This is a genomic window from Pseudomonas putida W15Oct28 (genome assembly GCF_000708715.2).
GTDB classification, from domain to species: Bacteria; Pseudomonadota; Gammaproteobacteria; order Pseudomonadales; family Pseudomonadaceae; genus Aquipseudomonas; species Aquipseudomonas putida_R.
Window position 1 is genome coordinate 1 of the sequence record NZ_JENB01000022.1, and the last position, 55436, is coordinate 55436.

General features: G+C 63.2%; 54 protein-coding genes, 2 pseudogenes and 1 riboswitch (1 of these 57 running past the window's edge). Of the genes and pseudogenes, 35 read left to right on the forward strand and 21 right to left on the reverse strand.

Features of this window, described 5'->3' with window-relative positions:
- A partial coding sequence (locus AK81_RS30305; protein WP_043200497.1) for a hypothetical protein occupies positions 1-210 on the reverse strand: 210 nt, incomplete at its 3' end.
- A gap of 104 nt (positions 211-314) precedes the next feature.
- On the opposite strand from AK81_RS30305, the gene hemA reads away from it, so the two are divergent.
- From hemA to AK81_RS16640, 6 genes are all read left to right on the forward strand, one after another.
- A complete protein-coding gene (gene hemA / locus AK81_RS16615; RefSeq protein WP_043200498.1) occupies positions 315-1592 on the forward strand; it encodes a glutamyl-tRNA reductase in 1278 nt (425 codons plus the stop codon).
- Complete coding sequence (gene prfA, locus AK81_RS16620) at positions 1589-2671, forward strand: peptide chain release factor 1 (RefSeq protein ID WP_016501505.1); 1083 nt, start codon at positions 1589-1591, stop codon at positions 2669-2671. The genes hemA and prfA overlap by 4 nt, the downstream gene beginning before the upstream one ends.
- Positions 2671-3501: a peptide chain release factor N(5)-glutamine methyltransferase gene (prmC, locus tag AK81_RS16625; protein ID WP_043200499.1), complete on the forward strand. Its 831-nt coding sequence runs from the start codon at positions 2671-2673 to the stop codon at positions 3499-3501. The genes prfA and prmC overlap by 1 nt, the downstream gene beginning before the upstream one ends.
- Positions 3495-4250, forward strand: coding sequence for a molybdopterin-synthase adenylyltransferase MoeB (locus AK81_RS16630; RefSeq protein ID WP_043200500.1), 756 nt, complete (start codon positions 3495-3497; stop codon positions 4248-4250). Before prmC ends, AK81_RS16630 begins: the two co-directional genes overlap by 7 nt.
- On the forward strand, positions 4243-5040 hold the full coding sequence (gene murI, locus AK81_RS16635) for a glutamate racemase (protein WP_043200501.1): 798 nt from the start codon (positions 4243-4245) through the stop codon (positions 5038-5040). The genes AK81_RS16630 and murI overlap by 8 nt, the downstream gene beginning before the upstream one ends.
- 106 nt (positions 5041-5146) lie before the next feature.
- On the forward strand, positions 5147-5665 hold the full coding sequence (locus AK81_RS16640) for an acyloxyacyl hydrolase (protein WP_043200503.1): 519 nt from the start codon (positions 5147-5149) through the stop codon (positions 5663-5665).
- 131 nt (positions 5666-5796) lie between these two features.
- Here the strand turns inward: AK81_RS16640 and AK81_RS16645 are convergent, their stop codons facing one another.
- The 5 genes from AK81_RS16645 to AK81_RS16665 all read right to left on the reverse strand — a co-directional run bounded on the left by AK81_RS16645 (position 5797) and on the right by AK81_RS16665 (position 10869).
- Positions 5797-6495, reverse strand: coding sequence for an SDR family oxidoreductase (locus AK81_RS16645; RefSeq protein WP_043200504.1), 699 nt, complete (start codon positions 6493-6495; stop codon positions 5797-5799).
- Between the two features lie 11 nt (positions 6496-6506).
- Positions 6507-7934 carry a deoxyribodipyrimidine photo-lyase gene (phrB, locus tag AK81_RS16650; RefSeq protein WP_043200505.1) on the reverse strand — a complete coding sequence of 476 codons (1428 nt, stop codon included), beginning with the start codon at positions 7932-7934 and terminating at the stop codon, positions 6507-6509.
- Positions 7925-8824 (reverse strand): MerR family transcriptional regulator, encoded by a 900-nt coding sequence (locus AK81_RS16655; RefSeq protein ID WP_043200506.1) that lies wholly within the window; start codon positions 8822-8824, stop codon positions 7925-7927. The genes phrB and AK81_RS16655 overlap by 10 nt, the downstream gene beginning before the upstream one ends.
- Complete coding sequence (locus tag AK81_RS16660; RefSeq protein WP_043200507.1) at positions 8814-9782, reverse strand: YbgA family protein; 969 nt, start codon at positions 9780-9782, stop codon at positions 8814-8816. Before AK81_RS16660 ends, AK81_RS16655 begins: the two co-directional genes overlap by 11 nt.
- A gap of 100 nt (positions 9783-9882) precedes the next feature.
- On the reverse strand, positions 9883-10869 hold the full coding sequence (locus AK81_RS16665; protein WP_043200509.1) for an NAD(P)/FAD-dependent oxidoreductase: 987 nt from the start codon (positions 10867-10869) through the stop codon (positions 9883-9885).
- Between the two features lie 187 nt (positions 10870-11056).
- Here AK81_RS16665 and AK81_RS16670 point away from each other — a divergent pair, with 187 nt between their 5' ends.
- Both AK81_RS16670 and hemH read left to right on the forward strand, forming a co-directional pair.
- A complete protein-coding gene (locus AK81_RS16670; RefSeq protein ID WP_043200510.1) occupies positions 11057-11962 on the forward strand; it encodes a TIGR01777 family oxidoreductase in 906 nt (301 codons plus the stop codon).
- 13 nt (positions 11963-11975) lie between these two features.
- Positions 11976-12989, forward strand: coding sequence for a ferrochelatase (gene hemH / locus AK81_RS16675; protein WP_043200512.1), 1014 nt, complete (start codon positions 11976-11978; stop codon positions 12987-12989).
- Positions 12990-13105: 116 nt separating this feature from the next.
- Here hemH and AK81_RS16680 read toward each other — a convergent pair whose 3' ends face one another.
- Entirely contained in the window at positions 13106-14380 is a 1275-nt protein-coding gene (locus tag AK81_RS16680; RefSeq protein WP_043200513.1) for a uracil-xanthine permease family protein, read from the reverse strand.
- A gap of 2 nt (positions 14381-14382) precedes the next feature.
- Entirely contained in the window at positions 14383-15021 is a 639-nt protein-coding gene (gene upp / locus AK81_RS16685) for a uracil phosphoribosyltransferase (RefSeq protein WP_043200515.1), read from the reverse strand.
- Positions 15022-15181: 160 nt separating this feature from the next.
- Here upp and AK81_RS16690 point away from each other — a divergent pair, with 160 nt between their 5' ends.
- The 4 genes from AK81_RS16690 to AK81_RS16705 all read left to right on the forward strand — a co-directional run bounded on the left by AK81_RS16690 (position 15182) and on the right by AK81_RS16705 (position 17105).
- On the forward strand, positions 15182-15739 hold the full coding sequence (locus tag AK81_RS16690; RefSeq protein WP_043200516.1) for a hypoxanthine-guanine phosphoribosyltransferase: 558 nt from the start codon (positions 15182-15184) through the stop codon (positions 15737-15739).
- A 2-nt stretch (positions 15740-15741) separates the two neighbouring features.
- Positions 15742-16215, forward strand: a complete 474-nt coding sequence (locus tag AK81_RS16695; RefSeq protein WP_043200518.1) for a WbuC family cupin fold metalloprotein — start codon at positions 15742-15744, stop codon at positions 16213-16215.
- Between the two features lie 60 nt (positions 16216-16275).
- Entirely contained in the window at positions 16276-16746 is a 471-nt protein-coding gene (locus AK81_RS16700) for a hypothetical protein (protein ID WP_043200520.1), read from the forward strand.
- A 68-nt stretch (positions 16747-16814) separates the two neighbouring features.
- Positions 16815-17105 carry a PA4642 family protein gene (locus AK81_RS16705; protein ID WP_043200522.1) on the forward strand — a complete coding sequence of 97 codons (291 nt, stop codon included), beginning with the start codon at positions 16815-16817 and terminating at the stop codon, positions 17103-17105.
- A gap of 177 nt (positions 17106-17282) precedes the next feature.
- Here AK81_RS16705 and mqo read toward each other — a convergent pair whose 3' ends face one another.
- Positions 17283-18791 (reverse strand): malate dehydrogenase (quinone), encoded by a 1509-nt coding sequence (gene mqo / locus AK81_RS16710; RefSeq protein WP_043200524.1) that lies wholly within the window; start codon positions 18789-18791, stop codon positions 17283-17285.
- Positions 18792-19392: 601 nt separating this feature from the next.
- Positions 19393-19626, reverse strand: coding sequence for a hypothetical protein (locus AK81_RS16715; protein WP_043200526.1), 234 nt, complete (start codon positions 19624-19626; stop codon positions 19393-19395).
- Between the two features lie 145 nt (positions 19627-19771).
- On the opposite strand from AK81_RS16715, the gene AK81_RS16720 reads away from it, so the two are divergent.
- Positions 19772-20356: a YajG family lipoprotein gene (locus AK81_RS16720; protein ID WP_043200528.1), complete on the forward strand. Its 585-nt coding sequence runs from the start codon at positions 19772-19774 to the stop codon at positions 20354-20356.
- 169 nt (positions 20357-20525) lie between these two features.
- Here the strand turns inward: AK81_RS16720 and AK81_RS16725 are convergent, their stop codons facing one another.
- Entirely contained in the window at positions 20526-20732 is a 207-nt protein-coding gene (locus AK81_RS16725; RefSeq protein WP_003247353.1) for a hypothetical protein, read from the reverse strand.
- A 159-nt stretch (positions 20733-20891) separates the two neighbouring features.
- Here AK81_RS16725 and AK81_RS16730 point away from each other — a divergent pair, with 159 nt between their 5' ends.
- On the forward strand, positions 20892-21152 hold the full coding sequence (locus AK81_RS16730; protein ID WP_043200530.1) for a hypothetical protein: 261 nt from the start codon (positions 20892-20894) through the stop codon (positions 21150-21152).
- A 117-nt stretch (positions 21153-21269) separates the two neighbouring features.
- On the opposite strand, the gene AK81_RS16735 is transcribed toward AK81_RS16730, so the two are convergent.
- Entirely contained in the window at positions 21270-22436 is a 1167-nt protein-coding gene (locus AK81_RS16735; protein WP_043200532.1) for a 1-acyl-sn-glycerol-3-phosphate acyltransferase, read from the reverse strand.
- 125 nt (positions 22437-22561) lie between these two features.
- Here AK81_RS16735 and AK81_RS16740 point away from each other — a divergent pair, with 125 nt between their 5' ends.
- The 4 genes from AK81_RS16740 (at position 22562) to AK81_RS16755 (ending at position 24655) form a co-directional block, all read left to right on the forward strand.
- Positions 22562-22744 (forward strand): CPXCG motif-containing cysteine-rich protein, encoded by a 183-nt coding sequence (locus AK81_RS16740; protein WP_019472473.1) that lies wholly within the window; start codon positions 22562-22564, stop codon positions 22742-22744.
- Positions 22744-23004 carry a DUF2007 domain-containing protein gene (locus AK81_RS16745; RefSeq protein ID WP_043200534.1) on the forward strand — a complete coding sequence of 87 codons (261 nt, stop codon included), beginning with the start codon at positions 22744-22746 and terminating at the stop codon, positions 23002-23004. Before AK81_RS16740 ends, AK81_RS16745 begins: the two co-directional genes overlap by 1 nt.
- A 15-nt stretch (positions 23005-23019) precedes the next feature.
- On the forward strand, positions 23020-23640 hold the full coding sequence (locus tag AK81_RS16750; RefSeq protein WP_043200536.1) for an SOS response-associated peptidase: 621 nt from the start codon (positions 23020-23022) through the stop codon (positions 23638-23640).
- 196 nt (positions 23641-23836) lie between these two features.
- Positions 23837-24655, forward strand: coding sequence for a M48 family metallopeptidase (locus tag AK81_RS16755; protein ID WP_043200538.1), 819 nt, complete (start codon positions 23837-23839; stop codon positions 24653-24655).
- A 123-nt stretch (positions 24656-24778) separates the two neighbouring features.
- Here the strand turns inward: AK81_RS16755 and AK81_RS16760 are convergent, their stop codons facing one another.
- The 3 genes from AK81_RS16760 to AK81_RS16770 all read right to left on the reverse strand — a co-directional run bounded on the left by AK81_RS16760 (position 24779) and on the right by AK81_RS16770 (position 27647).
- A complete protein-coding gene (locus AK81_RS16760) occupies positions 24779-25360 on the reverse strand; it encodes a TMEM165/GDT1 family protein (RefSeq protein ID WP_193393770.1) in 582 nt (193 codons plus the stop codon).
- 90 nt (positions 25361-25450) lie between these two features.
- A riboswitch (yybP-ykoY riboswitch) is annotated at positions 25451-25591 on the reverse strand.
- A gap of 39 nt (positions 25592-25630) precedes the next feature.
- Positions 25631-26629, reverse strand: a complete 999-nt coding sequence (locus AK81_RS16765; RefSeq protein WP_043200542.1) for a class I SAM-dependent methyltransferase — start codon at positions 26627-26629, stop codon at positions 25631-25633.
- Positions 26630-26681: 52 nt separating this feature from the next.
- Positions 26682-27647 carry a 2-hydroxyacid dehydrogenase gene (locus tag AK81_RS16770; RefSeq protein WP_043200544.1) on the reverse strand — a complete coding sequence of 322 codons (966 nt, stop codon included), beginning with the start codon at positions 27645-27647 and terminating at the stop codon, positions 26682-26684.
- 161 nt (positions 27648-27808) lie between these two features.
- Between AK81_RS16770 and AK81_RS16775 the strand changes: the two genes are divergently transcribed.
- The 9 genes from AK81_RS16775 to AK81_RS16820 all read left to right on the forward strand — a co-directional run bounded on the left by AK81_RS16775 (position 27809) and on the right by AK81_RS16820 (position 41449).
- Positions 27809-29491 carry a fatty acid--CoA ligase gene (locus AK81_RS16775; protein ID WP_043200546.1) on the forward strand — a complete coding sequence of 561 codons (1683 nt, stop codon included), beginning with the start codon at positions 27809-27811 and terminating at the stop codon, positions 29489-29491.
- A gap of 332 nt (positions 29492-29823) precedes the next feature.
- Positions 29824-31710 carry a DUF1302 domain-containing protein gene (locus AK81_RS16780; RefSeq protein WP_043200547.1) on the forward strand — a complete coding sequence of 629 codons (1887 nt, stop codon included), beginning with the start codon at positions 29824-29826 and terminating at the stop codon, positions 31708-31710.
- Positions 31711-31735: 25 nt separating this feature from the next.
- On the forward strand, positions 31736-33100 hold the full coding sequence (locus AK81_RS16785) for a DUF1329 domain-containing protein (RefSeq protein ID WP_043200548.1): 1365 nt from the start codon (positions 31736-31738) through the stop codon (positions 33098-33100).
- Positions 33101-33455: 355 nt separating this feature from the next.
- Positions 33456-36173: a LuxR C-terminal-related transcriptional regulator gene (locus tag AK81_RS16790; RefSeq protein ID WP_043200549.1), complete on the forward strand. Its 2718-nt coding sequence runs from the start codon at positions 33456-33458 to the stop codon at positions 36171-36173.
- 159 nt (positions 36174-36332) lie between these two features.
- Positions 36333-37940, forward strand: a complete 1608-nt coding sequence (locus AK81_RS16795) for a tetratricopeptide repeat-containing response regulator (RefSeq protein WP_043200550.1) — start codon at positions 36333-36335, stop codon at positions 37938-37940.
- Positions 37937-38629, forward strand: a complete 693-nt coding sequence (locus AK81_RS16800; protein WP_016501468.1) for a sensor histidine kinase — start codon at positions 37937-37939, stop codon at positions 38627-38629. Before AK81_RS16795 ends, AK81_RS16800 begins: the two co-directional genes overlap by 4 nt.
- A 183-nt stretch (positions 38630-38812) precedes the next feature.
- A complete protein-coding gene (locus AK81_RS16805) occupies positions 38813-39010 on the forward strand; it encodes a hypothetical protein (protein ID WP_043200551.1) in 198 nt (65 codons plus the stop codon).
- A 962-nt stretch (positions 39011-39972) separates the two neighbouring features.
- The gene (locus AK81_RS16815; RefSeq protein WP_016501467.1) at positions 39973-40617 is read left to right on the forward strand and encodes an MBL fold metallo-hydrolase; all 645 of its coding nucleotides are present in this window, start codon (positions 39973-39975) and stop codon (positions 40615-40617) included.
- A gap of 109 nt (positions 40618-40726) precedes the next feature.
- Positions 40727-41449, forward strand: coding sequence for an OmpA family protein (locus tag AK81_RS16820; RefSeq protein WP_016501466.1), 723 nt, complete (start codon positions 40727-40729; stop codon positions 41447-41449).
- 118 nt (positions 41450-41567) lie between these two features.
- Here AK81_RS16820 and pta read toward each other — a convergent pair whose 3' ends face one another.
- Together pta and AK81_RS16830 are read right to left on the reverse strand one after the other, a co-directional pair.
- Positions 41568-43655 carry a phosphate acetyltransferase gene (pta, locus tag AK81_RS16825; protein WP_043200553.1) on the reverse strand — a complete coding sequence of 696 codons (2088 nt, stop codon included), beginning with the start codon at positions 43653-43655 and terminating at the stop codon, positions 41568-41570.
- 31 nt (positions 43656-43686) lie between these two features.
- On the reverse strand, positions 43687-43989 hold the full coding sequence (locus tag AK81_RS16830; RefSeq protein WP_043200554.1) for a DUF3565 domain-containing protein: 303 nt from the start codon (positions 43987-43989) through the stop codon (positions 43687-43689).
- Between AK81_RS16830 and AK81_RS16835 the strand changes: the two genes are divergently transcribed.
- A complete protein-coding gene (locus AK81_RS16835) occupies positions 43988-44473 on the forward strand; it encodes an FKBP-type peptidyl-prolyl cis-trans isomerase (RefSeq protein ID WP_016501463.1) in 486 nt (161 codons plus the stop codon). The genes AK81_RS16830 and AK81_RS16835 overlap by 2 nt on opposite strands.
- 145 nt (positions 44474-44618) lie before the next feature.
- Positions 44619-45101, forward strand: a complete 483-nt coding sequence (locus AK81_RS16840) for a glutathione peroxidase (RefSeq protein WP_043200555.1) — start codon at positions 44619-44621, stop codon at positions 45099-45101.
- 128 nt (positions 45102-45229) lie between these two features.
- On the opposite strand, the gene AK81_RS16845 is transcribed toward AK81_RS16840, so the two are convergent.
- Positions 45230-46420, reverse strand: coding sequence for a glycosyltransferase family 4 protein (locus AK81_RS16845; protein ID WP_043200556.1), 1191 nt, complete (start codon positions 46418-46420; stop codon positions 45230-45232).
- A gap of 307 nt (positions 46421-46727) precedes the next feature.
- Between AK81_RS16845 and AK81_RS30805 the strand changes: the two are divergent.
- Together AK81_RS30805 and AK81_RS30810 are read left to right on the forward strand one after the other, a co-directional pair.
- Positions 46728-47327, forward strand: a pseudogene (locus AK81_RS30805) (PAS domain-containing protein); the annotation flags it as partial.
- A 171-nt stretch (positions 47328-47498) separates the two neighbouring features.
- Positions 47499-47915: pseudogene (locus tag AK81_RS30810) on the forward strand (methyl-accepting chemotaxis protein); the annotation flags it as partial.
- 171 nt (positions 47916-48086) lie between these two features.
- Here the strand turns inward: AK81_RS30810 and cysZ are convergent.
- Positions 48087-48815, reverse strand: coding sequence for a sulfate transporter CysZ (gene cysZ / locus AK81_RS16855; protein ID WP_043200559.1), 729 nt, complete (start codon positions 48813-48815; stop codon positions 48087-48089).
- Positions 48816-49147: 332 nt separating this feature from the next.
- On the opposite strand from cysZ, the gene trxB reads away from it, so the two are divergent.
- Complete coding sequence (trxB, locus tag AK81_RS16860) at positions 49148-50110, forward strand: thioredoxin-disulfide reductase (RefSeq protein WP_016484911.1); 963 nt, start codon at positions 49148-49150, stop codon at positions 50108-50110.
- A gap of 60 nt (positions 50111-50170) precedes the next feature.
- Here trxB and nadC read toward each other — a convergent pair whose 3' ends face one another.
- Positions 50171-51019 (reverse strand): carboxylating nicotinate-nucleotide diphosphorylase, encoded by an 849-nt coding sequence (gene nadC / locus AK81_RS16865; protein ID WP_043200561.1) that lies wholly within the window; start codon positions 51017-51019, stop codon positions 50171-50173.
- A 242-nt stretch (positions 51020-51261) separates the two neighbouring features.
- Between nadC and AK81_RS16870 the strand changes: the two genes are divergently transcribed.
- From AK81_RS16870 to ampE, 3 genes are all read left to right on the forward strand, one after another.
- Positions 51262-53418, forward strand: coding sequence for a DUF1631 domain-containing protein (locus AK81_RS16870; RefSeq protein ID WP_043200562.1), 2157 nt, complete (start codon positions 51262-51264; stop codon positions 53416-53418).
- An 88-nt stretch (positions 53419-53506) separates the two neighbouring features.
- On the forward strand, positions 53507-54079 hold the full coding sequence (gene ampD / locus AK81_RS16875) for a 1,6-anhydro-N-acetylmuramyl-L-alanine amidase AmpD (protein WP_043200564.1): 573 nt from the start codon (positions 53507-53509) through the stop codon (positions 54077-54079).
- Positions 54076-54906 (forward strand): regulatory signaling modulator protein AmpE, encoded by an 831-nt coding sequence (gene ampE, locus AK81_RS16880; RefSeq protein ID WP_043200565.1) that lies wholly within the window; start codon positions 54076-54078, stop codon positions 54904-54906. Before ampD ends, ampE begins: the two co-directional genes overlap by 4 nt.
- 142 nt (positions 54907-55048) lie before the next feature.
- On the opposite strand, the gene AK81_RS16885 is transcribed toward ampE, so the two are convergent.
- Positions 55049-55436, reverse strand: the 3' end of a protein-coding gene (locus AK81_RS16885; RefSeq protein ID WP_043200566.1) for a TatD family hydrolase. 389 nt of this gene lie beyond the right edge of the window; 388 of the gene's 777 nt are visible here — the last part of the coding sequence; the start codon falls outside the window, past its right edge — the gene reads right to left on this strand; the stop codon is at positions 55049-55051.

Genomic DNA, 55436 nt, shown 5'->3' on the forward strand with positions numbered 1-55436 from the left:
GGACCGCGCTGCAGGCCCCATCCTGGGGCCCAGCGCTTGACGGGCATCCATGCCCGTCACCTCCCTTCGCAAGGCCTGCGTTCGGCCTCCTGAAGTCGCGAAGATCAAGATCAAGATCAAAAGCCAGATCAAGAGCAAATCAAAAGCCAGATCAAAAGCCAGGGTTAAAGCAGGGGGGAACCTGAAATCCTTGCCGGTGGTGGCCTGCACGCGGCGATAGCCGCAGCGCTATCAGCGCAATAGCGAACGGTGGTTGTTCTAAAACCTGCGAAAGAGGACAATTATCGGCTTCCCGTCACAACCAGCGACCTTGCATGGCCTTTCTTGCACTTGGTATCAACCATAAGACTGCCTCGGTAGACGTACGCGAGCGCGTGGCGTTTACCCCAGAGCAGCTGGTAGACGCCCTGCAGCAGCTCTGCCGACTGACTTCCAGCCGCGAAGCGGCGATCCTGTCGACCTGCAACCGCAGCGAGCTCTATATAGAGCAGGACCACCTGTCCGCCGACGCCGTGCTGCAATGGCTGGCCGACTATCACCGCCTCAGCCTGGACGAACTGCGCGCCAGTGCCTACGTGCATGAAGAGCACGATGCCGTGAAGCACATGATGCGCGTGGCTTCGGGCCTGGACTCGCTGGTGCTCGGCGAGCCGCAGATCCTCGGCCAGATGAAGTCCGCCTACGCCGTGGCGCGAGAGGCCGGCACCGTCGGCCCGTTGCTCGGGCGCCTGTTCCAGGCCACCTTCAGCGCTGCCAAGCAGGTGCGTACCGACACCGCCATCGGTGAAAACCCGGTATCGGTGGCGTTCGCCGCGGTCAGCCTGGCCAAACAGATCTTCAGCGACCTGGGCCGAAGCCAGGCCCTGTTGATCGGTGCCGGCGAAACCATCACCCTGGTCGCCCGCCACCTGCATGAGCAAGGCGTGCGCCGTATTGTCGTGGCCAACCGCACCCTGGAGCGGGCCAGTACCCTGGCCGAGCAGTTCGGCGCGCATGCCGTATTGCTGGCCGACATCCCCCAGGAACTGGCCAACAGTGACATCGTCATCAGTTCCACCGCCAGCCAGCTGCCAATCCTGGGCAAGGGCGCGGTGGAGAGTGCGCTGAAACAGCGCCGGCACAAGCCCATCTTCATGGTCGACATTGCCGTGCCACGCGATATCGAACCTGAAGTCGGCGAGCTGGAAGACGTCTACCTGTACACTGTCGATGACCTCCACGACGTGGTGGCGGAAAACCTCAAGAGCCGCCAGGGCGCCGCCCAGGCTGCCGAAGAGCTGGTATCGGTGGGCGCCGAAGATTTCATGGTGCGCTTGCGCGAACTGGCTGCGGTGGATGTGCTCAAGGCCTACCGCCAGCAAAGCGAGCGCCTGCGCGACGAAGAACTGCAAAAGGCCCAGCGTCTGCTGGCCAACGGTGGCAACCCCGAGGACGTACTGGCCCAACTGGCCCGGGGACTGACCAATAAACTCCTGCATGCGCCCAGCGTGCAGTTGAAAAAGCTCTCGGCCGAGGGCCGCCTTGATGCGCTGGCCATGGCCCAGGAACTCTTTGCCCTCAACGAGGGCTCCACGGACAAATCCCCGCAATGAAAGCGTCGCTGCTGAACAAACTGGATATCCTCCAGGACCGCTTCGAAGAGCTCACCGCACTGCTCGGTGATGCCGAGGTCATTTCCGATCAGACGCGCTTTCGCGCGTATTCCCGTGAATACGCCGAGGTCGAGCCGGTCTACGCTGCTTATAAAGAGTGGTGCAAAGTCCAGGGCGACCTTGAAGGCGCCCAGGCGCTGCTCAAGGACAGCGACCCGGACCTGCGCGAAATGGCCGTGGAAGAAGTGCGTGAAGCCAAGGAACAGCTGCTGACGCTGGAGGCGAAGCTGCAACGCATGCTGCTGCCCAAAGACCCCAACGACGGCCGCAACGTATTCCTCGAAATCCGCGCCGGCACCGGTGGCGACGAGGCGGCGATCTTCTCCGGCGACCTGTTCCGCATGTATTCGCGTTACGCCGAAAAACGCGGCTGGCGCCTGGAGATCCTGTCCGAGAACGAGGGCGAGCACGGCGGCTACAAGGAAATCATCGCCCGTGTCGAGGGTGAGAACGTCTACGGCAAGCTCAAGTTCGAGTCTGGCGCACACCGCGTCCAGCGCGTGCCCGAAACCGAATCCCAAGGCCGCGTGCACACCTCTGCGTGCACGGTGGCGGTGCTGCCCGAGCCTGACGAACAAGCGGCCATCGAAATCAACCCGGCCGACCTGCGCGTGGACACCTACCGCGCATCTGGCGCCGGTGGCCAGCACGTGAACAAGACCGACTCGGCGATCCGGATCACCCACTTGCCCACCGGTATCGTGGTCGAATGCCAGGAAGAGCGTTCGCAGCACAAGAACCGCGCCCGTGCCATGTCCTGGCTGTCGGCCAAGCTCAACGACATGCAGACCAGCGCAGCACAGAACGCCATCGCCAGCGAGCGCAAACTGCTGGTGGGCTCCGGTGACCGTTCCGAGCGCATCCGCACGTACAATTATCCACAGGGCCGGGTGACCGATCACCGTATCAACCTGACCCTGTACTCGCTGGACGACATCCTCAGCGGTGGCGTGGACGCAGTGATCGAACCGCTACTGGCCGAATACCAGGCCGACCAACTGGCTGCCCTGGGGGACTGATGACCATCATCGCCAGCTTGCTGCGCAACGCGCAGCTGCCCGAATCGCCCACCGAGCGGCTGGATGCCGAACTGCTGCTGGCTGCTGCCATCGGCAAGTCGCGCAGCTACCTGCACACCTGGCCCGAGCGTATCGTCAGCAGCGAAGATGCCGAGACCTACGCCGGTTACCTGCAGCGCCGTCGTGGCGGTGAGCCGGTCGCCTACATCCTCGGGCAGCAGGGCTTCTGGAAGATCGACCTGGAAGTGGCGCCGCATACCCTGATCCCGCGGCCGGATACCGAACTGCTGGTCGAGACTGCCCTGGAGCTGCAACCCGCCTCGCCAGCCAAGGTCCTCGACCTGGGCACCGGTACCGGTGCGATTGCCCTGGCCCTGGCCAGCGATCGCCCGGCCTGGCAGGTGACTGCGGTTGACCGTGTGGAAGAAGCCGCTGCCTTGGCCGAGCGCAACCGCCTGCGCCTGGGCCTTGCCAATGCCCAGGTGCGGGTAAGCCATTGGTTCGACAGCCTGGCCGGTGAGCGTTTCGACCTGATTGTCAGCAACCCGCCCTATATCGCCGCCGCCGACCCGCACCTGGTGGCCGGTGATGTGCGCTTCGAGCCCAGCAGTGCGCTGGTGGCCGGCGCCGATGGCCTGGACGACCTGCGCGTGATCGCGGCCCAGGCCCCCGCGCACCTGTTGCCGGGTGGCTGGTTGCTGCTGGAGCATGGTTACGACCAGGCAGCGGCGGTACGCGCCTTGCTGGCTGAGCAAGGCTTTATCGAGGTCGCCAGCCGCACGGACCTGGGTGGCCATGAACGCATTACCCTGGGGCGCCTGCCATGCTGAGTGATGAGGAACTGCTGCGTTACAGCCGGCAGGTATTGCTGGCCCAGATCGACATCGACGGCCAGCTGCGGCTCAAGCAGAGCAAGGCACTGATCGTCGGCCTCGGCGGCTTGGGCTCTCCGGTTGCACTGTACCTGGCTGCTGCTGGGGTGGGCGAGTTGCACTTGGCCGACTTCGACACCGTCGACCTGACCAACCTGCAACGCCAGGTGCTTCACGACAGTGCCAGCGTCGGCATGAGCAAGGTCGATTCGGCCTTGCAGCGCTTGCAGGCGATCAACCCGGAGATCGGCCTGGTTGCCCATCGCCAGGCCCTGGATGAAGACTCGCTGGCCGCTGCTGTGGCGGCGGTCGACCTGGTGCTGGATTGCTCCGACAATTTTGCTACCCGTGAAGCGGTCAACGCTGCCTGTGTGGCTGCTGGCAAACCGCTGGTGAGCGGCGCGGCGATCCGCCTGGAAGGGCAGCTGTCGGTGTTCGACCCTAGGCGCGACTACAGCCCTTGCTACCACTGTTTGTATGGGCATGGCAGTGAAGATGAACTGACCTGCAGCGAAGCGGGTGTTATCGGGCCGCTGGTGGGCCTGGTGGGCAGCCTGCAGGCGCTGGAGGCGATGAAGCTGCTGGCCGGGTTCGGCGAGCCGCTGGTTGGCCGCCTGCTGTTGATCGATGCCCTCGGCACACGCATTCGCGAGTTGCGGGTCAAGCGTGACCCGGCCTGTACTGTTTGCGGCAAACGCGATGGCTGAGCGCTCGGCGCCGATCGGCGTGATGGACTCGGGGGTCGGCGGTTTGTCGGTGCTCGCCGAGATCCAGCGCCTGCTGCCCAACGAGACGCTGCTGTACGTGGCTGACTGCGGCCATGTGCCTTACGGTGAGAAGTCGCCGGACTATATCCGCGAGCGCTGCCGGCACATTGCCGGGTTCTTCCATGCCGAAGGCGCCAAGGCCATGGTGTTGGCGTGCAACACCGCCACCGTGGCGGCGGTGGCTGACTTGCGCGAGTTGTACCCGACCTGGCCGCTGGTGGGCATGGAGCCCGCCGTGAAGCCCGCGGCGGCGGCTACCCGCTCGGGCGTGGTCGGTGTGCTGGCCACTACCGGTACCCTGCAGAGCGCCAAATTCGCCGCTTTGCTCGACCGCTTTGCCAACGACGTGCAGGTCATCACCCAGCCTTGCCCGGGGCTGGTCGAGCTGATCGAAACCGGCGACCTGACCAGCCTGGCGCTGCGCCAGATGCTGCTTGGCTATGTGCAGCCGTTGCTGGCCGCCGGCTGCGATACGCTGATCCTCGGCTGCACCCATTACCCCTTCTTGCGCCCGTTACTGGCCGACCTGGTGCCAGCGGACGTGGCCATCATCGACACCGGCGCCGCGGTGGCGCGTCAACTGCAGCGGCTGCTGGGGGCTAATGACCTGTTGGCCGAAGGCCCGGCCGGCGATGCCCGCTTCTGGACCAGCGCTGACCCAGAAACCCTCAGAACAATCCTACCTGTGCTGTGGCATAAGTCCGACGATGTGCAAAGATTTGCGTTGTGAAAAAAACGTGAAAAACAGCTGAACTATCGTTCCACTTATGCTTTCTACCGCTTTGCCTGAGATGAGGCGGACACTAACAACAGCATCAGGAAGAAGGATGTTTCTTATGGGGAAACTGCTTGGCTTGGCGGCGGCTGCTGCCTTTACCTTGGGGCAAGCGATGTCGGCACAGGCTGCCGACGTTTCGTTTTCGGTGGGACAGACCGGTGACTCGACCATGGTCTATCGGCTAGGGCTGCAATCGAACTGGGACGCGAGTTGGTGGCAGACCAGCGTAGGTCGGCTGACCGGCTACTGGGATGGGGCCTACACCTTTTGGGACGGTGACAAGACGGCGAGCAACCACAGCCTGTCGTTTGCGCCAGTGTTCGTCTACGAATTTGCCGGGGAGTCGGTGAAGCCCTACATCGAAGCGGGGATCGGTGTGGCGGCGTTTTCCAGCACTGAGCTGGAAAGCAACGAGCTAGGCTCGGCATTCCAGTTCGAGGACCGTATCGGCTTTGGTTTGCGCTTTGCCGGCGGGCATGAGCTCGGGGTGCGGGCGATACATTACTCCAACGCGGGTATCAAGCAGCCCAACGATGGGGTGGAGAGCTACAGCCTGCATTACCGCATGGCGCTCTGAGTTCACTTGCGCCAGCGTCTTCGCGGCGGGTCGACGCTTCGATAAACCCGCTCCTACAGAGGTACCGCAGCATTCAAGGCCTGGGTATTCCTGTGGGAGCGGGCGCGCCCGCGAAGGCTGTTTTTCAGGTATTAGCGCGTCAACGGCCACAGGCTACTGACGTCCAGGGTCTCCAGGACCAGTTCCGGTTCGCCCTGCGGCCACCGACGCAACAACGCTTCAGCGACCCCCTGCGGCGTCCATTCCTCCGGTATCGCCTGCGCGGACGTCACCGGTACCTTCAGCGACTGTGGCGCCACTACGGTCAGCTCTATGCCCAGCGCCTTCAAAGCCTTGCGTTGCTCACGCATCCATTGCGGCAGGTTGTTCCAGCCCGCCACGACCTGTGTCGGTGCATACAGCTGCAACGCCGAATAACGGTTGAACAGCGCCATCACCTGCGGCGAATTCCCCTTCGCCAGCAAAGGCAGCGCTTTGGTCAGGCAAAGCTCACCTGCCAGCTGGTTGGAACTGCCTATCGCCTCGAACAGCTCGCTATCGGCTACATCCTCCGGCAGGTAATCGCTGGTACCGGCATTGATGATCAGGCCATCGAGCGAGCACCAGGCATGGCATATCTGCTGGCAGGCATCCGCTGCATCTGGCTCGGCATGCAGCTGCCATGGCAGGCGCAAAAAACGCCGACCATGTTGTGCTGCCAACTTGTTCAGTTCATCGCTTTCCTTTGCACTGGCGGCAACGCGATGGCCCTGTTCGAGCAAGCGTTCCACCAAAGCCAGACCTAGTCCGTTGCTGGCGCCCGTAACCCAAAAACTACGTGAGTTAGACAAGACGTTTTCCTCTAATCCTGCCTGCGTGGTAGGCCCTTGAAGGCTTCCAGTGCACGCAGGCGACTGCTGCTGAGATCGACCATGGGATTTTGATACAAATTATTAGCAAAAAGATCGCTGGATTTCATCGGTTCATGGATAGTTCTCTCATCTAATTCACGTAATTCCGGCAGCCAGTGCCGAATGAAACGCCCATGTGGGTCGAAACGCTGGGACTGCGAAATCGGGTTGAAGATACGGAAATAGGGCACTGCGTCGGTGCCGGTGGATGCGCTCCACTGCCAGCCGCCATTGTTGGCAGCCAGATCACCGTCTATCAGATGGCGCATGAAGTGCCGCTCGCCCTTGCGCCAGTCGATCAGCAGGTTCTTGGTCAGGAACATGGCCACGACCATGCGCAGCCGGTTATGCATCCACCCGGTGTGCAGCAGCTGGCGCATGGCGGCGTCGATAATCGGGAAACCCGTGCGGCCCTGCTCCCAGGCTTCGAGGTCGGCCGGTGCATCTCGCCAGGGCAGGGCCTCGGTCTGCGCGCGGAAGGCGCGGTGTCGCGAGACCTGTGGATAACCGTTCAGGATGTGCTTGTAGAATTCGCGCCAGAGCAGCTCGTTGATCCAGGTCTGCACGCCCGTACTGCCACTGTCGAACTCCCCCCGGTTGCTGGCCAGTGCACCGTGCAGGCACTGGCGCGGCGAGATCACGCCAGCGGCGAGGTAAGTCGAAAGCTGGCTGGTGCCGGGCTTGGCAGGCAGGTCACGCTGTAGGTGGTAGTCGTCGATGGCTTCATCCAGGAAGCGGGACAGCCGCCCCTGCGCCTCGGCTTCACCCGCTGGCCAATGTTCACGCAAGGCGCGCGCGGGTGTTTCAAAACCGTCCACGTGTTCCGGAATCGGGTCGCTCTGGATCTGCAGCGGTGCCTGAGGCTTAACCCGGTGGGCCAGGGCAGGCAGGCTGCGGTGCAGGTGCTCCAGGCAGGTTTTCTTGAACTGGCTGAAGACCTGAAAGTAGTCGCCACTGCGGGTCAGGATGGTGCCCGGGCGGAAGAACAGCTGGTCGAGGTGGCTGTGTGCCTGAATGCCAGACTTTTCCAGCAGGGCACGGGTGGCATCGTCGCGGCGCTGCTCGTTGATGCCGTACTCTTCGTTCCAGTGAACGCTTGCCACCTGATGTTGGCGGCAGACGTCGAGCACTGCCTGGGGGGCTTGGTCCCAGGTGTCGATCTTGCGGATCAGCAGGGGGATATTCAGCTTTTCCAGCGACTGGCGCAGATCGCGCAGGTTACGCAGCCAGAAATCGACTTTGCAGGCGGCGTCATCATGGGCCTGCCATTGCCCGGGGCTTACCAGCCACAGGGCGATGGTCGGGCCGCGCTCGGTGGCGGCGCTGAGTGCGGTGTTGTCATCGATGCGCAGGTCGCTGCGCAGCCAGGTCAGGTGCATGGGGCATTCATCTCTACAAGCTGGCGGTCATGGGCTTGAAGCAAGCGCAGTGCCACCTGTGGGGTGTCGAACAGGGCGAGGTTGGGTAGCTCGAGGGCACGCAGCTGCGCTTCATGCAGCAACAGCGTCGGGCCGCCGGCCAGGATTGGCATGGGCAGGTTGTGCAGGGTGCGTTGCAGTGCCTTGCCATCGATGCGCGGCCCCAGGTGCAGGAGCACGGCGCGAGGGTTGAGCGTGGTCACGGCGCGTTGCAGGTGAGGGCCGGCAACGGCGTGTTCCAGCACCTCGACCGGGAACCCGTTGCTGGTGAACAGCCATGCACATAGCCATAAACCGGGGCTGAAGGCGCGTTCACTGTCTTCCACCAGCAACACCGCAGAGCCCTGCAGCAACTGGTTGTCATGGTAGACGCGGGCCCCTAGCTTGCTGCGTAGCCAACTGTGGAAAAACGCCTGCTCCAGCTGCGCATTGAAGTAATTGCGCCAGCGCAGGTCGAGGAGGTCGAGCAGCGGCAGCAGCAGTTGTTCGCACAGGGTAACGGCCGGGTATAAGGCCATGGCCTGGTTGAGCTGCTGGTCAAGGGCGCGCTGTGAGAGGTTGGCGATGGCCTCGATCAGCTGGAACTGCCGGGCCTGCCAGTCACCTTTGGGCGGCGTGCTGGAGGGTTTGTCGAGCAGCTCGCGTACTTGGCCAACCGATGCCCCACGTTGCAACCAGCCAAGAATAGCCTCGACCCGGTCGACCTGATCCAGCGGGTAAAGGCGATGCCCCTTGGCGGTGCGCTGAGGCTTGAGCAGGCCATACCGGCGCTCCCAGGCGCGCAGGGTGACCGGGTTGACGCCGGTGCGGCGGGCCAGTTCGCCGATGGGCAGCAAATCCTCAGACCGCATTGCGCAAGCCCAGGCTCTCGGGGTGCGGCTGCAGGTAGGCTTGCTGCTGCAGGTAGGGGTCGGGGTGCTTGCGCAAATGGTGCTTGAGCAGGGTCAGCGGCACCACCAGCGGCACCTCGCCTTGCTGGTACTGGCTGATGATTGTCTGCAACTCGGCTTTGTCCTGTTGCGTCAGGCTGTCCTTGAAATAGCCGCAGAGGTGCTGCAGCACATTGCAGTGGGTGCCGCGGCTGGCACAGCGGCTCAGGGCCTGCATCAGCTGGCTGAAGTAGCGTGGGCCAATGCTGTGTGGGTCGTCATCCTTGCTCATGCTGCCGAGCAGGCGGCCCAAGGTGCGGTAGGCCTGCGGGTTGTTGGCCATCACCAGGTATTTGTAACGCGAATGAAAGCGCACCAGGCTGCCACGGCTAAGGCCCTCGGCGAGCAGGCGCTGCCAGTCGGCGTAGGCATACACGCGGCTGATGAAGTTCTCGCGCAGTACGGGGTCATGCAGGCGGCCTTCTTCCTCCACTGGCAGGTCCTGGCGTTGCGCGCAGAAGGCCTGGGCGTACACGCCGCGCCCTCCCTGGAAGGCCGGGTGGCCGTTGTCCTGATACACCTTGACCCGCTCCAGGCCACAGGAGGGCGATTTCTGCATGAAGATATAGCCGCAGATATCGTCGAGCTCGGCGGCCATTTGCTCGCCATAGCTGCGTAGCGGGCCGGTCAGGTCCATGTCAGGGTTGCGGGTACCGACCACTTCCGGTCGTTCGGGATTGCCCACCAGGCGGATCGGGTCACGCGGTACGCCCAGGCCGATGGCGACTTCCGGGCACACCGGCAGCCAATCGAAGTGAGCATCCAGTTGCGTACGGCACAGGTCTGAGGCCTTGTGGCCGCCGTTGTAACGCACGCTGTGCCCGGTCAGGCAGGCGCTGATGGCAATACGCGGCTTGCTGTGGGCTGAGGGGTCGTGCATGGCTGCCTCCGGTAAACCTGTACGAAGCAAAAATATTGTACAAGTTTATTCCAGCACAGCCCGGACGTTATGCAAACTAGAATTTGTGTATGGCGCTACATCACTCCAAGTGTTCGAGCAGTCGCCGCGCCGCTTCCTGGCCGCTGAGCCAAGCGCCTTCGACCCGCCCGGACAGGCACCAGTCCCCGCAGGCGTACAAGCCTTGGTCGGCATCGGCCAGTGCGCCCCACTCATGATTGCTGCTGGGGCGCGCATAGAGCCAGCGGTGGGCCAGGGCGAAGGTGGGCGCTGGAACCACGCAGCCGACCAGCTCGGCGAATTCGCCCCACAGCTGTTCGATCACTCCTTCCTTGGGCAGGTCGATGTGCTGCCGGCTCCAGTCAGAGGTGGCGTGCAGCACCCAGGTATCGAGTTGCTCGTCGCGGCCGGGCTTGCTGCGGTTGCGGGCCAGCCAGTCAAGCGGGTTGTCCTGCACGAAGCAGCCTTGCATCGGGGTGTCCAGAGGTGCCTGGAAGGCCAGGGCGACCGCCCAGACAGGTTCCATTTGCACACCCGCAGCCACAGCGGCCAGTTTCGGGGTGGAGGCCAGCAGTGGCGTGGCCTGCGGTGCCGGCACGGCGATCACCACGCGGCTGTAGGGGCCATGGCTGCAGCCTTCGGTGTCTTGCAGGTGCCAGTACTGCTTGCCGCGGAACACCTCGGCGATGCGGCAGCCGAAGTTCACCGTCACATCCTTGAGCAGGCCACGGGTGATGGCGCTCATGCGCGGCACGCCCACCCAGCGCGTCTGTTCGTCAGGGGAGGGAGTGAGCTCGCCATCACGGTAGTTGTACAGCTGTGGCTTCCACTGCTCGGCCCAGCCGGCGGCAACCCACTGTTGCACCTGCTCGACGAAGCGCCGGTCACGTGCAGTGAAGTACTGGGCACCGAGGTCCAGCGCGCCGGCCTCGCTGCGTTTGCTGGCCATGCGCCCGCCACTGCCGTGGCCTTTGTCGAACAGATGCACGGATTGCCCGGCCTTTTGCAAGGCCTGGGCGGCTGACAAGCCGGCGATACCGGCCCCGATGATGGCAATAGGTACTGTCATGATGGCCTCTTCAAACCTTGCTATGAGCAGACTACGCTGTCAGGCAAACCTGTACAATGCAGAAATCCTGTATAAGGTTATTCCGCTTTGGCGGGCAGGTTGGCCTATGTTTATCCGAGAGCGTCGGGTCAAAAAAGTGCCTTGATGTTAAAAATAGACCACCGCCGCACTCTGCGAGGACACAGCCATGCATATATTGCTGACAGGTGGCACCGGGTTGATTGGCAAGCATCTTTGCCAGTACTGGCTTGGCCAGGGGCATCGGCTCACGGTATGGAGCCGGCGACCTGAACAGGTGGCGAAAATATGTGGCAGTGGCGTACGTGGCATCGCCCGCCTGGAGCAACTGGAGGCGGACGATCACCTTGATGCGGTGGTCAACCTGGCCGGTGCGCCGATTGCCGATCGGCCCTGGACGGCCGCCCGGCGCAACCTGCTGTGGGCCAGCCGGGTCACCCTGACCGAGCAATTGCTGACCTGGTTGGGCACCCGTGAGCAGCGCCCGCAGGTGCTGATCTCCGGCTCCGCGGTGGGCTGGTACGGTGACGGTGGCGAACGCGAATTGACCGAGGCTTCGCCACCGGTGCGCGAAGACTTTGCCAGCCAGTTGTGCATTGCCTGGGAAGAGACGGCCCAGCGCTCCCAGGCACAGGGTATCCGCGTGGTGCTGGTGCGCACCGGGCTGGTGCTGGCCAGCGATGGCGGCTTTTTGTCACGCCTGCGCGTGCCCTTCAAGCTGGGGCTGGGCGGGCCGTTGGGCGATGGGCGGCAGTGGATGCCGTGGGTCCATATAGACGACCAGGTCGCCCTGATTGATTTTCTCTTGCAGCACAAGGATGCCAGCGGTCCTTATAATGCCTGCGCCCCGGAGCCGGTGCGTAACCGCGAGTTCGCCAGGCGCCTGGGCCGGGCCCTGCATCGGCCGGCGCTGCTGCCGGTGCCGGCATTGCTGCTCAAGGCTGGCCTTGGCGAGATGTCGACCTTGCTGCTGGGCGGCCAGCGGGCGCGCCCGGTACGCTTGCTGGCGGCTGGCTTCACCTTCCGCTTCAACGATCTGCAATCGGCCCTGGACAACCTGTCCAGCCGCCTCTGACATAGGACGCTGCATGACCGATCACGCCCTGCTGCTGGTCAACCTGGGTTCCCCGGCCTCCACCTCGGTGGCCGATGTGCGCCGCTACCTCAACCAGTTCCTCATGGACCCGTACGTGATCGACCTGCCCTGGCCGGTGCGGCGCTTGCTGGTGTCGCTGATCCTGGTCAAGCGCCCGGAGCAGTCGGCGCATGCCTATGGTTCGATCTGGTGGGAGGAGGGCTCGCCGCTGGTGGTGCTGACCCGCCGTCTACAGGCAGCAATGGTCGAGCACTGGCCCCATGGCCCGGTGGAGATTGCCATGCGCTATGGCCAGCCAGCCTTGCCTGAAGTGCTGGAACGCCTGGCGGCCCAGGGTGTACGCAAGGTGACCTTGGCGCCGCTTTATCCACAGTTCGCCGACAGCACGGTGACCACTGTGATCGAGCTGGCAAAACAGACAATCAGCGAGCGCCAGTTGCCGTTGCAGATGCGCGTGTTGCAGCCGTTCTACGAGCACCCTGACTACATCGAGGCGCTGGTTGCCAGCGCCCGGCCGTACCTGGAGCAGGATTACGATCACCTGCTGCTGAGCTTCCATGGTCTGCCGGAACGGCACCTGAAAAAGCTGGACCCGACCGGCAAGCACGACTTCCAGGCCGCTGACTGCTGCAAGGACGCCAGCGCCGAGATGCGCGCGGTGTGCTATCGCGGGCAGTGCCTGGCCACGGCCAGGGCCTTTGCGCAGAAAATGGGCATACCGGACGGCAAGTGGTCGGTGTCGTTCCAGTCGCGGTTGGGGCGGGCCAAGTGGATCGAGCCCTATACCGAGGCGCGGTTGGACGAGCTGGGCAAGGCAGGCGTGAAAAAGCTGCTGGTGATGTGCCCGGCGTTTGTGGCCGATTGCATCGAGACGCTGGAAGAGATCGGCATGCGTGGCAGCGAACAGTTTGTCGAGGCCGGCGGGCGGGAGCTGGTGCTTGTGCCGTGCCTGAATGATCACCCGGAGTGGGTGAGGGTGCTGGCCGGGATGTGCGAAAGGGCCTGAATAGCTGGGGCCGCTTTGCGGCCCAATCGCGACGCAAGGCCGCTCCTACAGGGGACCGCGATCTACTTGTAGGAGCGGCCTTGTGTCGTGATGGGCTGCGAAGCAGCCCCAGGATCTCAAGGCAGCAGATCATCCTTTGGCTTATGCTTCCAGCCATCATTGCCCGGCAGGATCAGGTTCAGGGCAATTGCCACGATGGCGCACAGGGCGATGCCCTTCAGGCCCCAGTCATCCGGGCCGTCACCGCTGCCGATCAGCACGCCGCCGATACCAAACACCAACGTTACCGACACGATCACCAGGTTGCGCGCTTCGGCCAGGTCGATCTTGTGGCGGATCATGGTGTTCATGCCCACCGCCGCGATCGAGCCGAACAGCAGGCACAGAATGCCGCCCATCACGGGTACCGGGATGCTTTGCAGCAGCGCGCCGAACTTGCCGATGAACGCCAGGGTGATGGCGAAGACCGCCGCCCAGGTCATGATCTTCGGGTTGTAGTTCTTGGTCAGCATCACCGCGCCAGTCACTTCGGCGTAGGTGGTGTTGGGCGGGCCACCAAACAGGCCCGCGGCAGTGGTAGCCAGGCCGTCACCCAGCAAGGTGCGGTGCAGGCCAGGCTTTTTCAGGTAGTCACGGCCGGTCACGCTACCGACCGCAATCACCCCGCCGATGTGCTCGATCGCCGGCGCCAGGGCAACCGGGACGATGAACAGGATGGCCTGCCAGTTGAATGCTGGTGCAGTGAAATTAGGGATTTCCAGCCACGGTGCGGCGGCGATCTTGGCCGTGTCGACCACGCCAAAAGCAAAGGCCAGGGCAAAGCCCACCAGCACGCCGGAGATGATCGGTACCAGGCGGAAAATGCCCTTGCCGAACACGGCGACGATCAAGGTGGTCAACAGGGCTGGCATGGAGATCAGCATGGCGGTCTTGTACGGCATCAACGCAACGCCGTCCCCACCCTTGCCCATCGCCATGTTGGCGGCAATCGGTGCCATGGCCAGGCCGATGGAGATGATCACCGGGCCGATCACCACGGGTGGCAGCATGCGGTCGATGAAGCCGGTGCCTTTGATTTTTACCATCAGGCCCATGAAGGTGTACACGAAACCAGCAGCCATCACGCCGCCCATGGTCTCTGCCAGGCCGAACTGGCCCTTGGCGAGGATGATCGGGGTGATGAAGGCAAAGCTGGAGGCCAGGAACACAGGGACCTGGCGGCCGGTGACCAACTGGAACAGCAGGGTGCCGATGCCGGCGGTGAACAGCGCGACGTTCGGGTCGAGGCCGGTGATCAGTGGCATCAGCACCAACGCGCCGAATGCCACGAAGAGCATCTGCGCGCCCGAAACGACCTGGCGCCAGAGCGGGTCGTTGAAGCCGTCCTGCATGGTCAGGCGTCCTTTTGCTTGGTGCCGAAGATCTTGTCACCGGCATCGCCCAGGCCCGGCACGATGTAGCCGTGTTCGTTCAGGCGCTGGTCGATGGAAGCTGTGTAGATCTTCACGTCCGGGTGGGCTTTTTCCACCGCCTCGATACCTTCGGGTGCTGCGACCAGTACCATCGCGCGGATTTCCTTGCAGCCGGCCTTTTTCAGCAGGTCGATGGTCGCGACCATCGAGGCGCCGGTGGCCAGCATCGGGTCGATGATCAGGGCCAGGCGCTGGTTGATGTCCGGCGCGAGCTTTTCCAGGTAGGTGTGGGCTTCGAGGGTTTCCTCGTTGCGGGCAACGCCCACGGCACTGACCTTGGCGCCCGGGATCAGGCTGAGCACGCCGTCGAGCATGCCGATGCCGGCGCGCAGGATGGGCACTACGGTAATCTTCTTGCCGGCAATTTTTTCAACTTGCACCTTGCCACACCAGCCATCGATCTCGTAGGTTTCGAGTGGCAGGTCCTGGGTGGCTTCGTAGGTCAGTAGCGCGCCGACTTCCTGGGCGAGTTCGCGAAAATTCTTGGTGCTGATGTCAGCACGGCGCATGAGGCCGAGCTTGTGGCGGATCAGCGGGTGGCGGATCTCACGAGTGGGCATAGGGGGCTCCGAAAGGCGGGCAAAAAAACCGCGCTAGATTAATCTATTCAACCTGTGCTGTCGTCTGGTCATTTTGGACGTTAGTCCATAAATGCTTGATCTGGGACGAGCGGATGCGTACCTTTGCCCGCTTTTCCAAAATGCACCCCCGGAGAGCGCCATGTCCGCCGATCTCGAGCACATCCGTCAAGTCATGCGTGAAGCTGACTGCCTGTACACCGAAGCCGAAGTCGAAGCGGCCATCGCCAACGTCGGCGAGCAGATCTGCAAGGACCTGCACGACAAGAACCCGGTGGTGTTCTGCGTGATGAACGGTGGCCTGATCTTCTCGGGCAAACTGCTGACTCACCTGCAGTTCCCGCTGGAAGCCTCTTACCTGCACGCCACCCGCTACCGTAACCAGACCAGCGGCGGCGAACTGTTCTGGAAGGCCAAGCCGGAAGTGTCGTTCATCGACCGTGACGTGCTGATCGTTGACGACATCCTCGACGAAGGCCACACCCTCAGCGCCATCATCGAGTTCTGCAAGCATGCCGGCGCGCGCTCGGTGCACACCGCGGTCCTGATCGACAAGGACCACGACCGCAAGGCCAGCCCGGACCTCAAGGCCAACTACGTGGGCCTGCCGTGTATCGACCGCTACATCTTCGGTTACGGCATGGACTACAAAGGCTACTGGCGCAATGCCAACGGCATTTTCGCCGTCAAGGGGCTGTGACCATGCGCCAGCCTGCGTTCATCGACCAATCGCTGTTCGCCGGGCTGGCCGAAAAGGCTGCCGCCAACCCGCGTGGGCGGCAGCACCATACCTTCCATGAGATGGAAGAGCCCTGCCACCGCATGGCGGTCGGGCTGCAGCCGAGTACCTACATTCCGCCGCACCGCCATTTGAGCGCCGACAAGGCTGAAACCTTGATAGTGCTGAAGGGGCGTTTCGGCCTGCTGATCTTCGATGAGCAGGGCGCCGTCACCGACAAGCGGGTGCTGCAGGCAGGCGGTGACTGCCTGGGCGTGGACCTGGCACCCGGTACCTACCATGGGCTGGTGGTGCTGGAACCGGACAGCATCCTGTTCGAATGCAAGGCCGGGCCATACCGGCCGGTGGGCGAGGGCGAACATGCGCACTGGGCGCCGCGTGAGGGCGAGGCGGGTGTGGCCGAATACCAGGCCTGGTTGCTCGCCCAGTTCGCCTGACGGGGTCGGTACAGCCTGGATACACCATGCTAGAGTGCGCCTTCATTCAAGGAGCCTCACATGCGTGCGATTCTTCCCCTCCTGTTGGCGGTCAGCCTGCCACTCGCCGCCGCACCGCTGCACAGCCAGTTCCTGCCGCCTGACGACCTGTCCCTGCGCCAGGAAGCGCCGACCGGCCAGCAACTGCTGCAAGTGACCGACTACTCGGTGGTGGTGGGGGCCCAGCGCCAGTCCGACCAGCAGCCTATCCCGATCACCTCGTCGTTGCAGGTGCGCCTGAAGGGCAAGCCGTTGAGCAAGGGCGCGACCATCGCCCAGGTATTGCTGACGTTCGACGGTGAAGCGGCCAAGAGCCTGAAGAAGCCTGTGTATGACGAAAAAAGCCGCACCTTGAGCCTGAATTACCCGGTCAGTGACTACCGGGTAATCATGGACCTGCTGCGCAACGAGACCCTGTACGTGCAGTTTCTCACCTATGGCAACGGCCACATCTGGGCCGACCTGCACACCGGTACCGTACGTACGCGTTGAGGCACGCGGCCTGCGAGGGGTAAACTGCCGGCCTTCGAAATCCCGTGATGGTCCAGTTGGAGTCGGCAATGCGTAAAGACAAGAAACAGGTAATCGGCGACGAAATCAGCGACGACTACATCAAGTCGTACCTTCAGTTCGAACCGGCCGATGGCGTGACCTCGTCGTCGCTGCACAAGCTGGTCAAGGCCTACCGTGGGCTGCGCGTCGACGATTTCGAGCGCTTTGTCGGCTTCTTCGTCGAGGCTGGCCTGGACCTTGATGGCAAGGACGAGCACGGCAAGACCTTCGTCGAGCAAATTGCCGACCAGCGCAATGCACCTGAGTACATCGAGATCATCGACAAGGCCCGCGGCTGATCTTAAACCTGTCCCGGCCCTTTCGCGGGCTCGCCCGCTCCCACAGGGATAGTGCAGAGCCTGCGGGCAGCGCCGAAGCTGTGGGAGCGGGCAAGCCCGCGAAGAGGCCGGCACAGGCTGATAGAGATCCAGGCACAAAAAAACGCCCCGAGGGGCGTTTTTTCGTTACCGGGCAGTTCAGGCGTAGTGCTTGGCCGCCGGGCTGCTTTCCGCCAGGTCCAGCGCCACGTCGTTGTCGGCACTGATCTTCTGGTACAGGGCGGCATCGGTCGCCAGGGTCTTCTCGCGCGCCGGGAAGATTTCCTTGAGCTTGGCAGCCCAGGCACCTTTGGCCTGCTCGGGGAAGCAGCGTTCGATCAGTTCCAGCATGATCGACACGGTCACCGAAGCGCCTGGCGAAGCGCCAAGCAGTGCGGCCAGGCTGCCGTCCTGGGCCGAGACCAGTTCGGTACCAAACTGCAGTACGCCGCCTTTTTTCGGGTCTTTCTTGATGATCTGCACACGCTGACCAGCCACTTCCAGGCGCCAGTCTTCGGCCTTGGCCTGCGGATAGAAACGACGCAGGGCTTCAAGGCGCTGCTCCATCGACTGCATCACTTCGCTGACCAGGTACTTGGTCAGGTCCATGTTGTCACGGGCCACGGCCAGCATCGGGCCGATGTTGCCCATGCGCACCGACAGCGGCAGGTCCATCAGCGAACCGTGCTTGAGGAACTTGGTGGTGAAGCCGGCGTACGGGCCGAACAGCAGCGAAGTCTTGCCGTCCACCACGCGGGTATCCAGGTGCGGTACCGACATCGGCGGGGCACCCACGGCGGCCTGGCTGTAGACCTTGGCCTGGTGCTGCTTGACGATTTCCGGGTTGTCGCAACGCAGCCACTGGCCGCTGACCGGGAAGCCGCCGAAGCCTTTGCTTTCCGGGATGCCGGACACTTGCAGCAGCGGCAGGGCCGCGCCGCCGGCGCCGAGGAAGACAAAGCGAGCGTCGACTTCGCGGCTGCCGCCGCTGTTGACGTCCTTGATGCTGACGGTCCAGCCGCTGCCGTTACGGCGCAGGCCGACAACCTTCTTGCTGTACTTCACCTGCGCGTCCGGCGAGTCGCCCAGCAGCTTGAGCAGCTTGTTGGTCAGGGCGCCGAAGTTGACGTCGGTGCCTTTGGCTACACGGGTAGCTGCAATCTGCTGGTCGGCCGGGCGGCCTGGCATCATCAGCGGCATCCACTCGTTCATCACCGCCTTGTCTTCGGTGTATTCCATATCAGCGAAGGCATGGTGCTGCTTGAGCAGCTCGAAGCGCTTCTTGAGGAAGGAAACACCCTTGTCACCCTCGACGTAGCTCAGGTGCGGGACAGGGTTGATGAACGCACGCGCCGCGCCGAAGTTGCCCTTCTTGCTCAGGTAGGCCCAGAACTGGCGCGACACCTCGAACTGGGCGTTGATGTGCACGGCCTTCTTGATGTCGATGCTGCCATCGGCGGCCTGGGGCGTGTAGTTAAGCTCGCACAGACCAGCGTGGCCGGTGCCTGCGTTGTTCCAGGGGTTGGAGCTTTCCGCGGCTCCGGAGTCCATCGCCTCGACGACCTCAAGCTTCAGGGTCGGGTCAAGCTCCTTCAGCAGTACGGCCAGGGTGGCACTCATGATGCCCGCGCCTACCAGTACTACATCAACCGATTCGTTCTGCGCCATTTAACGCGTCTCCACAATCTACAGCTACCTAATTGACAGCATAGGACCCGGGGTAGCCAGGGTCGCCATGTCCGACTTTTCGCAGTTCTTGCAACTTCCGCGGACACCGCCAATCAGTCTTCGGGTTCAGCTATTGAACGCCGTTTGCCACGGGTGCGGCAATTCGACTTATGGTCAAGGTGTCGTGCGTGCGTTATGGAACGGTTCAGACACTCATACGGGATGAGCGCATTTGCCGCCTGTTCAGGGCTGTTCGGGACACATCTGCCGCTTTTGCACATGCCAGACTGTTCATTTGCTCGCCACACTCTTGTGAAGTTGTGAAAACCGTTTTTTCACGCTCTTTTGGAGACGTGAACCTCAAAAGGGGACTGCGCGATGGCAACCCGCAGGTTCATGCAGTGTGAAGGGCCGGAAAAGCAGGCACGACAGCCGATGCAAGACCTGAGTGGAAGGCTCTCTGTGGGCGAAGCGGGTGAAGTTGCCGGGGTCAATCGGCGAGTGCGGGGCCCGATCAGGAGACGTCCTTATAATCGGGGGGAGATTATAGCGATGTCGCGGGCAGAAATGTCGCCATTCGTGGTTTTTATTGCAGCGTTTGTCAGGCCGCGAGGATGCGCTGGTGCCAGCGGCGGCTTGCGCGGGCGCAAACCCGGGCGTCGGCGGGCAGCTCGCGGCCCAGCCAGGCCAGCCGGATTTCACCGACCTGGACCCAGCCGCTGCCGCTTGGCACCTGGCGGCATTGCTTGAAAGCCAGGCATTTGCCTTGGCCATCGAGGCGGGCGTAGGTGTTGTGGCGCGGGCGTTGGAAGAGCAGAGTCCAGAGCGAGGCCATGGCGGCGAGTCCTTTGCGTGAGGGCTTGGCGCAAGGATAAGGGCGTGGCCATGAAACGATTGTGACAAGCGGTGCGGGCCGATGACTGGTCTGTGCCTGGCTAGGTATACTGTGGGCCTTTGCCGCATTTTCTGGAGAAACGCGCATGTTGCAACGTCTGTTGTTCGGTTTGATTGCCGTGGCCAGCCTCAGCCTGGTCGGTTGTGCCCACAGCCCGCAACAACTCAACCCGCAACCCACGCTCAAGGCCCAGCTTGCCCCGGTAGGCCACGGCCAGCCGGTGGTGGTCCGGGTGGTTGACGGCCGGGCCTCGCAATCCCTGGGCACCCGTGGTGGCATGTACCCCGAGACCAGCACCATCAGCGTCAGCGGTAACGATGTGGTGCCAAAGCTGCAGGCCCAGGCCGAAGCTGCCGTGCGCCTGCTCGGCTTCACCCCGACGCCGAACGCCGCTAATGCACCACAGCTGACCGTGACCTTGGCCGAGTTGAAGTATCAGTCGCCCAAAGACAACCTGTACGTGACCGAGGCCACCATCGGTGCCACCTTCCGTGCTGACGTGCGCAATGGCGGCCGCAGCTACAGCGGCCGTTACGGCGCTTCGCTGGACCAGCGTTTCGGCATGGCGCCGAACCAGGACACCAACACCCAACTGGTGGGCGATGTGCTGAGCGATGCGCTGACCCGCCTGTTCAAGGACGCGACCATCGGGCAGGTGCTGGGCCAGTAAGCTTCATGCTTTAAACGAAAACCCGCTGCCTGAGTGCCAGGCAGCGGGTTTTTTGTTGTCTGTGCGGGCCTCTTCGCGGCGAAAGCCGCTCCCACAGGTGCGGCGCAGACCTTGAGTTTGGTGCGGTCCCTGTGGGAGCGGGTTCACCCGCGAAAGGGCCGGCACAGGCTCAAGCGGCTTCTATGTGGAAATCCAGCAAGCTGAAGCCCGTCCCGGCATCCACCTCCGGCAAATCTTCATGCACATGCCCACCCAGCGCACAGTAGACCAGCCACTGGCGGTCCTGCACATTGATGGCAAAACCATCGATCAGCGCCTGTTGTTCATCGCTCTGGGCAACGAGGTAGAGGCGGTCCTGGTTTTCGGCGTGCAGCATGAACAAGCTCCGGGTCATGAGAGGCCGACAGGGTGGCCTGTTCAGATGACGAGCGAATGACAGATGAAATTTAATGACACTTTGTCGCCCATGCCGGGCGCCGAACAGCGACTTGGGTAGAATGCGGGCCTTTGCCGCTGCTCACACCGAGGTTGCGTGATGTCCTTGCAAGTGCTCTGGGGGTTCCTGGCCGCCCACCCCACCAAGTTGATCAACCTGCTGGCGCTGCTGCTGACCTGCCCGGGCGGGTTGCTGCTGCACAGCGCGCGGCGGCGCCAGGCCGAGACCCGCGAATACATGGCGGTGGATGAGGGGGTGGTGGACGCGTTCGACCTGCGGGTGCCCAAGTACTTCTACATCCTCGGGTTCGCTTGCCTGGCGATGGCGCTGCTGCTGTCCTGGTTCAGTACCTGGATCTGAGAAATTGGGGCCGCTTTGCGGCCCATCGCGACACAAGGCCGCTCCCACAAGAGATCGCGTTCCCCTGTAGGAGCGGCCTTGTGTCGCGATGGGCTGCAAAGCAGCCCCGGCAATCTTTCAGGCTACGGGTGCCTGCTGCCTGACCTGGTACTGGTTACGCACCGGCGTCGCATACTGCAACACCAGGTAAGGCCGCTGCTCTTCAGGGCACGCATCCAGGCGGCGCTGCCATTCTTCCCTGGCCTTGGCCAGCTCGTCCGCCGGGAACACCTTTTCGGCACTCGGCACCTGCAGCGCCTCATCCTTGCTGTCCCACATCGCATACGCCAGGTAATGCACCGGGAACAGGCGGTAGCTGCCAAGGATCTGCCGGTCGATTTCCGCCGCCAGTTGCTTGGTGTCCTCGTGGTACGCGGTCACCGGCGGGGTGAACGTGATGTGCACCCGGCCCTTGTAGCCGGTAATGCCCTTGGCGATGCTGTTGTCATCTTCGCCGGGCGCCTTCTTGTAGGTACCGGTGGTGGCGCGGATGTACAGCTCGCGGGCCTTGGCCTGGTCGCACGGGTCGTATTCGTAGCTGATCGACACCGGCGTCAGGTTCAGGCTCTGGATCACCGCACCGAACGGCTCGTCCTTGCGGCTCATGTGGAACATCTTGAGGATCGCCGAATCGGTGCGGTCGTCACCGTCCTTGGCTCGGCCTTCGGCCTGGGCGATCCAGATCGACGTGGCGTCGTTGCGGATCGAGTGGCTGATGTAGGCCGAGAGCAGCTGATAGGCCGCCAGCTTCTCGCGGCGCCCGCTGATCGAACGGTGCACGATGAAGCTTTTGTTCAGGCGCATCATGTCGCTGACAAAGGGCTTTTGCAGCAGGTTGTCACCAATGGCAATGCGCGGGGTGGGCAAGCCTGCGTGGTACACCGCATAGTTGACGAAGGCCGGGTCCATGACGATGTCACGGTGGTTGGCCAGGAACAGGTAGGCGGTGCCGGCCTTGAGCTGTTCCACGCCCGAATAGGTAACGCCGTCGGTGGCGCGGTCGATGGTCTGGTCGACGTAGTACTCGACTTTGTCCTGCAGGGTCGAAACGCAGGTGACGCCGGCGAATTCCTTGCGCAGGCAGCGGGCAATCAGCGGCTTGAGCAACCAGCCGAGGGCCCCGGCCGCACGCGGGAAGCGGAAGTGGGTGAGGATATCGAGGAATGCCGGGTCGCTGAGCAGGCGTGCCAGAACGGCAGGTACCTCAGCGTCGTCGTACGGTCGGATGGCATCGAATTCGCCCATCATGCTCTCTTGTTGGAAACGGCTAGGGTAATAAGGTAGGGGCGGGCTCCGAAAAACGGCTCGGACACACACAGGCCCTGTAAACAGACCGGCAATTATACGCATAAGTCACCCCGGAGGCCGCGATGCTGGAAACTGCGAACTACGATTGCCCTTATTGTGGCGAGGAAGTCGAAACCACAGTGGACCTGTCCGGTGGCGATCAGGAGTACATCGAGGACTGCCAAGTGTGCTGCAAGCCTATCCGCTTCGTGCTGCAGGTTCATGGCGAGGAGTGGATGCTGGACGTCTTCGGTGAGAATGACTGATGCGGCGTATCTACGAACCTGAAAACCTGCTCGAAGCCGAAATGCTGGTCGGTATGCTGGCCAGTGAAGGCATCAGCGTGCAGCTGGTGGGACGTGACTTGATGGGGGGTGTGGGCGAACTGCCCATGCAAGGCCTGCTCGGGCTTGCGGTGGCGGATGAGCAGGCCGAGTACGCACGGCAGCTGATCGATGCGTACAATGATGCCCAGCCACTGGTTGGCGACGAACCGGAGAGCTTCCCCGGTACCTTGATCTGCTAGGTTCTGAATTCGCCCATGTGTGGACGTTATGCCCTGTTTCGCTGGCCCCAGGCGCTTGCCAGCCTGCCTGGCTTCCCCGAAGGCCAGCCGGCCCAATGGAACATTTCGCCCGGGGCTTCGGTGTTGATCCAGCGCCAGCTCGATGGCCAGCAGCAACTGGCCAAGGCGCGCTGGGGGCTTACCCCGGCCTGGCTCACAGACCTGTCCCGCACCCCCGCGCATGCCCGCGCCGAAACCCTGGTCGAGCAGCCAATGTTTCGCGATGCATTTCGCCAGCGTCGTTGCCTGATGCCGGCCAACGGCTTTTACGAGTGGCGTGGCAACGTGCGTAAACGCCCGTACTGGTTGACCCCGGGGGAGGGCTCGTCGCTGTATTTTGCAGCAGTGTGGGAGGCCTACCCGGTGCAGGACCAGGTGTGGCTGAGCTGTGCGGTGGTGACCCAGGCCGCCATGAACCAGCGTCGGCCGCTGATACTGGACGAGGCCGGGCAGGCGGCGTGGCTTGACCCGGATACGCCGGTTACCCGCTTGCACGAGTTGCTGGCCAGCCCGCCGGCAACGCTACGAGAGCGTGCCTTGGCCAATTTCGTCAATGACCCGAAGCTGGATGCGCCGGAGTGCCTGACCCCGGCTTGAAGTGTTGCCTGTACCGGCCTCTTCGCGGGCACGCCCGCTCCCACAGGTTGTTCGGTATGCCTGGGAAATGAAATACCTGTGGGAGCGGGCGTGCCCGCGAAGAGGCCGGTGCAGGCGAAGAAAATCTTCCCTGCGGCTATGGCGGCACCAAGCGACTCGGCCTAGGATACGCCGCATGTGGATAGGGAGTGTTTTCATGCGTAAGTCTTTTGTCGTCAGCCTGTTGAGTGCTGGCATCCTGCTGGCCGGCTGCCAGGCGGTGAACACCACCAGCGGCGGCGCTGTCGGCGTGCAGCGCCAGCAGTACATGTTCAGCATGCTCTCGACCGATGAGGTCAACCAGATGTATGCCCAGTCGTACCAGCAGACCCTGGGTGAGGCATCGAACAAAGGTGTGCTCGACAAGTCCAGTGCCGATGCCAAGCGCGTACAGGTCATCGCCAACCGCCTGATCGCCCAGGCGCCCAAGTTCCGCCCGGATGCCGCGCAATGGAACTGGGAAGTCAACGTGATCAAGAGCGACGAGCTGAACGCCAACTGCGGGCCGGGCGGCAAGATCATTGTCTACACCGGGCTGATCGATCAGCTCAAGCTCACCGATGCGGAAATCGCCGCGGTGGTGGGGCACGAGATTGCCCACGCCCTGCGTGAGCACAGCCGCGAGGCCATGTCCAAGGCGTACGGCGTGGAAATGGCCCGTCAGGGGGCCGGTGCCATCTTCGGTCTCGGCCAAGGCAGCATGGCCATGGCCGACACCGTGGTGAACTACGCCATGACCCTGCCCAACAGCCGGGCCAACGAGAACGAGGCCGACCTGATTGGCCTGGAGCTGTCGGCGCGTGCCGGCTACGACCCGAATGCCGCGATCACCTTGTGGAACAAGATGAGCAAGGCTTCCGAAGGCGCACCGCCTGAGTTCATGAGCACTCACCCGGCGTCCGCCAGCCGCATTGCTTCGCTGCAGGCGGCGATTCCGAAGGTGATGCCGCTGTACCAGGCAGCGGCCAAGCAGTAAGGCCGCAAGGGGCTGCTTTGCAGCCCTTTCGCGGCACAAGGCCGCTCCTACACCGGTACGCGATCCCCTGTAGGAGCGGCCTTGTGCCGCGAAAGGGGCGCGAAGCGGCCCCGTTTTTTTCAGTTAGCCCAACCAGCCACTGGCCTTCATCGCCGAGTACACGGCCACGATTGCCAGCACGAAGAACGCCGTGGCCGCCAGGCGACGGATCAGGGTCAACGGCAGTTTGTCTGCCGCAAAGTTACCCGCCAATACCACCGGCACGTTGGCAATCAGCATGCCCAGCGTGGTGCCGATAATGACCATGATCAGGTGTGGGTACTGCGCCGCCAGCATCACGGTGGCGACCTGGGTCTTGTCACCGATTTCGGCCAGGAAGAACGCGATCAGCGTGGTCAGGAACGGCCCGAAGCGGCGTGCCGGGTTTTCGTCGTCATCCATCTTGTCCGGGACCAGGGTCCACAGGGCAGTGGCCGTGAAGCTGGCGGCCAGGATCCAGTGCAGCGCCGAGTTGCTGAAAAAGCTACCAACCCATGCGCCCACGGCGCCGGCGGCGGCATGGTTGGCCAAGGTGGCGGCGACGATACCGGCAATGATCGGCCAGGGCTTGCGGAAGCGGGCAGCGAGAATGAGCGCGAGCAATTGCGTCTTGTCGCCGATTTCGGCCAAGGCAACGATGGCGGTGGGGACCAGCAGAGATTCCAGCATCAGGTTTCCTACGGGGGCGGGTCGACACGGCTATGACACGTACAGCCTCCCCGCCCCGGGTAAGGTGTGCGTGTCATAGGTCTTGTCAAACCCTGGATCCGTCTCTGCGGATCTCTCCATGCAGGCTGGCATGGTGGGTCGCACGCGCCATGGTCTGTTGACCAAGTATGTTGACGCGTACCGGGCGAGCTGGGTGCTCGCGGGAGACTACTCCCCTAGGACGGTGCGGATTCTGCCTAGGCAAAACGCTTTCGGCAAGCGCTGTTTTTATCCGCGTGTTGCCTGATAGATCCGGAAACCGTCAGCGTCGGCGCGCACCTGGCAGTTGCCCAGCGCCCCTTCGATCAGCGGCTGGTAGCGCAGGAAGCTGTTGGCAACAAGGCGCATTTCGCCGCCTTTTCGCAGATGAACGGCCGATTTTTTCAGCAGGTTTTCCGAAGCCTGGTAATTGGTGTGCACCCCGGTGTGGAACGGCGGGTTGCTCAGGATCAGGCTCAGCTCGGTCGGTGCCGCGTCGATACCATCACCGCTGATCACCTCGCCTTCCAGGCCGTTGGCCGCCAGCGTCAGGCGGCTGGCCGCCACGGCGAAGGCATCCACGTCCAGCAGCGTTACCCGGCTTTGTGGGTAGCGGCGCTTGACCGTTGCGCCCAATACCCCGGCGCCACAGCCGAAGTCCAGCACATGCCCGCTCGGCAGGCCGTCGAGGTGCTTGAGCAGCAGGGCGGTACCGCGGTCGAGGCGCCCGTGGCTGAATACGCCAGGCAGGCTGACCACTTGCAACGGGCCGTCTTCAAGGGCCAGTTCGAAGCGTTCGGCCAGGCTTTCCAGCGGCTTGGCCTCGGGCGCCTGCTCGATGGTGACTTGCCACAGCTGGCAGTGTCGGGCGCTGTCCAGCTTGCGCGGTTTGCCAAAGGCCTGCAGCTGTTTGGCAGCGCCTTCGATGCCGCCGCGCTTTTCGCCGACCAGGTACAGCTCGCGGCCGGCCAGGCGCGACGCCAGGGCATTGAGCAGGTAGGCAGCCAGCTCGCGGGACTTTGGCAGGAACAGCACGGCGCTGTCGAAGGTCACTTCAGGCGGTTCGACACCATGGTGGCTGCGGCCGGCAAAGCGGCTGTCGAGCAGGGCCTGATCGCCTGCGTGCCACGTCCAGGCCTGGGCCTGTGGCAATTGGCCGAGCAGGCCATCGGCGGGGGCGCCGGCGATCAGCAGCGGCCCCTGGAACAGCTCTGCCTGGCGGAGCAATACTTCACTGCGCGGGTCCATGGACGACGCCTCCTGAAAAAGTGGCGCAGTGTAGCAGAGGCGGGCGCCCCGCTCAGCTGACCACGCGGCGTGGCTGGCCGGCGAAGAAGGCCTGGGCATTCTCGCTGAGCTGGCCGACGATGCGTTGGCGCGATTCCACTGCCCCCCAGGCGCTGTGCGGGGTGATGATCAGGCGCGGGATGCCGGGTGCGAGCAACGGGTTGCCGTTGACCGGTGGCTCCACGCTGAGCACGTCGGTGGCCGCGCCGCCCAGGTGACCACTGCGCAGGGCATCGGCCAGCGCCTGTTCGTCGATCAGGCCGCCACGGGCGGTGTTGACCACCAGCGCACCAGGCTTGAGCTGAGCCAGTTCGTGGGCACCGAGCATGTGCCGGGTGTGCTCGTTCAGCGGGCAGTGCAGGGTCAGGGCATCGACTTGTGGCAGCAGTTCGTCCAGCGGCAGGCGGTCGGCGCGCTCCGGCCGGCCGGGTATCTGCCCGCTCAGCACGCGCATGCCGAAGGCTTCGGCCAGCCGCGCCACCGCGCCGCCCAGTTCGCCGTGGCCGAGCAGGCCGAGGGTTTTGCCTTCCAGCTCGACGATGGGGAAGTCCAGCAGGCAGAACTGGCTGGCCTTGGCCCACTGGCCGTCCGCCACCGCCTGGTTGTAGTCGCACAGGCGGGTGGCCAGGGCCAGCAGCAGGGCGAGGGTGTGCTGCGCGACGGACGGCGTGCCGTAGCCCTGGCAGTTGCACACCGTGATGCCCTGGGCGCGCGCTGCTGCCAGGTCGACATTGTTGGTGCCGGTGGCGGCCACCAGAATCAGCTTGAGCTGTGGGTTGGCGGCCAGGGTCGCGGCGTCGAGCATGACCTTGTTGCTGACCACCGCCACGGCGCCCTGCAGGCGCTCTGCGACCTGATCCGGACGGGTAGCGGCGAACAGCTCGAACTCATCGAACTGGCTTCGTAGCGGGGAAAGGTCGAGGTCACCGAGGTCCAGGGATTGGTGATCGAGAAACACGGCGCGACGCGGGCTGGGCATCAGTAAGGCTCCGTTGGCAGGGCAGGGATGATCCATCACCCGGACAATGCCACTCATACCCCGTGCAGCCAAATCATTCCTTCGGCTGATTTAGCCGTCACATTCGCGAACTACAGTAGTTACCAGATTTGTCCGGCACGCTTTTCAGAAAAGGGATACCCATGCTGCAGACCCGCATCATAAAGCCCGCCGAGGGCGCCTACGACTACCCGCTGCTGATCAAACGCCTTTTGATGTCCGGCAGCCGCTATGAAAAGACCCGCGAAATCGTCTACCGCGACCAGTTGCGCCTGACGTACCCGCAGCTCAACGAGCGCATCGCGCGCCTGGCGAACGTGCTGACCGAGGCCGGGGTAAAGGCCGGTGACACGGTGGCGGTAATGGACTGGGACAGCCACCGCTACCTGGAGTGCATGTTCGCCATCCCGATGATTGGCGCCGTTGTGCACACCATCAACGTGCGCCTGTCGCCCGAGCAGATCCTTTACACCATGAACCACGCCGAAGACCGCGTGGTGCTGGTCAACAGCGATTTCGTCGGCCTCTACCAGGCCATTGCCGGGCAACTGACCACCGTCGACAAGACCCTGTTGCTGACCGATGGCCCGGACAAGACCGCCGAGCTGCCCGGCCTGGTGGGCGAGTACGAGCAACTGCTGGCAGCCGCCAGCCCGCGCTACGACTTCCCGGACTTCGACGAAAACTCGGTGGCCACCACCTTCTACACCACCGGCACCACCGGCAACCCCAAGGGCGTGTACTTCACCCATCGGCAATTGGTACTGCACACCTTGGCCGAAGCGTCGGTCACCGGCAGCATCGACAGCGTGCGCCTGCTGGGCAGCAACGACGTGTACATGCCCATCACCCCGATGTTCCATGTGCATGCCTGGGGCATTCCGTACGCCGCCACCATGCTTGGCATGAAACAGGTGTACCCAGGGCGCTACGAGCCGGACATGCTGGTCAAGTTGTGGCGCGAAGAAAAGGTCACGTTCTCCCATTGTGTGCCGACCATCCTGCAGATGCTGCTCAACTGCCCGAACGCGCAAGGGCAGGACTTCGGCGGCTGGAAGATCATCATCGGCGGCAGCTCGCTCAACCGTTCGCTGTACCAGGCTGCCTTGGCGCGTGGCATCCAGCTGACCGCCGCGTATGGCATGTCCGAAACCTGCCCGCTGATCGCCGCTGCGCACCTGAACGACGAGCTGCAGGCCGGCAGCGAGGATGAGCGCGTCACCTACCGCATCAAGGCCGGTGTGCCGGTGCCGCTGGTCGAGGCGGCCATTGTCGATGGCGACGGCAACTTCCTGCCGGCAGACGGCGAAACCCAGGGCGAGCTGGTGCTGCGCGCGCCGTGGCTGACCATGGGTTACTTCAAGGAGCCGGAAAAGAGCGAGGAGCTGTGGCAGGGGGGCTGGTTGCACACCGGCGACGTCGCCACCCTGGACGGCATGGGCTACATCGACATTCGTGACCGCATCAAGGATGTGATCAAGACCGGTGGCGAGTGGGTTTCCTCGCTCGACCTGGAAGACCTGATCAGCCGTCACCCGGCCGTGCGCGAAGTGGCGGTGGTGGGGGTGGCCGACCCGCAGTGGGGCGAGCGCCCGTTTGCCCTGCTGGTGGTGCGCGACAGCCAGGCCATCGATGCCAAGGCGCTCAAGGACCATCTCAAGCCATTTGTCGAGCAAGGGCACATCAACAAGTGGGCGATTCCTAGCCAGATTGCCGTTGTTACTGAAATTCCCAAGACCAGTGTCGGCAAGCTCGACAAGAAACGCATCCGCCAGGACATCGTCCAGTGGCAGGCCAGCAACAGCGCGTTCCTTTCCACGCTGTAACCGCCGTGCGGGTCGCGAACGTCAGAACGCGACCCGCACGCTAGAGGCCCCGGCGCCTTGCCAAATGGCAGAAATGCGCCATCCTTGAGCTCTGCCAGCCCGCAACCGGGACAACACTGCAGCGAGTTGGCGGCATGGAGCGCAAATCACACTTTAGAGGGATCAAGCGCCTGTGCCTTGCTGGCTATAGTCGGGGCCAGGGGATTTTCAGGAATGGGGGAGGGCGATACGCGCAAGCCGTGTCGCCGCAGGTGCAAACCTGCAAACCGGTCGCTCGGGCCGTTCTTGAAAGGACTCACTGCCATAACAATAAAGTACATGGAGTAGCGTCGATGAAATCTGCAAACCTGTTCTGGCGCCGGGCCAAGTTGCCTCTGGCCGTCAGCCTTGCTTCCACGCTCGCAAGTCCTGCTTTCGCTGTCAGTTTCAACATTGGTGAAATCGAAGGCCAGTTTGACTCGTCGCTCTCCATTGGCGCCAGCTGGTCGACGGCCAACCCCAACAAGAACCTGATCGGGGTAAACAACGGCGGCAAGGGCCTGTCGCAGACCTCCGACGATGGCCACCTGAACTTCAAGAAGGGCGAAACGTTCTCCAAGATCTTCAAGGGCATCCATGACCTGGAGCTCAAGTACGGCGACACCGGCGTGTTCGTGCGTGGCAAGTACTGGTACGACTTCGAGCTGAAAGACGAAAGCCGCGAGTTCAAGGACATCAGCGACTCCAACCGCAAGGAAGGCGCCAAGTCGTCCGGCGCCGAACTGCTCGATGCGTTCGTCTATCACAACTATTCGATTGGCGACATGCCAGGCTCGGTGCGCCTGGGCAAACAGGTTGTCAGCTGGGGTGAAAGCACCTTCATCGGCGGCGGCATCAACTCGATCAACCCCATCGACGTGTCGGCGTTCCGCCGCCCTGGGGCCGAGATCAAGGAAGGCCTGATCCCGGTCAACATGTTCTACATCTCCCAGAGCCTGACCGATAACCTGTCGGCCGAGGCCTTCTACCAGATCGAGTGGGACCAGACGGTCGTCGACAACTGCGGCACGTTCTTCTCCCAGCCAGACATCATCGCAGACGGCTGTACCGACAACCTGCGCGTGCTCAACAGCAGCCGCACGGTACCAGGCGCGGCCCAGCAGTTCCTCGCCTCCCGGGGCGTGGACATCAACGAGGAAGGGGTGATGGTGCGCCGCGGCGCCGACCGTGATGCCCGCGACAGCGGCCAGTTCGGCGTGGCACTGCGCTATATGTTCGACCCGCTGGACACCGAGTTCGGTGCCTACTTCATGAACTACCACAGCCGCGCGCCGATCTTCAGCGCCACCGGCGCCCCAGCCTCGGTGTTCGCCGGCCTCAGCGCGCTGCCTGCACAATTGCGGGCGCTGGCACCGCTGATTGTGGCCGGTAACTCCGAGTACTTCGTCGAGTACCCCGAGGACATTCGCCTGTACGGCCTGAGCTTCTCCACTACGCTGCCTACGGGTACGGCCTGGAGTGGTGAGGTCAGCTATCGCCCCAATGCCCCCGTGCAGCTCAATACCACCGATATCCTGTTCTCGGGCGTGCGTCCGATTGGTGGCGCACTGACCAACGCTTCGCTGCTCACCGGTACCCCTGGCCAAGACCTGCACGGCTACCGTCGCAAGGAAATCACTCAGTTCCAGACCACGCTGACGCACTTCTTCGACCAGGTCATGGGCGCCAGCCGCATGACCGTGGTGGGCGAACTTGGGGTCACCCACGTCGGCGGCCTGGAAAACGCACGCGAGACCCGCTATGGCCGTGACCCGGTATTCGGGCCTGGCCCGCTGCCTGCCACTGGCGGTGCGGACACCTGCCAGGCGCTCAATGCCAGCACCATCGCCGGCGCAGGTGCCGGGGCATCCACCACCAACCTGAATCGCAAATGCGAGAACGACGGCTACACCACCAGCACCTCGTGGGGTTACCGCGCCCGGGTCATCTGGGACTACAACGACGTCTTCGCCGGGGTCAACCTCAAGCCCAGCGTGGCCTGGTCGCATGACGTGTCCGGCTATTCGCCCGGCCCTGGCGCCAACTTCGAGGAAGGCCGCAAGGCGGTCAGCCTGGGCCTGGACGCCGAGTACCAGAACACCTACACCGCGAGCCTGTCGTACACCAACTTCTTCGACGGCAAGTACAGCACCGTGGATGACCGTGACTTTGTCGCGCTCAGCTTCGGCGTGAACTTCTAAGCATACAGATCCAGGACGACACGACATGAACAAGACCAGAAGTCTGCTGCAAGCCGGTGTACTGGGCCTGTCCCTGCTGGCGACCAGCGTCATGGCTGCGGTATCCGCCGACGAGGCGGCCAAGCTGGGCAGTACCCTGACCCCGATGGGCGCGGAGAAGGCCGGCAACGCCGATGGCTCGATCGGCCCGTGGGAGCCGCTGTCGAAGAGTGCGGGCAGCGTCGACGGCAAGGGCTTTTTGGCCGACCCGTATGGCAGTGAAAAGCCGCTGTTCACCATCACCGCGCAGAACGCCGATCAGTACAAGGACAAGCTTTCGCCGGGCCAGCTGGCCATGTTCAAGCGCTACCCGGAAACCTTCAGGATTCCGGTATTCAAAACCCATCGCGGCTCCACGGTCCCTGCCGACGTGTTCGCTGCCATCAAGAAAAACGCCACCCAGACCACGCTGGTGGAAGGCGGCAACGGCTTGAACAACTTCGACACGGCGGTGCCGTTTCCGATCCCGAAAAGCGGCCTGGAAGTGATCTGGAACCACATCACCCGCTATCGGGGGGGCAGTGTCAGCCGCCTGGTAACCCAGGCCACGCCGCAGCAGAACGGCTCTTTCAACCCGGTGTACTTCTCCGACCAGTTCGTCTTCCGCGACAAGATGAAGGATTACGACCCCAGCAACCCGGGTAACATCCTGTTCTACTTCAAGCAGGAAGTCACCGCGCCCGCGCGACTGGCCGGGACCGTGCTGCTGGTTCACGAAACCCTCGACCAGGTGAAGGAGCCGCGCAAGGCCTGGATCTACAACGCCGGCCAGCGTCGCGTACGCCAGGCACCGCAAGTGTCGTACGACGGCCCGGGTACCGCTGCCGACGGCCTGCGTACCTCGGACAACCTGGACATGTTCAACGGTGCGCCAGACCGCTACGACTGGAAGCTGGAAGGCAAGAAGGAGCTGTATATCGCCTCCAACGCCTTCAAGCTGGATGACCCCAAGCTGAAGTACGCCGACATCATCAAGGCCGGGCACATCAACCAGGACCTGTCCCGTTACGAACTGCGCCGCGTCTGGCACGTGGTCGCAACCCTCAAGCCGGGCCAGCGGCACATCTACGCCAAGCGTGACTTCTACATCGATGAAGACACCTGGCAGGCCGCAGTGATCGACCAGTACGACGGGCGTGGCCAGCTGTGGCGCGTTTCCGAAGCCCATTCCCAGCCGTATTACAACAAAGAGGTGCCTTGGTACACCCTGGAAACCATCTACGACCTGCAGTCGGGTCGTTACCTGGCCCTGGGCATGAAAAACGAAGAGAAGCGTGCCTACGACTTCGGCTTCAGTGCCAGCAAGGCTGACTTCCAGCCTGCGGCGTTGCGCCAGTCGGGTATTCGTTGATCTGAAAGCCCTTTACTCCGTGTGATCCCCAGAACGCCCCGGCTTGCCCGGGGCGTTTCTGTTTTCCTGTAATGGCCTCTTCGCGGGTAAACCCGCTCCCACAGGGATCGCACCCAGCCTCAGACATGCACGGTACCTGTAGGAGCGGGTTTACCCGCGAAGAGGCCAGTACAGGCAATAAATCTGCTGAATACCCACCCAAACCCCCGCCCCAGCCTTTGTCCATCAGTCATGTTGCTTTTTGTCGCAGTCTTTTCCGGGGCAATTGCGCCCATCATCTTCAAATGCGCTGCGTTACCGGCTAGTCTCGCAAGCATCCATACCGCCGTAGCCCTCCACCCAGAACGAGCCGGCCATGACAGATTTGTCCCGTACACATGGATTCGCCAGCCAGGCCCTGGGCCTGCTGGACGGGCGTTTCTTCCGGCCGCCGCTGCCGGACGGCCATGTGCCGCGCTTGCGCCTGTGTCAGCGTCTGCACGCCGGGCTTGGTGGCCGGTTGTTGCTGGTCAATGCCCCGGCGGGTTTCGGCAAAAGCTCCCTGGCCATCGAATTTTGCGAAGCGCTGCCCGAGCATTGGCGCAGCCTGTGGCTGGGCCTGAGCCAACGTGATGCCGACCCTGGCCGCTTTCTTGAACGCCTGCTCGAAGGCCTGCAGCAGTACTGCCCGGCACTGGGCGGGCAGGCCATGGGCTTGCTGAAAATGCGCCAGCGCCACCAGCCGTTCGCCTTCGAGGAATGGATCGACGGCCTGCTCGACGAGCTGGCGCTGTACCTGCAACCCGATACCCCTTTGCTGCTGGTACTGGACGACTATCACCTGGCCCAGGGGCCGGTACTCGACCGTTGCCTGCAGTTCTTTCTCAATCACCTGCCCGCCGGCCTGGTGTTGCTGGTTACCAGCCGCCAGCGCCCGGACTGGCACCTGGCGCGTTTGCGGCTGTCGCGCCAGCTTGTCGAACTGAACGAACAGGACTTGCGCCTCACCGCCGAAGAGTCGCTGGCGGTGATCGGCCGCCAGCCAACGGGCCTGCGCGGCCAGGCACTGGACAACCTGATCCAGCGCAGCGACGGTTGGGTGGCCGGTTTGCGCTTCTGGCAACTGGCAGCCAGCGAGTCGGCGGACGAGCAAGCCTTGCCCCAGGCCTTGCATGGCGGCGAAGGCCTGATCCGCGACTACCTGCTTGAAGAAGTCATCGACATGCTGCCCGCCGACGTACAGGCGTTCCTGTACGACACGGCCTGCCAGGAACGCTTCTGCGCCCCGTTGTGCGATGCCTTGCGTGGCCGCCACGACAGCGCCGCAGTGCTGCGCTTTCTGCAGGCGCACCAGGTGTTCCTGGTGCCGCTGGACGAGCATGGGCACTGGTTCCGCTACCATCACCTGTTCTCCGATCTGCTGCGCAGCCGGCAGGCCAGCGAGCCACTGGCCGGTCTGCAGCTGCGTGCCTGTCGCTGGTTTGAAAAGCAGGGCCTGCTGGACGAAGCGGTGGAGCAGGCGCTGCGTGCCGGCCACCTCGATGTCGCTGCCGACCTGGTGCAGAGCCTGTCCGAGGAGCAACTGCTGGCTGAACAGAACGTCGGCATGTTGCTGCGCTGGAAGATGGACCTGCCCGACAGCCTGCTGATCAGCACGCCACGGTTGATCGTGCTGTACAGCTGGGCGTTGGGCCTGGCTTGCCAGTTGGACGCAGCCGAGGAGCTGGCCGGCTACCTCAGCCGCTTTCTGCCAGCGCCTTCGGCGACCGCGCAAAAGTCGATGCTGGCCCAGTGGCTGGCGCTGAGTGGGGTCATTGCCCGGGGCCGTGGCGACCGCGAGCGCACCCTGGCCTATTGCGGCGAAGCGTTGCAGAGCCTGCCGAGCAAGCGCTATGGCCAACGCCTGGTGTGCTTGTCGACGCTGTCCAACCTGGCCATTGCCGATGGCGACTTCTGGCGGGCCCGAGGCTGGAACCGCGAAGCCCTGGAGCTGGCCCAGCGAGTCGGCAACCCGTTGTTCGAGGCGCTGGCCCATTACGACCGGGCGCGGGTGCTGCACGCCCGTGGCGAGGTGCTGCGCGCACTGGATGAAGTACGCCAAGGGCTTCAGCGCCTGCAAGGGCTTTCGGCGCAGCGGCTGTATGCCGTGCGTGCGCGCCTGACACTTTACGAAGGTTACCTGCTGGTTTCGCGCCTGCAGCCGGCCCAGGGCCGTGCGCGTTTGCGCGCGGGGCTGGGCGAGGCGCGGGCCTGCCGGGATATCAGTGTGCTTATCGGCCATTGCGTGATTGCTACGCTCGATGGCCGGGAAGGGCACTTTGCCGAGGCCTTTGCCGAATTGGCCGAGGCCGAACGCCTGATGCATATCTGGGACGTTCCACCGGTCTACTACCTGGCCATGATTACCCTGGTCAAATGCGAACTGTGGCTGGCCCAGGGGCGTACCGACCTGGCCGAGTCCTGGTTGCTGCGCCTGGGCCAGACCTACGGCGGCGAGCAGCCGGCGGCAGCACCGGAGTTCCACCCGCTGCTGCCGTTGCACATTGCGTTACAGCAGGCATTGCTCGAGCGCATCCAGTTACGCGGTGACGACGCCGTGCAACGCCTGACAAGCCTGGTCGAGCGCGGCCAGGCCAGTGGCGGCATGATGCTCACCGTTAGCGCCCTGTGCCAATGGCTCGCCCTGTTGCTGGACGAAGGCCGGGAAGGGCAGGCCGCGCAGTTGCTTCCTGGCTTGCTGGAAGCCGCTCATGGCGGTGTGCTGCAACCGTTCCAGCCACTGCTGGAAAAGCACCCGCAATGGCTGCATGAGCAACTGCAGGCAGGTGCCGCCTGCCCGGTTCAAGCCGAACTGCTCAAGCGTCTGCCGCAGCAGCCAACCGCCACCACGGGCACCGGCGAAGCCCTGAGCGGCCGCGAACTGGCGGTGCTCGAACTGATTGCCCAGGGCTGTTCCAACCAGCAGATCAGCGAGCGGCTGTTCATTTCCCTGCACACGGTGAAGACCCACGCCAGCCACATAAACAGCAAGCTGGGGGTTGAGCGGCGCACCCAGGCGGTGGCCAAGGCCAAATCCCTGGGGGTGCTGGCGTGATACTGGCCCTGCAGGTCATTGCCCGCTAAAGTGCTGGCCTGAGGCCATGGATTACGGCCGGCAATGCTCTACCCTCATCTTTCCCGACCAGCTGCCGATACAGCGATCGGTGGCATCGCTTCGCGCGATTTTTCAATCATTCCAAGGCAGGTCGTGTTGATGCTGCAGTACGGGCAAAAAAGCTTTCTGATCGTCGACGACTTTACCGACTTTCGCACGTCGACCCGTTCCATGCTGCGCGAGTTGGGCGTGCGCGACGTGGACACCGCCGACAGCGGCGAGCAGGCGCTGCGCATGTGCGCGCAGAAGCGCTATGACTTCATCCTGCAGGACTTCCACCTGGGCGACGGCAAGAAAAACGGCCAGCAGGTGCTCGAAGACCTGATCATCGACAAGCACATCAGCCATGAGTGCGTGTTCATCATGGTCACCGCCGAGAGCAGCCAGGCCATTGTCCTCAGCGCCATCGAGCACGAGCCCGATGCCTACCTGACCAAACCGTTCAACCGGGTTGGCCTGGCCCAGCGCGTCGAGAAACTGTTCCAGCGCAAGACGCTGCTCAAGCCGATTTTGCAGGCGCTGGACCGCAATCGCCCGGCCGAAGTGCTGGCTGCCTGTGCTGAGCTGTGCAAGAAAGACCCGCGCCTGGCACCGCTGTGCCTGCGCTATCGGGCCGATGCCTTGCGCAACCTCAACCGCTTCGAGGAACTGGAAAAGTTCCTCAAGGCCATTCTGGCCAGCCGCCCGCAGCCTTGGGTGTACGCCGCGCTGGGCGCCCTGATGCACAAGCGTGGCCAGAATGCCCAGGCCCAGGGTGTGTACGAGCAGGCGCTCAAGGCGTTCCCGATCATGCCCGGTCTGTACGACGGCATGGCCGAAGTGCTGGTGGCTCAGGGCGATACCAGGCGCGCGCAAAACCTGCTTGAAGAAGCCGTGCGCCTGTCGCCTCTGTCGGTACGTCGGCAGTCGACGCTGGGCAAGCTGGCGCTGGAAAACGAAGACTTTGAGAGTGCGTCGAAGGCGTTCCGCCATGCAGTGAACCAGGGGCAGAGCTCACGCTACAAGGATGCTGAAAACAACCTTGGCCTGGTGCAGGCGCTGATGAGCAAGAACGCAGGCTTCGGCCTGGACGCCCGTACCCGGGTCGAGATCAACACCACGCTCAGCGAGGTGGCCAAGGAAAACCCCGAGGACCAGGGCTTGCAGGTGCGTGCGCGGATGATGAAGGCCGCCAGCCTGCAACAGGCGGGCGACCCGGAAACGGCCGGCAAGCTGACCGAACAGGCGATCCAGCGCCTGGACAAGATGAACCAGTTCTTCTCGGTCGATTCGGCCCTGACCGTTGCCGCACAGTTGCAGGCGATGGGGCAGGAAGCCGCTGCCCTCGGCGTGCTGAAGAACTGTGTGGAAAGTTATGGCGATGACCCCAAGGTCATGGAGAAAGTGGGCAAGCTGACGGACGACCCCAGCGTGCTCAACGCCATTACCGAAGCGGTCACCCTCAATCGCCAGGGTGTGCGCAGTTACCAGGGAGGGCAGCTTGGCGAGGCGTTGCAGATGTTCCGCAAGGCGCTGGGTATGCAGCCAAAAAACATCAGCATCGCCCTTAACACCGCCCAGGCGCTGCTGCGCATTGGCGGTGAAAATCCTCAGCCCGCGATCATGCAGGAATGCCAGGACGCCTTGACCAGCGTGGCCGGTATCCCTGTCAGCGACAATCGCTATGACCGTTACCGCAAACTGCACATCCGAGTGTTCGGCGCATGAATCAAGACAATCAGGGGCTGGATTTTTCCACGGTGATCGCCTCCACCGTGCACGACCTCAAAAGCTCTTTGTCAGCGCTGATCCAGTCCCACAGCCAGTGGATGGAACGCTTGCCCGAAGAGCTGCGCGGTGGTGCCGAGCAGGGAATCATGGAGCATGAGTTTCGCCACCTCAACGGCATGCTGGTGCAGTTGCTGGGCCTCTACAAACTGGGTATCAACCAGTTGCCGGTGTGCCCGGACTACCACGAACTGGACGATTTCATCGAAGCCCAGTTGGCGGCGCACCAGGAAGTGCTCAAGCACAACGACATCCTCGCCACCTGGCGTGTCGACACCGACAACCCGCTGGGCTTCTTCGACCGTGAACTGGTGGCCTCGGTAATCGCCAACGTCATCACCAACGCCACCCGCTTTGCCGGGCACGCCTTGCTGATCACCATCGAAGAGGCCGACAACCAGCTGGCCATCTGCGTGAACGATGACGGCCCGGGTTATCCAAAGCACATGCTCGAGCGCCAGGAGCAATACATCCAGGGCATCGACTCGACCAGCGGCAGCACTGGCCTTGGCCTGTACTTTGCGGCGCGGATCGCGGCACTGCATGAAAGCGGCGGGGTGCGCGGGCGGATCGAGATATCCAATGGCGGGGCGCTTGGGGGCGGGTTGTTCAGGTTGTTTTTGCCTTGAGAAAGACGGGCCGGTTACGGCTTGGATTGACACATCGCGCAATGCTTAAGGCGAGATCAGGGGCGACGCTTCGTCCGATGCTGTAGGAGCAATCTGATCTCTACCAAACGAGCCTCGGAGCTCTTTGTGAATGGCGCTGATGCTGGTAGTTATTCGGTTTCGATGACTACCAGAGGAGCGGCTATGAAAAAACATACCCCGAAGTCGAAATACTGCTCACCAACCGAAAACATGAAGGTGAATAAGCACCAGGCGAACGCAGGCTCCGGTGTACCCCCCTATGATCTTGCTTCACTGCTCGGGCAGTGTGACTTCGACGTCCCGCATCCAAAGGATATGCAGATGTGGAACGACATGCGACCAGCAGGCCGCGAGTTCTGAATGGTGGTGGCTCCATTTCGGACGCGGTGCTTGCATGAGAAGGCGGATCAGTAAACTTCGGTATCAGATCTATAGATCACAAGCTCGAACGCTCACTCATGAACTGCTGAATCGGCGGCCAGGCCTGTTGAGTGGAGATGTTGATGTCGGCCAAGTCCGGATGGAGCCGATAACGCACGAGGCCCTCACTGCTAGCCTGGAGTGGTCGGAAAGTCGGTGTCTGTTCCCTTGGGAGGAGATTGTCGACTGGAAAGATAGCGATCCCAAAGGGTTCGATCTTGCCATCTGGTTCGGTAGCGAGCTCTGCGGTCTTTGCTACGCAAGTCCTAGAAAGAGCCGCTTGTGCATCAAGGTCATACTGCTCCAAGGTAGTCCCTGCCCGTCGCATCCACTTAGGGGAGAGATCGCAGGTTTGGCGCTTACATCGATAGATTTCTATGCTCGTATGTTGGGCTGCCAGGAGATTGAGATACAAGACCCTCTGGAGGGCGCCTGGTCAGTGTATGAAGCGCTTGGCTTCACTTGGAGCGCTGAAGGTCGGCTTGTGATCGTGGTTGATCCCTAATAACATCGATAGCGTGTCGATCAAGCTTTTGGAGGTCACAATGCGTTCCAAAACGAGACAGGTAGAGTTGCTTGCGATTGCGAGATTTGAGGCTGAAGCAAGGCGTCTTGCTGGTCGAATCTCCAGCAACCAGCTGCGCTTCCTGCAGGTCGCAAAGGCGAAGGGGGCTGACTTTGAGCCCGCAGGCCCTCTGGCAGGCACTCCATCCTGAGCGAAAGCTCGTCAGGCTCTGGTGCAAGCCTCTACCGCGTATTCATATTGGTTGAGAACCGGCCTATTGGCCGGTTTTTTGTTTGGCTCCGGGAACGAGTTTGTAGCTTTTGTGACATGACTGCGCTTGATTGAATAAACAGACTTGAAGCTTTCAGTGTTCCCCGCTTTCCTCATGAGTAATGCAATGACCCAAGCCCCACCTGCACTCATCCGCGAAACCTTCCCCGTAGGCCCCTTGCAGTGCAACTGCACGCTGATCGGCGACCCGCTGACCAAGAAAGCCATCGTCGTCGACCCGGGCGGTGACCCGGAGAAGATCCTCGCGCGCCTGCAGGCCCACGGCCTGACGCTGGTCAGCATCATCCACACCCACGCGCACTTCGACCACTTCCTCGCCTCGGGCAAGCTCAAGGCGCTGACCGGCGCCACCCTGCACCTGCACAAGGACGATCAGGTACTGTGGGACAACCTGGAAATGCAGTGCCAGATGTTCGGCGTTCCCTATACCCCGGTACCGGCACCCGATCGCTGGTTGGGCGATGACGAAGAACTGGCCTGTGGCTGCGGCGTGGCCCTGCATACGCCTGGCCATACTCCGGGTTCGATGAGCTTCTGGTTCGCCGACGCCAAACTGCTGATCGCCGGCGACACCCTGTTCCGCCGTGGCATTGGCCGCACTGATTTGTGGGGGGGTGACCAGCGGGCTATCGTGCGTTCCATCAAGGAACGGCTGTACCGGCTGGACGAAGAGGCCATCGTGGTGACCGGCCACGGGCCCGATACCCGCCTGGGTGACGAGATGCGTGAAAACCCCTTCGTGCGTGCCTGAGGGCACATGAAGGCACTTTCATTGAATTTTTCATTGCCGATGCAATCCAAGGCTGGCATAGATCCCTTCGTGATCTGCCGCATTTATGAATTTCAGTAGGAGCTTGTCCATGTTCACCATGCGTCGTCTGATTATCGTCGCAACTGCCGCTGCACTGATGACCGGCTGTGCCGGCCAGAACCCTTATGACAACCAGGGTCAGGCGCAGGGCTCCACGGGGATGAGCAAGACCGCCAAGTACGGCGGCCTGGGCGCGCTGGCTGGCGCCATCGCCGGTGCTGCCATCGACCACAACAACCGTGGCAAGGGTGCACTGATCGGCGCCGCAGCCGTGGGTGCTGCTGCAGCCGGTTATGGCTACTACGCCGACAAGCAAGAAGCCGAACTGCGCGCCCAGATGGCCAACACCGGCGTGGAAGTGCAGCGCCAGGGCGACCAGATCAAACTGATCATGCCGGGCAACATCACCTTTGCCACCGACTCTGCCAACATCGCCCCAAGCTTCTACTCGCCGCTGAACAACCTGGCAGGCTCGTTCAAGCAGTTCAACCAGAACACCATCGAAGTGGTCGGCTTCACCGACAGCACCGGCAGCCGCCAGCACAACATGGACCTGTCCCAGCGCCGCGCGCAGGCGGTCAGCACATACCTGACCTCGCAGGGTGTGGATGCTTCGCGTATCTCGGTGCGTGGCATGGGCCCGGACCAGCCGATCGCCAGCAACGCCGACGCCAATGGCCGTGCGCAGAACCGCCGGGTGGAAGTGAACCTGAAGCCGATTCCGGGCCAGCAGTATGACCAGCAACAAGGCCAGGTTCAGCAGTATCCCTGATTGATCCCCGGGGCCGCTTTGCGGCCCTATCGCGACACAAGGCCGCTCCCACAGGAACTACGCGATCCCTGTAGGAGCGGCCTTGTGCCGCGAATGGGCTGCAAAGCAGCCCCAGCTATCAGCGCACCACGCTGGCCTGAATTGCCGTCAGGGCAATGGTATGCACGATATCGTCAACCTGAGCCCCGCGCGGCAAGTCGTTCACCGGCTTGCGCAACCCCTGCAGCATCGGCCCCAGGCTGACCCCGTCGGCACTGCGTTGCACCGCTTTGTGTGTGGTGTTGCCGGTATTCAGGTCAGGGAACACGAACACCGTGGCACGCCCGGCCACCGGGCTATCCGGCGCCAGCTCCCGTGCAATTGCCGGGTTGGCCGCCGCGTCATACTGCAGCGGCCCATCGATCAGCAGCGCCTGCGCGGCACTCTGTGCCAGGCGGGTTGCTTCGCGCACTTTCCCGACTTCTTCATCACTGGCCGAATCGCTTGAATAACTGATCATCGCCACCCGCGGCGCTATGCCGAAGGCCTGCGCCGATTCAGCACTCTGTCGGGCGATCTCGGCCAGTTCGGTAGCGCTCGGGTGGGGGTTCATCACGCAGTCGCCGTACACCAGCACTTGCTCGGGGAACAGCATGAAGAACACTGACGACACCAGGCTGGAGCCCGGTGCGGTCTTGATCAACTGCAGGGCTGGGCGGATGGTGTTGGCGGTGGAGTGCACCAGGCCCGATACCAGGCCGTCCACTTCGTCCAGGGCCAGCATCATGGTACCGATCACCACCGGGTCTTCCAGTTGCTGCTCGGCCATCGGTGCGTTGAGGTTCTTGCTCTTGCGCAGCGCCACCATCGGCTCCACGTAGCGCCCGCGAATCAGCTCGGGGTCGAGGACTTCCAGGCCAGGCGGCAGGGTAATGCCTTGGGCGCGGGCCACGGCCTCGACATCTTCGGGCTTGGCCAGCAACACGCAGCGGGCGATGCCGCGCGCCTGGCAGATGGCTGCGGCCTGCACCAGCAGCGGCTCGGCACCTTCTGGCAGGACGATGCGCTTGTTGGCCTGCTGGGCCCGCTGGATCAGCTGGTAGCGGAACACCGCTGGCGACAGGCGCATCTCGCGCGGGGTACCGCAGCGTTGGTGCAGCCAGGCCGCGTCGAGGTGGCTGGCGACGAAATCGGTGATGAACTCGGCGCGCTCGCGGTCGTCGACCGGGATTTCGCGGTTCAGCGAATTGAGCTGGTTGGCGGTGTCGTACGAGCCGGTGCTGACCGACAGGATCGGCAGGCCGGCCTGCAGCGCGCCGCGGCACAGGCCGAGGATGCGCGCGTCGGGCTTGCTGTCGCTGGTCAGCAGCAGCCCGGCCAGCGGCACGCCATTGATTGCCGCCAGGCTGACGGCAAGGATGATGTCGTCGCGATCGCCCGGGGTGACCACCAGGGTACCCGACGTCAGCAGCGGCACCGTGTTGGCCACGGTGCGTGCGCAGATGATGATCTTGCTCATGCGCCGCTGCTCGTAGTCGCCGGCGTTGAGCACCTGGGCACCGAGCAGGTCGGCCACGTCGCGGGTGCGCGGGGCGTTCAGCTCAGGCTGGTAGGGGATGCAGCCGAGCAGGCGGAAGTCATTGCCGCGCAGCAGGGGCGAGTGCTCGCGCAGGCGGGTGGCGAAGTCTGCCATGCTTTCGTCGGTGCGCACCTTGTTGAGGATGACCCCGAGCACCTTCGGGTCGCGTGGGCCGCCGAACAGCTGGGCCTGCAGTTCGACCCGGCCAGACAATTCGCTGAGCACTTCGTTTTCCGGGGCGGACACCAGGATCACCTCGGCATCCAGGCTCTTGGCCAGGTGCAGGTTGACCCGCGCCGCATAGCTGGCGTGGCGCGTGGGCACCATGCCCTCGACCACCACCACGTCATTGCCGACGCAGGCTTGCTGGTAAAGGCGGATGATTTCTTCGAGCAACTCGTCCAGCTGGCCGTCGCCGAGCATGCGCTCGACCTGGCCCAGGCTCAGTGGCACCGGGGGAGTTATACCGTGGGTGCGGGCCACCAGTTCGGTAGAGCGCTCGGGGCCAGTGTCACCCGGGTGGGGCTGGGCGATCGGCTTGAAGAAACCGACCTTCAGGCCAGCGCGCTCCAAGGTGCGCACCAGGCCCAGGCTGATGGAGGTCAGGCCGACACCGAAGTCGGTCGGCGCAATGAAAAATGTCTGCATGCGTGCTTCTCGAAATAAGCGGTGCAAGAAATTAGCGGCCAAGGGTAGCGCCATCGGCCCCTTGTGCGCACCAGCCGCAAGCAAAAGCCTGGCCGATGCGCTGCGCGCGTTGTGCCGGGTCCAGCACCCAGGGGCGTGACTGCCACGGCGGTTGGTGGCGCAGGTGCTGGGTATGGCCGCAAGAAAGTTCGGCCACCCAGTGGCCTTCTTCGTCCTGGTGAAAGCCGGTGATCCGACTGATGGGCCGTTGCTTGTCCGCAGTGCGTTCGCAATCGGACGATGGCTTGGTTACACTTGTCCGCTCTACATACTTTTGCAAAAGGTCTTGCCCCATGCTGATCGCCGCCAACAAGGCTGTCTCCATCGACTATACCCTGACCAACGACGCCGGGGAGACCATCGACAGCTCCGCCGGTGGCGCGCCGCTGGTCTACCTGCACGGTGCCGGCAACATCATCCCGGGCCTGGAAAAAGCCCTGGAAGGCAAACAGGCCGGTGACGAGCTGAACGTTTCCATCGAGCCGGAAGACGCCTACGGCGAATACCTGGCCGAGCTGGTCAGCACCCTGAACCGCAGCCTGTTCGAAGGCGTCGACGAGCTGGAAGTGGGCATGCAGTTCCACGCTTCGGCACCGGACGGCCAGATGCAGATCGTCACCATCCGTGACCTCGACGGCGACGACGTCACCGTTGACGGCAACCACCCGCTGGCCGGCCAGCGCCTGACCTTCCAGGTCAAGGTTGTCGACGTGCGTGACGCCAGCGAAGAAGAAATCGCTCACCGTCACATCCACGGTGAAGGTGGCCATCACCACTGATTTTCTGCGCTAAGCTCAGAAAGTCGCCAGGCGCTCGGGCAAGCCGATTTGCCTTCCTACGGGAGGTGAACGGTTTGGACGGGCGCCTTTTTAGTGGGCGGAATTCGCCTGCGCGGCAACCGGGAATCTGAGAGGGGATTTCATCATGAGTGCATTTCACGACCTGAAACTGGACGCGCTGAACGGCGGGGAGCTGCCGCTCGCACCGTTCAAGGGCCAAGTGGTGCTGGTGGTCAACGTTGCCTCCAAATGTGGTCTCACGCCGCAATACAAGGCCCTGGAAAACCTCTACCAGGTTTACAAGGACAAGGGCTTCAACGTGCTTGGCCTGCCGTGCAACCAGTTTGCCGGCCAGGAGCCGGGCAGTGAAAAGGAAATCCAGGACTTCTGCAGCCTCAACTACGGGGTGAGCTTCCCGCTGGGCGGCAAGCTGGAAGTCAACGGGCCGCAACGCCATTCGTTGTACCGGCTGCTGGCGGGCGAGGGGGCCGAGTTTCCTGGTGACATCAGCTGGAACTTCGAGAAGTTCCTGGTGGGCAAGGATGGGCGGGTGCTGGCCCGTTTCTCGCCGCGCACGGCGCCGGATGACCCTGCGGTGGTGCAGGCCATCGAGAAAGCGCTGGTCTGAAAGTCTTGCGCGGTCCCTGTAGGAGCGGCCTTGTGTCGCGATCGCGCCGCAGAGCGGCCCCCGGATATCAGCGTTGCCGCAAGTATCGAGGGGCTGCTTTGCAGCCCATTCGCGGCACAAGGCCGCTCCTACACAGATCGCGTAGCACCCAGCCGCGAAGCGGGTGAGGCCGCAACCTGCCCCCGAGCTGCATGCAGATACCCCTCAAACTGCTCGACAATCGCCGGCCAGCCCTGGCGGCTGGCATGCTGCCGCGCATTCAGGCGCACCCGGCGCAAGGTTTCCTCTTCCTCCAGCAGCCAGCAAGCCGCATCGACAAACGCCGCCTGGTCCCCCGGCATGGCCAGCGCACCACTGTGGCCATGGCGAATATGCTGCGCAGCCGCCGCCTCGTCATAGGCAACCACCGCCAACCCCGAAGCCATCGCTTCGAGCACCACATTGCCAAAGGTTTCGGTCAGGCTCGGGAACAGGAACAGGTCACCGCTGGCGTAGTGCTCGGCCAGCACCTCGCCGCGTTGGGCGCCGCAGAACATGGCATCCGGCATCTGCTGTTGGAGGGCGGCGCGCTGCGGGCCGTCACCCACCATGATCAGGCGCAGGCGCTTCTGTGGATAAGTCGTCTGCAGTGCCTCAAGGCAAGGCCGCAGCAAGCCAAGGTTCTTTTCCACCGCCAGCCGCCCGACATGCAGCACGGCGAGATCGTCCGGGCCGAGCCCCCAGCTTTCGCGCAACGCCTGGCTGCGTCGGGCCGGGTTGAACAGGCAGGCATCGACACCACGGGCCAGCAGTTCCAGGCGCTCGAAACCACGGCGTTCAAGCTCCAGGCGCTGGCTGACACTGGGCACCAGGGTGATCGCCGTGCGCCGATGGAACCAGCGCAGGTAGTGGGTGAGCAGGCGGGCCAGCAAACCCAGGCCGTACTGGCCGGAGTACTGCGGGAAATTGGTGTGAAAGCCGCTGACGACCGCAATTCCAAGGCGCCTGGCCGCGCGCAGTGCGCTGAGCCCCAGCGGCCCCTCGGTGGCGATGTACAGCACGTCCGGGCGCTGCCGCCGCCAGCGGCGCAACAACTTGTGCATCGACACCTCGCCCCACTGCAAACCGGGGTAGCCAGGCAGCGCCCAGCCACGGCACAGCATCAGGTGCGGGTCGTTGTGCACTGGCGTTTCGCCGGCCTGGCGCGGGCGCACTACCTCGACCTCATGGCCGCGCTCACGCAGGCCTTCGCTCAGGCGGCCAAGGGTGTTGGCCACGCCGTTGATCTCGGGTGGGAAGGTTTCGCTGACCAGGGTAATGCGTAGGGCAGGTGTATTCATGACAAAAAGTTTCCGCCTGCTGGGTTGCGCCAATGTGACCTCGATGTGACGGGCAGATGACGCCTGACCGCTGACGCTTTTGCCTTCATGAATATTTCGTTGCGCGGTGCTCAAGAAGGTGCAACCGGCAGCCGATGAAGATGCATTCGACTAGGTGATGCGCTCCAGGAGTGCGGTGATGTTCAACAGCAAGCTCAAGCAAGAAATCCGGCAGTTGCGCGAAGACCTGATGTCTGTGGAACAGGTCAAGAGTAGCCTCGACAGCGAGATGCTGGTACTTCAACTCGATCCACAGGGACGGATCGAGATGGTCAACGGTAATTTCGAGACCGAAATGCTCTACCGTTCCGATCAATTGCTTGGACGCAACATCGAGGACATCGTCCCTGCCCATGTGAAATCGCTGGATTTCTACCAACGCATGAAGAGCGCGATCAGCCGTGGCGAGCACCTGAACGGCGCCTTCCGCCTGCTGCGTGGCAACGGCCAGGAAGCCTGGCTGCGGTCGATCCTGCAGCCGGTGAAGAACAGTGAGGGGCGCATCAAGTACTTCACACTGCACTCCAGCGACCTGACCCGCACCATCGAGACGTCTCGCGAGCACGAAAGCCTGATCAAAGCGCTGATGCGCTCTACCGCGGTCATCGAGTTTGCCCTCGACGGCACCATCCTCACGGCCAACGAGCGCTTCCTGGCCAGCGTTGGTTACCGCCTGGAGCAGATCCGCGGCAAGCATCACCGCATGTTCTGCGAGCCGGAGGAGGCGAACTCTTCCGGCTACCAGGCCTTCTGGGACAAGCTGCGCCGTGGCGAGTACGTTGCCGAGCGTTTCAAACGCATCGATGCCCATGGCCGGGTGATCTGGCTGGAAGCCTCGTACAACCCGCTGTTCGACGCCCACGACGTACTCTACAAAGTGGTCAAGTTTGCCACCGTGATTACCGACCAGGTCAACCAGGAGCAGGCGGTGGCCGAGGCAGCAGATGTGGCCTACCACACCTCGCTGGGTACTGATGTCAGCGCCCAGAAGGCCACCGATGTGGTCACCCAGACCGTCAGCGTGATGCGCGGCCTGGAAGCCTCGATGCAGGAGGCGGCCGAGGGCATCCAGGCGCTGGATACGCAGTCGCGGGTGATCGGCTCGATCATCAAGACCATCAGCGACATTGCTGGGCAGACCAACCTGCTGGCGCTCAACGCCGCCATCGAGGCGGCCCGCGCGGGCGAGCAAGGGCGGGGTTTTGCCGTGGTTGCCGACGAAGTGCGCCAGCTGGCCTCGCGCACCAGCACCGCTACCGAGGAAATTGCCCGGGTAGTGAAGCAGAACGAGCAACTGGCACAGGCGGCGGTGGAGATCATCGACACCAGCAAGCGCCAGGCGGAGCAGGGGCTGGCGCTGGCCGACGAGACGGGCAGCGTGATTGTCGAGATTCAGGACGGGGCGAAACGGGTGGTGGATGTAGTGGGGCAGTTTTCCAGCCGGTTGGGGCAGTAAAGCCCCGGCACAGGCCCCTTGTAGGAGCGGCCTTGCCGGGGCGCCGTACCGGTCGGAAAGGGCTACAACGCAGCCCCTCGATTTTTGCCTTGATGCTGAAATTAGGGGGCCGCTTTGCGGCCCTTTCGCGACACAAGGCCGCTCCTACAGGGATCGTGTACAGCTCGGCAGTCAGTTGCGCTCCCGCACCCAGAACAACGTAGCCCCCGCCACCGCCGCCGGCATCATCAGCACGTTCACACCTGGAATCATCAGCGCCAGGTAGGTGATGCCGCCAAAGCCCAGCGACTGCCAGCGCTTCTGGCGCAGCCAGGCGAGCATGTTCTGCCAGCTCATCTTGTTGTTGTCCGCCGGGTAGTCGATGTACTGGATGGCCATCATCCATACCCCGAACATCAGCCAAAGTGGCGCGGCGATTACGTTGACCACCGGGATCAGCGACAGGATGAACAGGCCGATGGCCCGTGGCAGGAAGTAGCCCAGCTTGCGCATTTCGCGGCTGAAGGTGCGTGGCACCATGGCCACCAGCTCACCCCAGCTGAACGCCGGGAAGGTGTCTTCGCCACGCACCACCACTTCGACCTTTTCCGCCAGGAAGCCATTGAACGGGGCGGCAATAATGTTGGCCACCAGGGTGAAGGTGAAGAACACCATCAGCACCAGCAAGGCAACGAACAGCGGCCAGAGTATGTAGCTGAGAAAGCTCAGCCAGTCTGGCAGCGTTGGCATCAGGGCATCGAGCCACAGGGCGAACTGGTGGCCGGCGAAGTAGACCATGCCACCGAACAGCAGCAGGTTGACCGCCAGCGGCAGCAGCACGAACAACCGCAGGTTGGGGCTCAGCACCAGTTTCAGGCCTTCGCGCAGGTATTGGGGGCCGGAGAGGACAGGGGCTTGCATCGGGAGACTCCGCAGAGAAGGAAAACGCGCTGACCTTACCGAGTTTGCCGCGCCGACGAAAGGCGGCTGGCAAACGGGAAACGGGCTGTAACAAAAGCGCCGGGGTCTGGGCTATCGATGAAATCAATGAATAGACGGTGCCTATGAGGTGGATTGTCTAAGGATATTTCCTTAATCTTTGCGACCTCGCTACAGTGCGCTCAACTTTCCGCTTTTCGGGCCTGCGCGTTGTAGCCTTCCCCAAGTGCTGCGTGGGTCCGTTTTTAATTTTCCAGCTGGCGCAGCCGGTACACCGATGCCGGCCCGTGCCGCCGGCTCGACAGGAGTTCGACATGTCTGAAGTACGTCATTCGCGCGTCATCATTCTCGGTTCCGGCCCTGCCGGTTACAGCGCTGCAGTCTACGCTGCCCGCGCCAACCTCAAGCCGCTGCTGATCACCGGCATGCAGGCGGGCGGCCAGCTGACCACCACCACCGAAGTCGACAACTGGCCGGGCGACCCCCACGGCCTGACCGGCCCGGCCCTGATGCAGCGCATGCAGGAACACGCCGAGCGTTTCGAGACCGAAATCGTCTTCGACCACATCAATGCCGTCGACCTGGCCAACAAGCCGTTCACCCTGCAGGGCGACAGCGGCAAGTACACCTGCGACGCGCTGATCATCGCCACCGGTGCCAGCGCCCGCTACCTGGGCCTGCCGTCGGAAGAAGCCTTCATGGGCAAGGGCGTTTCGGCCTGCGCCACCTGCGACGGTTTCTTCTACCGCAACAAGCCGGTCGCCGTGGTTGGCGGCGGCAACACTGCCGTGGAAGAGGCGCTGTACCTGGCCAACATCGCCAGCAAGGTTACCTTGGTGCACCGTCGCGAGACCTTCCGCGCCGAGAAGATCCTGGTCGACAAGCTCAACGCCCGTGTGGCCGAAGGCAAGATCGAGCTCAAGCTCAACGCCACCCTGGACGAAGTGTTGGGTGACAACATGGGCGTGACCGGTGCGCGTCTGAAGAACAACGACGGCAGCAGCGACGAAATCAAGGTCGACGGCGTATTCATCGCCATTGGCCACACCCCGAACACTTCGCTGTTCGAAGGCCAGCTGACCCTCAAGGACGGCTACCTGGTGGTCAACGGCGGCCGTGAAGGCAACGCCACCGCCACCAACGTTGAAGGTGTGTTCGCTGCAGGTGACGTGGCAGACCACGTTTACCGTCAGGCCATTACCTCGGCCGGCGCTGGCTGCATGGCGGCCCTGGACGTGGAGCGTTACCTGGACGGCCTGGCCAACGCCTCGTTCTGATCAGATAGCGCGCCAAAAAAAACCGGCCGAAAGGCCGGTTTTTTATTGCCTGCGGTCAGCTCACAGGCTCAATCGCATGGACAGGTCCACTGCTTTCACATCCTTGGTCATGGCACCAATCGAGATGTAGTCCACGCCAGTCTCGGCAATCACCCGCAGGGTCGTTTCGTTGACCCCGCCGCTGGCCTCCAGCTTGGCCTTGCCGGCGTTGATGCGCACCGCTTCGCGCATTTCGTCCAGGTTCAGCTCGTCGAGCATGATGATGTCTGCACCCGCTGCCAGCGCCTCGCGCAGTTCATCCAGGCTTTCCACTTCGATCTCTACCGGCTTGCCCGGCGCAATACGGTGCGCCGCGGTTACGGCCTCGGCCACACCACCGCTGGCGGCGATGTGGTTTTCCTTGATCAGGAAGGCGTCGTACAAGCCGATGCGGTGGTTGTCGCAGCCGCCACAAGTCACCGCGTACTTCTGCGCCAGACGCAGGCCGGGCAGGGTTTTGCGGGTGTCCAGCAGGCGCACCTGGGTGCCTTCCACCAGGTCGGCCAGGAAGCGCGCACGGGTAGCGACCCCCGACAGCATCTGCAGGAAGTTCAGCGCGCTGCGCTCACCGCTGAGCAACGAGCGGGCCGGGCCTTCCAGGTGAAACAGCGGCTGGTTGGCCGTGGCGCGATCACCGTCGGCCACCTGCCAGTGCACGGCCACGCGCGCGTCGAGCTGGCGGAACACGGCGTCGACCCAGGCAGTGCCGGCAATCACGCAGTCTTCGCGGGTGATGATGGTCGCCTTGGCCAGGCGCTCGGCCGGGATCAGTTGCGCGGTGATGTCGCCACTGCCGATGTCCTCCAACAGTGCGCGGCGCACGTTGGCTTCGATTTCAGCGGTCAGGTCGGCAAGGCGTAGGTTCGGCATGGTCGGCTCCACAAGCTAGATGCCGGCGATTATAGGGCAGGGGGCCGATGTGTACAGCCGCCCCGGCCATGACCTTTGGTCGGTCTTCGTGAGCAATGACTGCAATCGAGGGTCATTAGCCCGTCCATGAATCGGCGCTGGCAGCTGTGCGATTTTTTACCGATAATGGCGACCAGTATTTGGCGTCATAGCTTTGACGATTCCCAGCCCCGTCGGGCATGACACCCTGCAAGGAGTCCAGGATGCAAAAAGAAGGCAAGGTGGTGCCCTTGGCGGCAGCCATCGACCGAGGGGGGCGTACGCCTCTGCCTTGCCTTCCGGTATTGCTCCTGCAGGTGCGCGACAAGGCTGCGCTGCAATTGCGCCAGGGCTTGCAGGCGCTGTTCGACAATGCCGACGACACCCTGTTCGAGATGGCCGACAAGGCTGTTGAACGCTGCGACCAGAACCTGTACTTCGAGGCCATGCGCGACCTGCGCCTGAAGCGCAAAAGTATCGAACGCGGCTTCCTCGATACCTTCTATGACACCTACGCCCGCATCGGCCAGGTAGACCTGATGGCGCATCCGGCCGAACCGGGCAACCTGCGCAGCAAGGTTCAACTTGAGCGGGCGGCGGCCATCGAAGGCATGGTTGCGCGGGTGCTGTCACGCGATGGCATTGCCCTGCAGCAACTGGGCCTGCGTTTGCAGGCCTTGCTCGACCGCCCCGTGCATGAGCAGCGCAACCCGCTGGGCCCAGCAGCGTTGTGCGGCTACTTCCTCGAAGCTGGCCGTAATCTGGGGGTTGGCCTGAGGGTCAAACTGGTTCTGCTCAAGCTTTTCGAGCGCTATGTCTTGCGCGATGCCGATGTCATCTATGCCGAAGCCAACCAGCTGTTGGCCGCCGCCGGTGTGCTGCCGGAGTTGCAACCGGCCCCGCGCCGTCGCGCCGAAGACCGGCGCATGAGGGCAGGGCGAGGGCCGGCAAACCAAGGCCAGGAAGTGGGGGCGGATGCGGCAGGCCAGGCCTTCTTTGCCTCGTTGCAAACCTTGCTGGCCCCGGCACGCGGGCAGTTCGCACCACGATTGCAGGCGGTGGCTGCCGCCCAGTCGATCAGCACCGCGGACCTGGTACGCCTGCTTTCGCATTTGCAGCGCTACGTGCCCGCTACCGGCGAGACTGATGATTTCGAACTCGGCCAACAGCTTGAACAATTGCTGCTGCGCGTCAGTGTGCGCAGCGGCACGCGCCGGCGAATCGCCGTGGCCGACGAGGACATGATCAACCTGGTTGGCCTGCTGTTCGCCTGTATTCAAGGCGACGACAACCTGCCGGCCAGCCTGCGTGGGTTGATCGTCCGCCTGCATATCCCGCTGCTCAAGGTGGCCCTGCTGGACAAGGGGCTGTTCAGCCGGGCCAGCCACCCTGCACGCCGGTTGCTCAACGAAATCGCTGGCGCAGCCATTGGCTGGGAGTGCGGGGGCGATGGCCTGCGCGATAGCCTGCAATTGCGGGTAGAGCGCATCGTCCAGCGCCTGATCAATGACTTTGCCGAAGATGCCGGCCTGTTTGCCGAATTGCTCGATGAGTTCCTTGCGTTCAACCAGGAGGAGCGCCGGCGCAACGAGTTGCTTGAGCAACGCACGCGCGACGCCGAAGAAGGGCGCGCCCGTGCCCTGCAGGCCCGGCAGCAGGTGCAGCGGGTGCTCAACCAGCGCCTGCGTGGCCGGGTATTGCCCCTGGTGGTGGTGCAAATGCTGGTACAGGCCTGGAGCCAGGTGCTGCTGCTGGCCTGGCTCAAGCAGGGTGAGGCCTCCCAGGCCTGGCGGGATGGCTTGCAGACGGTGGACACGCTATTGGTCACTATCACCCCCGGGCATGAGCCGCAAACCCTGTTGCAGCAGGTACCGGGCCTGCTCAAGGCGCTGCGCGATGGCTTGGCCAGCGTGGCCCTGAATTCGGCGGCAACCCGTGAGTTCTTCCTGCAACTGGAGCAACTGCACCTGCGTGCCTGCGCAGGCGCTGAGCCAGCGGTTGGCCATGGCCAACCCTTGGCCGAAGTGCTGGTGGACGAAGATATCGTGCTGGCGATTGCCGAAGAACCGTCCTGCGCGCCCTTGCACGTTGCCGATGGCCAGGCAGCAGCGTTGCGGCAGGTGCAGCGCTTGCGCATCGGTACCTGGGTTGAAGTACTTGATGACGACGAACCGCTGCGCTGCAAGCTGGTGGCGCACATCGACAGCAGCGACAGGCTGGTGTTTGCCAACCGCACCGGCATGAAGGTGCGCGAGTGGAACGGCGCCGGCCTGGCGCAGGCGCTACACCGGGGAGACGTACGGGTGCTGGATGGCGGGTTGCTGTTCGAGCGGGCGCTGGAGGCGGTGCTTGACGGGCTGCGGCAGCCGCAGGTGCGGTAGCCGGCAACATTACAATCATTCACATGCAAACGGTGTTGGCGGCAGGGCATACTGTGGTTCTGTTCAAGGCGCTTTCAGGATTTGCCCCATGCAATTGGACCGTGCCACTGGCTGGTTCCACGGAATCGGAATCACCCACTGCCCCTCGCCGAACTTCAATGCCCGCCCCGAAGGCGAAGTGGTTTCACTGCTGGTGATCCACAACATCAGCCTGCCGCCGGCCTGCTTTGGTACCGGCAAGGTGCAGCAGTTCTTCCAGAACCGCCTGGACCCTAACGAACACCCTTATTTCGCCAGCATCAGCCAGCTGACCGTGTCGGCGCACCTGTTCGTCGAGCGTGACGGGGCGGTGACCCAGTTCGTGTCGTTGCTGGAGCGCGCCTGGCACGCGGGTGTGTCGTGCTTCGACGGGCGCGAAGGCTGCAACGATTTCTCCATCGGCATCGAGCTGGAAGGCACCGACGACCTGCCCTATACCGATGCCCAGTACGGCGTGCTGGAGCAGCTTACCCGGCACATTCGCAGCGCCTGGCCGGCCATCGATCTGGGCCGCATTCAGGGCCACAGCGACATTGCCCCGCAACGCAAGACCGACCCTGGCCCGTCCTTCGATTGGCCGCGCTACCGCGAAGCGTTGCTGCACAACGAGGACAAGGCATGAGTTTTCTGGTGTTGTTGCTGGCGCTGTGGGTCGAGAAGTTTTCGGCCCTGCGCCATCAAGTGCAGCGTGATGGGTTCTTTCTTGGCGAGCTGGTACGCCTGGAGCGCAGCGGCAAGGTGCAGCCCTGGTGGACGCTGGCCGTCCTGGTGTTGGCACCGGTAGCGCTGCTGGTGTTGCTGCTGCATGTGCTGCAACCGGTGGCCTATGGGCTGTTGGCCTTGCCGGTGCATCTGCTGGTGCTGGTCTACAGCCTGGGCCGTGGCGATGCCAAGGCGTCGCTGGGCCCGTTCCGTGATGCCTGGCGGCGCGGTGATGATCAAGCGGCACTGCATGTTGCAGAGCGCGACCTGGGCGTGGTGGCGGACGAGCCGCATAGCCTGTTGGTGCGTGTGCAGGGCAACCTGCTGTGGCAGGTGTACCAAGGCTTTTTCGCGGTGATCTTCTGGTATTTCGTGCTGGGCCCTGGTGCCGCGCTGGCTTATCGCTTGCTGGCGCTGTGCGGCGAGCACAGCCAGCAGCCTGCGTTGAAGGCGCGGGCCGAACAGCTGCGGCACATCATGGACTGGCTGCCGGTTCGCTTGATGGCGTTGAGCTTTGCGCTGGTGGGCAACTTCCTTGCAGTGACCCGGGTGATGCTGCACGAGGTGCTCAACTGGCACATCAGCGCTGCCCACCTGGTGGCGCGGGTGGGGCGTATTGCCGATGATATTCCCGATGAAGAAGACAGCCAGCGTGGGTTGGGCCGGCTGGACAGCCTGTGGGAGCTGCTGCTGCGCTGTGCGGTGTTGTGGTATGCCGGGTTTGCGCTGTGGACCGTACTCGTCTGAAGCCAGCCGCATCCCCCTTGTGTCGCGATAGGGCCGCAGAGCGGCCCCAGCAATCCAAGCGGCGAAGCTGAAAATCTGGGGCTGCTATGCAGCCCTATCGCGACGCAAGGCCGCTCCCACATAAAGCGCGTTCACCGGAGTTTCACCAGCCAAACAACTCGCAAGCATTGCGGCTGCTAGCCTCAGCCAGCTCCCCGACATCAACACCCATTACCTCGGCCAGCGCCCCGGCAATCTCCGGCAGATGCTCCGGGCTATTGCGCACGCCCGGGTACATCACCGGCGCCATATCCGGCGCATCGGTCTCCAGCACCACACTCTCCAACGGCAGCCGCGCCAGGGTCTTGCGCAGCCGCAGCGCCTGCGGCCAGGTGCCGGCACCGCCAAGCCCAAGCCGAAAGCCTAGCTTGATGTATTCGCGCGCTTCTTCGTAACTGCCGGCAAACGCATGGATCACGCCCGCCCGCGCCGGTTTGTAGCGCTTGAGGGTGGCGATTACCTGGGCATGGCTGCGGCGCACGTGCAATAGC

Excerpts from the sequence above, each read along its gene's own strand:
- hemA (WP_043200498.1), top strand. The coding sequence starts at position 315 with ATGGCCTTTCTTGCACTTGGTATCAACCATAAGACTGCCTCGGTAGAC.
- prfA (WP_016501505.1), top strand. The coding sequence starts at position 1,589 with ATGAAAGCGTCGCTGCTGAACAAACTGGATATCCTCCAGGACCGCTTC.
- prmC (WP_043200499.1), top strand. The coding sequence starts at position 2,671 with ATGACCATCATCGCCAGCTTGCTGCGCAACGCGCAGCTGCCCGAATCG.
- AK81_RS16630 (WP_043200500.1), top strand. The coding sequence starts at position 3,495 with ATGCTGAGTGATGAGGAACTGCTGCGTTACAGCCGGCAGGTATTGCTG.
- murI (WP_043200501.1), top strand. The coding sequence starts at position 4,243 with ATGGCTGAGCGCTCGGCGCCGATCGGCGTGATGGACTCGGGGGTCGGC.
- AK81_RS16640 (WP_043200503.1), top strand. The coding sequence starts at position 5,147 with ATGGGGAAACTGCTTGGCTTGGCGGCGGCTGCTGCCTTTACCTTGGGG.
- phrB (WP_043200505.1), bottom strand. The coding sequence starts at position 7,934 with ATGCACCTGACCTGGCTGCGCAGCGACCTGCGCATCGATGACAACACC.
- AK81_RS16655 (WP_043200506.1), bottom strand. The coding sequence starts at position 8,824 with ATGCGGTCTGAGGATTTGCTGCCCATCGGCGAACTGGCCCGCCGCACC.
- AK81_RS16660 (WP_043200507.1), bottom strand. The coding sequence starts at position 9,782 with ATGCACGACCCCTCAGCCCACAGCAAGCCGCGTATTGCCATCAGCGCC.
- AK81_RS16665 (WP_043200509.1), bottom strand. The coding sequence starts at position 10,869 with ATGACAGTACCTATTGCCATCATCGGGGCCGGTATCGCCGGCTTGTCA.
- AK81_RS16670 (WP_043200510.1), top strand. The coding sequence starts at position 11,057 with ATGCATATATTGCTGACAGGTGGCACCGGGTTGATTGGCAAGCATCTT.
- hemH (WP_043200512.1), top strand. The coding sequence starts at position 11,976 with ATGACCGATCACGCCCTGCTGCTGGTCAACCTGGGTTCCCCGGCCTCC.
- AK81_RS16680 (WP_043200513.1), bottom strand. The coding sequence starts at position 14,380 with ATGCAGGACGGCTTCAACGACCCGCTCTGGCGCCAGGTCGTTTCGGGC.
- upp (WP_043200515.1), bottom strand. The coding sequence starts at position 15,021 with ATGCCCACTCGTGAGATCCGCCACCCGCTGATCCGCCACAAGCTCGGC.
- AK81_RS16690 (WP_043200516.1), top strand. The coding sequence starts at position 15,182 with ATGTCCGCCGATCTCGAGCACATCCGTCAAGTCATGCGTGAAGCTGAC.
- AK81_RS16695 (WP_043200518.1), top strand. The coding sequence starts at position 15,742 with ATGCGCCAGCCTGCGTTCATCGACCAATCGCTGTTCGCCGGGCTGGCC.
- AK81_RS16700 (WP_043200520.1), top strand. The coding sequence starts at position 16,276 with ATGCGTGCGATTCTTCCCCTCCTGTTGGCGGTCAGCCTGCCACTCGCC.
- AK81_RS16705 (WP_043200522.1), top strand. The coding sequence starts at position 16,815 with ATGCGTAAAGACAAGAAACAGGTAATCGGCGACGAAATCAGCGACGAC.
- mqo (WP_043200524.1), bottom strand. The coding sequence starts at position 18,791 with ATGGCGCAGAACGAATCGGTTGATGTAGTACTGGTAGGCGCGGGCATC.
- AK81_RS16715 (WP_043200526.1), bottom strand. The coding sequence starts at position 19,626 with ATGGCCTCGCTCTGGACTCTGCTCTTCCAACGCCCGCGCCACAACACC.
- AK81_RS16720 (WP_043200528.1), top strand. The coding sequence starts at position 19,772 with ATGTTGCAACGTCTGTTGTTCGGTTTGATTGCCGTGGCCAGCCTCAGC.
- AK81_RS16725 (WP_003247353.1), bottom strand. The coding sequence starts at position 20,732 with ATGCTGCACGCCGAAAACCAGGACCGCCTCTACCTCGTTGCCCAGAGC.
- AK81_RS16730 (WP_043200530.1), top strand. The coding sequence starts at position 20,892 with ATGTCCTTGCAAGTGCTCTGGGGGTTCCTGGCCGCCCACCCCACCAAG.
- AK81_RS16735 (WP_043200532.1), bottom strand. The coding sequence starts at position 22,436 with ATGGGCGAATTCGATGCCATCCGACCGTACGACGACGCTGAGGTACCT.
- AK81_RS16740 (WP_019472473.1), top strand. The coding sequence starts at position 22,562 with ATGCTGGAAACTGCGAACTACGATTGCCCTTATTGTGGCGAGGAAGTC.
- AK81_RS16745 (WP_043200534.1), top strand. The coding sequence starts at position 22,744 with ATGCGGCGTATCTACGAACCTGAAAACCTGCTCGAAGCCGAAATGCTG.
- AK81_RS16750 (WP_043200536.1), top strand. The coding sequence starts at position 23,020 with ATGTGTGGACGTTATGCCCTGTTTCGCTGGCCCCAGGCGCTTGCCAGC.
- AK81_RS16755 (WP_043200538.1), top strand. The coding sequence starts at position 23,837 with ATGCGTAAGTCTTTTGTCGTCAGCCTGTTGAGTGCTGGCATCCTGCTG.
- AK81_RS16765 (WP_043200542.1), bottom strand. The coding sequence starts at position 26,629 with ATGGACCCGCGCAGTGAAGTATTGCTCCGCCAGGCAGAGCTGTTCCAG.
- AK81_RS16770 (WP_043200544.1), bottom strand. The coding sequence starts at position 27,647 with ATGCCCAGCCCGCGTCGCGCCGTGTTTCTCGATCACCAATCCCTGGAC.
- AK81_RS16775 (WP_043200546.1), top strand. The coding sequence starts at position 27,809 with ATGCTGCAGACCCGCATCATAAAGCCCGCCGAGGGCGCCTACGACTAC.
- AK81_RS16780 (WP_043200547.1), top strand. The coding sequence starts at position 29,824 with ATGAAATCTGCAAACCTGTTCTGGCGCCGGGCCAAGTTGCCTCTGGCC.
- AK81_RS16785 (WP_043200548.1), top strand. The coding sequence starts at position 31,736 with ATGAACAAGACCAGAAGTCTGCTGCAAGCCGGTGTACTGGGCCTGTCC.
- AK81_RS16790 (WP_043200549.1), top strand. The coding sequence starts at position 33,456 with ATGACAGATTTGTCCCGTACACATGGATTCGCCAGCCAGGCCCTGGGC.
- AK81_RS16795 (WP_043200550.1), top strand. The coding sequence starts at position 36,333 with ATGCTGCAGTACGGGCAAAAAAGCTTTCTGATCGTCGACGACTTTACC.
- AK81_RS16800 (WP_016501468.1), top strand. The coding sequence starts at position 37,937 with ATGAATCAAGACAATCAGGGGCTGGATTTTTCCACGGTGATCGCCTCC.
- AK81_RS16805 (WP_043200551.1), top strand. The coding sequence starts at position 38,813 with ATGAAAAAACATACCCCGAAGTCGAAATACTGCTCACCAACCGAAAAC.
- AK81_RS16815 (WP_016501467.1), top strand. The coding sequence starts at position 39,973 with ATGACCCAAGCCCCACCTGCACTCATCCGCGAAACCTTCCCCGTAGGC.
- AK81_RS16820 (WP_016501466.1), top strand. The coding sequence starts at position 40,727 with ATGTTCACCATGCGTCGTCTGATTATCGTCGCAACTGCCGCTGCACTG.
- pta (WP_043200553.1), bottom strand. The coding sequence starts at position 43,655 with ATGCAGACATTTTTCATTGCGCCGACCGACTTCGGTGTCGGCCTGACC.
- AK81_RS16835 (WP_016501463.1), top strand. The coding sequence starts at position 43,988 with ATGCTGATCGCCGCCAACAAGGCTGTCTCCATCGACTATACCCTGACC.
- AK81_RS16830 (WP_043200554.1), bottom strand. The coding sequence starts at position 43,989 with ATGGGGCAAGACCTTTTGCAAAAGTATGTAGAGCGGACAAGTGTAACC.
- AK81_RS16840 (WP_043200555.1), top strand. The coding sequence starts at position 44,619 with ATGAGTGCATTTCACGACCTGAAACTGGACGCGCTGAACGGCGGGGAG.
- AK81_RS16845 (WP_043200556.1), bottom strand. The coding sequence starts at position 46,420 with ATGAATACACCTGCCCTACGCATTACCCTGGTCAGCGAAACCTTCCCA.
- cysZ (WP_043200559.1), bottom strand. The coding sequence starts at position 48,815 with ATGCAAGCCCCTGTCCTCTCCGGCCCCCAATACCTGCGCGAAGGCCTG.
- trxB (WP_016484911.1), top strand. The coding sequence starts at position 49,148 with ATGTCTGAAGTACGTCATTCGCGCGTCATCATTCTCGGTTCCGGCCCT.
- nadC (WP_043200561.1), bottom strand. The coding sequence starts at position 51,019 with ATGCCGAACCTACGCCTTGCCGACCTGACCGCTGAAATCGAAGCCAAC.
- AK81_RS16870 (WP_043200562.1), top strand. The coding sequence starts at position 51,262 with ATGCAAAAAGAAGGCAAGGTGGTGCCCTTGGCGGCAGCCATCGACCGA.
- ampD (WP_043200564.1), top strand. The coding sequence starts at position 53,507 with ATGCAATTGGACCGTGCCACTGGCTGGTTCCACGGAATCGGAATCACC.
- ampE (WP_043200565.1), top strand. The coding sequence starts at position 54,076 with ATGAGTTTTCTGGTGTTGTTGCTGGCGCTGTGGGTCGAGAAGTTTTCG.